The sequence below is a fragment of the Streptomyces sp. NPDC101225 genome (genome assembly GCF_044767585.1).
In the GTDB taxonomy this organism is placed as follows: domain Bacteria; phylum Actinomycetota; class Actinomycetes; order Streptomycetales; family Streptomycetaceae; genus Streptomyces.
The window spans coordinates 112,569-169,008 of record NZ_JBIWOE010000005.1 but is presented as its reverse complement, the minus strand read 5'-3'; the positions used below and the strand labels follow the sequence as shown (position 1 = coordinate 169,008).

At 72.7% G+C, this 56,440-nt stretch carries 49 protein-coding genes (2 of these 49 only partly in view); 21 read left to right on the top strand and 28 right to left on the bottom strand.

All coding sequences use genetic code 11. The features are described 5' to 3' along the window. Both ACIRPX_RS09510 and ACIRPX_RS09505 read right to left on the bottom strand, forming a co-directional pair. A protein-coding gene (locus ACIRPX_RS09510; RefSeq protein WP_404190657.1) for an extracellular solute-binding protein crosses the window boundary here: on the bottom strand, positions 1–988 show its 5' portion. Its footprint begins 266 nt before the window's first position; 988 of the gene's 1,254 nt are visible here — the first part of the coding sequence; the start codon lies at positions 986–988; the stop codon falls past the left edge of the window. 219 nt (positions 989–1,207) lie between these two features. Further along, positions 1,208–1,783 carry a TerD family protein gene (locus ACIRPX_RS09505; protein ID WP_404190655.1) on the bottom strand — a complete coding sequence of 192 codons (576 nt, stop codon included), beginning with the start codon at positions 1,781–1,783 and terminating at the stop codon, positions 1,208–1,210. Between the two features lie 94 nt (positions 1,784–1,877). On the opposite strand from ACIRPX_RS09505, the gene ACIRPX_RS09500 reads away from it, so the two are divergent. After that, a complete protein-coding gene (locus ACIRPX_RS09500) occupies positions 1,878–2,117 on the top strand; it encodes a hypothetical protein (RefSeq protein ID WP_404190653.1) in 240 nt (79 codons plus the stop codon). A gap of 33 nt (positions 2,118–2,150) precedes the next feature. Here the strand turns inward: ACIRPX_RS09500 and ACIRPX_RS09495 are convergent, their stop codons facing one another. After that, a complete protein-coding gene (locus ACIRPX_RS09495; protein WP_404190651.1) occupies positions 2,151–5,576 on the bottom strand; it encodes an indolepyruvate ferredoxin oxidoreductase family protein in 3,426 nt (1,141 codons plus the stop codon). Positions 5,577–5,744: 168 nt separating this feature from the next. On the opposite strand from ACIRPX_RS09495, the gene ACIRPX_RS09490 reads away from it, so the two are divergent. The 3 genes from ACIRPX_RS09490 (at position 5,745) to ACIRPX_RS09480 (ending at position 7,450) form a co-directional block, all read left to right on the top strand. Next, the gene (locus ACIRPX_RS09490; protein ID WP_404190648.1) at positions 5,745–6,191 is read left to right on the top strand and encodes an Lrp/AsnC family transcriptional regulator; all 447 of its coding nucleotides are present in this window, start codon (positions 5,745–5,747) and stop codon (positions 6,189–6,191) included. 130 nt (positions 6,192–6,321) lie between these two features. Then, positions 6,322–7,137 carry an SAM-dependent methyltransferase gene (locus tag ACIRPX_RS09485; RefSeq protein ID WP_404190647.1) on the top strand — a complete coding sequence of 272 codons (816 nt, stop codon included), beginning with the start codon at positions 6,322–6,324 and terminating at the stop codon, positions 7,135–7,137. A gap of 97 nt (positions 7,138–7,234) precedes the next feature. Beyond that, positions 7,235–7,450, top strand: coding sequence for a dodecin (locus ACIRPX_RS09480; protein ID WP_404190644.1), 216 nt, complete (start codon positions 7,235–7,237; stop codon positions 7,448–7,450). A 268-nt stretch (positions 7,451–7,718) separates the two neighbouring features. Here ACIRPX_RS09480 and ACIRPX_RS09475 read toward each other — a convergent pair whose 3' ends face one another. After that, entirely contained in the window at positions 7,719–8,210 is a 492-nt protein-coding gene (locus tag ACIRPX_RS09475; protein ID WP_404190642.1) for a hypothetical protein, read from the bottom strand. Between the two features lie 40 nt (positions 8,211–8,250). Then, a complete protein-coding gene (locus tag ACIRPX_RS09470; RefSeq protein ID WP_404190639.1) occupies positions 8,251–9,087 on the bottom strand; it encodes an alpha/beta fold hydrolase in 837 nt (278 codons plus the stop codon). A 137-nt stretch (positions 9,088–9,224) separates the two neighbouring features. Between ACIRPX_RS09470 and ACIRPX_RS09465 the strand changes: the two genes are divergently transcribed. After that, on the top strand, positions 9,225–10,217 hold the full coding sequence (locus tag ACIRPX_RS09465) for an LLM class flavin-dependent oxidoreductase (protein ID WP_404190636.1): 993 nt from the start codon (positions 9,225–9,227) through the stop codon (positions 10,215–10,217). Positions 10,218–10,355: 138 nt separating this feature from the next. Here the strand turns inward: ACIRPX_RS09465 and ACIRPX_RS09460 are convergent, their stop codons facing one another. After that, on the bottom strand, positions 10,356–10,928 hold the full coding sequence (locus ACIRPX_RS09460; protein WP_404190634.1) for a TetR/AcrR family transcriptional regulator: 573 nt from the start codon (positions 10,926–10,928) through the stop codon (positions 10,356–10,358). A 165-nt stretch (positions 10,929–11,093) separates the two neighbouring features. Between ACIRPX_RS09460 and ACIRPX_RS09455 the strand changes: the two genes are divergently transcribed. Both ACIRPX_RS09455 and ACIRPX_RS09450 read left to right on the top strand, forming a co-directional pair. Then, complete coding sequence (locus ACIRPX_RS09455) at positions 11,094–12,113, top strand: NAD-dependent epimerase/dehydratase family protein (protein WP_404190631.1); 1,020 nt, start codon at positions 11,094–11,096, stop codon at positions 12,111–12,113. Positions 12,114–12,265: 152 nt separating this feature from the next. After that, positions 12,266–12,913, top strand: coding sequence for a tetratricopeptide repeat protein (locus ACIRPX_RS09450; protein WP_404190628.1), 648 nt, complete (start codon positions 12,266–12,268; stop codon positions 12,911–12,913). A gap of 117 nt (positions 12,914–13,030) precedes the next feature. Here the strand turns inward: ACIRPX_RS09450 and ACIRPX_RS09445 are convergent, their stop codons facing one another. Next, positions 13,031–13,435, bottom strand: coding sequence for a nuclear transport factor 2 family protein (locus ACIRPX_RS09445; protein ID WP_404190625.1), 405 nt, complete (start codon positions 13,433–13,435; stop codon positions 13,031–13,033). An 11-nt stretch (positions 13,436–13,446) separates the two neighbouring features. Further along, positions 13,447–15,927, bottom strand: a complete 2,481-nt coding sequence (locus ACIRPX_RS09440; protein ID WP_404190622.1) for an ATP-dependent Clp protease ATP-binding subunit — start codon at positions 15,925–15,927, stop codon at positions 13,447–13,449. A gap of 160 nt (positions 15,928–16,087) precedes the next feature. On the opposite strand from ACIRPX_RS09440, the gene ACIRPX_RS09435 reads away from it, so the two are divergent. Next, the gene (locus tag ACIRPX_RS09435) at positions 16,088–18,457 is read left to right on the top strand and encodes an ATP-binding cassette domain-containing protein (RefSeq protein WP_404190619.1); all 2,370 of its coding nucleotides are present in this window, start codon (positions 16,088–16,090) and stop codon (positions 18,455–18,457) included. A 283-nt stretch (positions 18,458–18,740) separates the two neighbouring features. After that, positions 18,741–19,082 carry a VOC family protein gene (locus tag ACIRPX_RS09430; protein WP_384255790.1) on the top strand — a complete coding sequence of 114 codons (342 nt, stop codon included), beginning with the start codon at positions 18,741–18,743 and terminating at the stop codon, positions 19,080–19,082. 234 nt (positions 19,083–19,316) lie between these two features. On the opposite strand, the gene ACIRPX_RS09425 is transcribed toward ACIRPX_RS09430, so the two are convergent. Continuing rightward, on the bottom strand, positions 19,317–20,516 hold the full coding sequence (locus ACIRPX_RS09425) for an alanine--tRNA ligase-related protein (RefSeq protein ID WP_404190616.1): 1,200 nt from the start codon (positions 20,514–20,516) through the stop codon (positions 19,317–19,319). 275 nt (positions 20,517–20,791) lie between these two features. Between ACIRPX_RS09425 and ACIRPX_RS09420 the strand changes: the two genes are divergently transcribed. Next, on the top strand, positions 20,792–21,538 hold the full coding sequence (locus ACIRPX_RS09420; protein ID WP_404190613.1) for an MBL fold metallo-hydrolase: 747 nt from the start codon (positions 20,792–20,794) through the stop codon (positions 21,536–21,538). A 39-nt stretch (positions 21,539–21,577) separates the two neighbouring features. On the opposite strand, the gene ACIRPX_RS09415 is transcribed toward ACIRPX_RS09420, so the two are convergent. The 9 genes from ACIRPX_RS09415 to ACIRPX_RS09375 form a co-directional block, all read right to left on the bottom strand. Continuing rightward, positions 21,578–23,839, bottom strand: a complete 2,262-nt coding sequence (locus ACIRPX_RS09415; protein ID WP_404190611.1) for a DUF6114 domain-containing protein — start codon at positions 23,837–23,839, stop codon at positions 21,578–21,580. Positions 23,840–23,879: 40 nt separating this feature from the next. Next, positions 23,880–24,452 carry a DUF6230 family protein gene (locus ACIRPX_RS09410; protein ID WP_404191207.1) on the bottom strand — a complete coding sequence of 191 codons (573 nt, stop codon included), beginning with the start codon at positions 24,450–24,452 and terminating at the stop codon, positions 23,880–23,882. Between the two features lie 285 nt (positions 24,453–24,737). Further along, a complete protein-coding gene (locus ACIRPX_RS09405) occupies positions 24,738–25,367 on the bottom strand; it encodes a DUF6230 family protein (RefSeq protein ID WP_404190608.1) in 630 nt (209 codons plus the stop codon). A 575-nt stretch (positions 25,368–25,942) separates the two neighbouring features. Then, entirely contained in the window at positions 25,943–26,752 is an 810-nt protein-coding gene (locus ACIRPX_RS09400) for a lysophospholipid acyltransferase family protein (protein WP_404190605.1), read from the bottom strand. Further along, a complete protein-coding gene (locus ACIRPX_RS09395) occupies positions 26,752–27,522 on the bottom strand; it encodes a GNAT family N-acetyltransferase (protein WP_404190601.1) in 771 nt (256 codons plus the stop codon). Before ACIRPX_RS09395 ends, ACIRPX_RS09400 begins: the two co-directional genes overlap by 1 nt. A 156-nt stretch (positions 27,523–27,678) precedes the next feature. Continuing rightward, a complete protein-coding gene (locus ACIRPX_RS09390; RefSeq protein ID WP_404190599.1) occupies positions 27,679–28,701 on the bottom strand; it encodes a hypothetical protein in 1,023 nt (340 codons plus the stop codon). A gap of 105 nt (positions 28,702–28,806) precedes the next feature. Further along, entirely contained in the window at positions 28,807–29,556 is a 750-nt protein-coding gene (locus ACIRPX_RS09385; protein ID WP_404190596.1) for a succinate dehydrogenase/fumarate reductase iron-sulfur subunit, read from the bottom strand. Further along, positions 29,553–31,505, bottom strand: a complete 1,953-nt coding sequence (locus ACIRPX_RS09380; protein ID WP_404190593.1) for a fumarate reductase/succinate dehydrogenase flavoprotein subunit — start codon at positions 31,503–31,505, stop codon at positions 29,553–29,555. The genes ACIRPX_RS09385 and ACIRPX_RS09380 overlap by 4 nt, the downstream gene beginning before the upstream one ends. Before the next feature lie 2 nt (positions 31,506–31,507). Beyond that, entirely contained in the window at positions 31,508–32,179 is a 672-nt protein-coding gene (locus ACIRPX_RS09375; RefSeq protein ID WP_404191204.1) for a succinate dehydrogenase, read from the bottom strand. 120 nt (positions 32,180–32,299) lie between these two features. Between ACIRPX_RS09375 and ACIRPX_RS09370 the strand changes: the two genes are divergently transcribed. From ACIRPX_RS09370 to ACIRPX_RS09360, 3 genes are all read left to right on the top strand, one after another. After that, the gene (locus ACIRPX_RS09370) at positions 32,300–33,187 is read left to right on the top strand and encodes a LysR family transcriptional regulator (RefSeq protein ID WP_404190591.1); all 888 of its coding nucleotides are present in this window, start codon (positions 32,300–32,302) and stop codon (positions 33,185–33,187) included. Between the two features lie 70 nt (positions 33,188–33,257). Then, positions 33,258–33,707 (top strand): MarR family winged helix-turn-helix transcriptional regulator, encoded by a 450-nt coding sequence (locus ACIRPX_RS09365; protein WP_404190588.1) that lies wholly within the window; start codon positions 33,258–33,260, stop codon positions 33,705–33,707. A gap of 46 nt (positions 33,708–33,753) precedes the next feature. Further along, positions 33,754–35,475, top strand: coding sequence for an MFS transporter (locus tag ACIRPX_RS09360; RefSeq protein ID WP_404190585.1), 1,722 nt, complete (start codon positions 33,754–33,756; stop codon positions 35,473–35,475). A gap of 420 nt (positions 35,476–35,895) precedes the next feature. Here ACIRPX_RS09360 and ACIRPX_RS09355 read toward each other — a convergent pair whose 3' ends face one another. The 3 genes from ACIRPX_RS09355 to ACIRPX_RS09345 all read right to left on the bottom strand — a co-directional run bounded on the left by ACIRPX_RS09355 (position 35,896) and on the right by ACIRPX_RS09345 (position 40,060). After that, a complete protein-coding gene (locus ACIRPX_RS09355) occupies positions 35,896–38,031 on the bottom strand; it encodes a putative bifunctional diguanylate cyclase/phosphodiesterase (RefSeq protein ID WP_404190583.1) in 2,136 nt (711 codons plus the stop codon). Next, positions 38,028–38,840, bottom strand: coding sequence for an SAM-dependent methyltransferase (locus ACIRPX_RS09350; protein ID WP_404190581.1), 813 nt, complete (start codon positions 38,838–38,840; stop codon positions 38,028–38,030). The genes ACIRPX_RS09355 and ACIRPX_RS09350 overlap by 4 nt, the downstream gene beginning before the upstream one ends. Before the next feature lie 272 nt (positions 38,841–39,112). After that, on the bottom strand, positions 39,113–40,060 hold the full coding sequence (locus ACIRPX_RS09345; protein WP_404190578.1) for an SCO0930 family lipoprotein: 948 nt from the start codon (positions 40,058–40,060) through the stop codon (positions 39,113–39,115). Between the two features lie 709 nt (positions 40,061–40,769). On the opposite strand from ACIRPX_RS09345, the gene ACIRPX_RS09340 reads away from it, so the two are divergent. The 3 genes from ACIRPX_RS09340 (at position 40,770) to ACIRPX_RS09330 (ending at position 42,451) form a co-directional block, all read left to right on the top strand. Next, positions 40,770–40,922, top strand: a complete 153-nt coding sequence (locus ACIRPX_RS09340; RefSeq protein ID WP_404190575.1) for a hypothetical protein — start codon at positions 40,770–40,772, stop codon at positions 40,920–40,922. A gap of 16 nt (positions 40,923–40,938) precedes the next feature. Continuing rightward, positions 40,939–41,697, top strand: a complete 759-nt coding sequence (locus ACIRPX_RS09335) for a DUF4239 domain-containing protein (protein ID WP_404190573.1) — start codon at positions 40,939–40,941, stop codon at positions 41,695–41,697. A 202-nt stretch (positions 41,698–41,899) separates the two neighbouring features. Continuing rightward, positions 41,900–42,451: a hypothetical protein gene (locus ACIRPX_RS09330; RefSeq protein WP_404190570.1), complete on the top strand. Its 552-nt coding sequence runs from the start codon at positions 41,900–41,902 to the stop codon at positions 42,449–42,451. A 111-nt stretch (positions 42,452–42,562) separates the two neighbouring features. On the opposite strand, the gene ACIRPX_RS09325 is transcribed toward ACIRPX_RS09330, so the two are convergent. Next, a complete protein-coding gene (locus ACIRPX_RS09325) occupies positions 42,563–43,054 on the bottom strand; it encodes a hypothetical protein (RefSeq protein ID WP_404190567.1) in 492 nt (163 codons plus the stop codon). A 343-nt stretch (positions 43,055–43,397) separates the two neighbouring features. Between ACIRPX_RS09325 and ACIRPX_RS09320 the strand changes: the two genes are divergently transcribed. Continuing rightward, positions 43,398–44,066 (top strand): class F sortase, encoded by a 669-nt coding sequence (locus tag ACIRPX_RS09320; RefSeq protein WP_404190565.1) that lies wholly within the window; start codon positions 43,398–43,400, stop codon positions 44,064–44,066. Positions 44,067–44,123: 57 nt separating this feature from the next. On the opposite strand, the gene ACIRPX_RS09315 is transcribed toward ACIRPX_RS09320, so the two are convergent. Together ACIRPX_RS09315 and lysX are read right to left on the bottom strand one after the other, a co-directional pair. Next, positions 44,124–44,969: a polysaccharide deacetylase family protein gene (locus tag ACIRPX_RS09315; protein WP_404190562.1), complete on the bottom strand. Its 846-nt coding sequence runs from the start codon at positions 44,967–44,969 to the stop codon at positions 44,124–44,126. Between the two features lie 123 nt (positions 44,970–45,092). Further along, a complete protein-coding gene (lysX, locus tag ACIRPX_RS09310; RefSeq protein ID WP_404190559.1) occupies positions 45,093–48,371 on the bottom strand; it encodes a bifunctional lysylphosphatidylglycerol synthetase/lysine--tRNA ligase LysX in 3,279 nt (1,092 codons plus the stop codon). 86 nt (positions 48,372–48,457) lie between these two features. Here lysX and ACIRPX_RS09305 point away from each other — a divergent pair, with 86 nt between their 5' ends. Further along, positions 48,458–48,919, top strand: a complete 462-nt coding sequence (locus ACIRPX_RS09305) for a universal stress protein (protein ID WP_384255883.1) — start codon at positions 48,458–48,460, stop codon at positions 48,917–48,919. Positions 48,920–49,023: 104 nt separating this feature from the next. On the opposite strand, the gene ACIRPX_RS09300 is transcribed toward ACIRPX_RS09305, so the two are convergent. Next, positions 49,024–50,175 carry a CapA family protein gene (locus ACIRPX_RS09300; protein ID WP_404190557.1) on the bottom strand — a complete coding sequence of 384 codons (1,152 nt, stop codon included), beginning with the start codon at positions 50,173–50,175 and terminating at the stop codon, positions 49,024–49,026. 233 nt (positions 50,176–50,408) lie between these two features. Here ACIRPX_RS09300 and ACIRPX_RS09295 point away from each other — a divergent pair, with 233 nt between their 5' ends. The 3 genes from ACIRPX_RS09295 to ACIRPX_RS09285 all read left to right on the top strand — a co-directional run bounded on the left by ACIRPX_RS09295 (position 50,409) and on the right by ACIRPX_RS09285 (position 52,433). Beyond that, complete coding sequence (locus tag ACIRPX_RS09295; RefSeq protein ID WP_404190555.1) at positions 50,409–50,954, top strand: sigma-70 family RNA polymerase sigma factor; 546 nt, start codon at positions 50,409–50,411, stop codon at positions 50,952–50,954. Positions 50,955–51,109: 155 nt separating this feature from the next. After that, on the top strand, positions 51,110–51,622 hold the full coding sequence (locus tag ACIRPX_RS09290; protein WP_404190551.1) for a hypothetical protein: 513 nt from the start codon (positions 51,110–51,112) through the stop codon (positions 51,620–51,622). A gap of 151 nt (positions 51,623–51,773) precedes the next feature. After that, entirely contained in the window at positions 51,774–52,433 is a 660-nt protein-coding gene (locus ACIRPX_RS09285) for a zf-HC2 domain-containing protein (protein ID WP_404190548.1), read from the top strand. A 39-nt stretch (positions 52,434–52,472) separates the two neighbouring features. On the opposite strand, the gene ACIRPX_RS09280 is transcribed toward ACIRPX_RS09285, so the two are convergent. From ACIRPX_RS09280 to ACIRPX_RS09270, 3 genes are all read right to left on the bottom strand, one after another. Beyond that, positions 52,473–53,336 (bottom strand): Fpg/Nei family DNA glycosylase, encoded by an 864-nt coding sequence (locus ACIRPX_RS09280; protein WP_404190545.1) that lies wholly within the window; start codon positions 53,334–53,336, stop codon positions 52,473–52,475. A gap of 46 nt (positions 53,337–53,382) precedes the next feature. Further along, positions 53,383–55,458, bottom strand: a complete 2,076-nt coding sequence (locus ACIRPX_RS09275) for a SpoIIE family protein phosphatase (protein WP_404190542.1) — start codon at positions 55,456–55,458, stop codon at positions 53,383–53,385. 80 nt (positions 55,459–55,538) lie between these two features. Continuing rightward, positions 55,539–56,440, bottom strand: partial view of a DUF6777 domain-containing protein gene (locus ACIRPX_RS09270; protein WP_404190540.1) — the 3' portion only. It continues 277 nt past the right edge of the window; the window shows 902 of its 1,179 coding nt (coding positions 278–1,179); its start codon lies beyond the right edge, outside the window — the gene reads right to left on this strand; it ends in the stop codon at positions 55,539–55,541.

Sequence of the window (56,440 nt, the reverse complement as noted above, 5' to 3'; positions counted from 1 at the left end):
ACCTGGCGCCGGTGAGCGCGGCGACGACGGCGACGGCGCCGTCGTGCTCGCGGGTGTTGTTCGGTATGACGAGGTCGGAGCCGCCGGTGAAGACGGCGCCGGGGTGGGCGGCGGTCGGCCCGGGCACCGGGAAGAAGCCCAGCTTGCCCTTCAGGCCGGGGTTCTGCCGGACGACGGTGCGGGCGAGGCCCGGGACCGCAACCATCTGCGCCACCTTGCCCTTGGCGAACACGCCCGCCTGCGGCGGGTGTTCCTCGTCGGCGCCGGTCGGTCCGTCGCCGAGGGCCTGCAGGTGACGGTAGAAGTCCATGCCGCGCAGGGCGGCCGGGGTGTCCAGGGTGCCGCGCCAGCCCTCGCCGTCACCGTCGTCGGCCAGGTCCCCGCCCTCGTCCCAGATGAACCCGGCGAGCGTGTACCAGTCCTGCCCGGCGAGGTAGATGCCCTGATTGCCGCCGGAGTGGAGCTTCTCCGTGACGTCGAGCCACTGCTCCCGGGTGCGGGGTACGGCCTCGATGCCGGCCTGGGCGAACAGGTCCTTGCGGTAGACGACGACCCGGTTGGCCGCGTACCAGGGGATGCCGTACTGGTGGGAGAGGAACTGCCCGGGCTCGGCGAGGCCGGGCAGCCAGCTCTCGCTGCCCCAGCGCAGCGCCGACTCCAGGGTCAGGTCGAGCAGCCGGCCGCCCTCCACGTACTGCGGCACCTGGGTGTTGCCGACCTCGATGACGTCGGGTCCCTCCCCGGAGCCGGCGTCCAGGGCGGTCTGCACCTTGTGGCCGATGCCGGTCCACTGCTGGATGCGGATGTTCAGCCGGAGGTGCGGGTTGTCACGCTCGAACGCCGCGGTGAACCGTCGCAGAAAGCTCTGCGAGGCGCTGTCCTTCATCAGCCATGCCGTGACGGTACGTCTGCTCTGTGCGCCCGGTTCGAGGCCGCAGGCGCTGACGAGTCCGACGGAGGAGAGGGCGAGGAGGCGACGACGTCTCACGAGGGGTCCTGTTCTGTCTGACGGACAGGGGAAAGGGCCCGACGTGGGGGGACGAGCGCAGGGGCTCGCACGGGTAGTCCGGGATTTTGGTATGGACCAATGCGGGGCGTCAAGGGGGGCGAAAGCCGCGCCGGTGGAGGAAGACGACCGGGGCGGCCGGCGCACCAGGGTGCGCCGGCCGCCCTCATGCCCTGCCGGAGTGTGCGGTGCGTGCCGCGGTCAGACGTTGACCCCGAAGTCCGAGGCGATGCCGGCCAGGCCCGACGCATAGCCCTGGCCCACGGCGCGGAACTTCCACTCGCCGCTGTGCCGGTACAGTTCCCCGAACACCATGGCCGTCTCGGTCGAGGCGTCCTCCGAGAGGTCGTAGCGGGCGATCTCCTGGCTGTTCGCCTGGTTCACCACCCGGATGAAGGCGTTGCGGACCTGGCCGAAGCTCTGGCCCCGCGCGTCGGCCTCGTGGATGGAGACCGGGAAGACGATCCGGTCGATGTCGGCGGGCACGCCCGCGAGGTCGACCTTGATGCTCTCGTCGTCGCCCTCGCCCTCACCGGTGAGGTTGTCGCCGGTGTGCTCCACCGAACCGTCCGGGCTGCGGAGGTTGTTGTAGAAGACGAAGTGCTGGTCGGAAGCGACCCGGCCGGCGGCATTGAGCAACAGCGCGGACGCGTCCAGGTCGTAGTCCGCTCCGGTGGTGGTCCGCACGTCCCATCCCAGACCGATCAACACCGCGCTCAGCCCCGGCGCTTCCTTGCTCAGCGACACATTGCCGCCCTTGCCCAGGGAAACTCCCACGGTTCATTCCTTCCGGTCGCGGGTGACTGTACGGTCACCCGGTTTCAACGCCGGATCCCACCTTTGCGGTTCCCACGCTTGCGCAACAACTAAAATGACGCCCGTGGAGACGATCGACGTGACGGGTTGGGAGACCGCGGTGCTCTCCGGAGGACCTGCCGACGGAGTGCGGATGAAGGTCTCCGACCGCCCGCGGGTGATCCAGGTGACGTACCCCTGCCAGGTGGAGGCCGGACCGCAAGGCCTGCGCGTGGAAGGGGTGTTCGTCTACCGCCGCGACTACGGCGTCAGCAGCGAGCCCCTGCGCTACGGCTTCGACATCGCCAGCCCCTGAGCGGCGTGGCACCCGGCGGGCCCGGCGGTGTGCTCAACCGCTCAGCGCCCGCAGTGCCTCGCGGGCCTGCTCGCGGTACTCCGCCACCCGCGCCATCTTGATGTCCTCGTAGCCGCGGACGGACTGCGGGAGTTCGGCGATCCGCACGACCGTGTCGGCGTTGTCCGGGGTGAGCCGGTCCAGGGCCTCGCGCATCAGCTCCTGGTACTGCGTGACCAGGGCGCGTTCCGTGCGGCGCACGGCGGCGAGCGCGAAGGGGTCCAGCGGGGTGCCGCGCAGCCGGCGGGCGGCCCGCAGCGCACGGAAGGCGGGTCCGCCGAGGCGGCGCAGGCGGATCTTGCGGTTCATGCCCAGAGCCCGCAGGACGGGCGGGTGCAGCATCACCGAGACCTTGGCGTCCGCGCCGAACTCGGCGCGGATACGGGCCTGTTCGGCCGGGTCGAGGTGCAGGCGGGCCACCTCGTACTCGTCCTTGTACGCCATCAGCTGGTGCAGTGAGGTGGCGAAGGCGTGCGCGATCCGCCGGGCGTCCTGCTCCCCGGCACGCTCGGTGGAGAGGCGGGTGACGGCCTCGACCGCCTGCCGGTAGCGGTCCGCGTAGGCGCTGTTCTGGTAGTCGGTGAGGTCGTCGGCGCGGAGGGCGACCGCCTCCTCCAAGGTGCCGCTGCGCGGGACCCGCTCCTGCGGTGCGGAGGCCCGCGCCACGGCCTCGGGGTCGAGCACCGCGGTGCGTCCCCAGCGGAAGGCGGCCAGGTTCTTCGCCACGGAGGCGCCGTTGAGCTCGATGGCGCGTTCCACCGCCGCCGCGCCGACGGGCAGGCAGCCGTGCTGGTAGGCCGCGCCGAGCAGCAGCATGTTGGCCGGCATGTGGTCACCGAAGAGCCGCTCGGCCAGGCCCTGGGCGTCCAGCGGGAGCAGCGCCTCGGAGCGGGTCGCCGAGGCGATCCTGCCGAGTGCGTCCTGGGGGCCGCCGGGCACCGCGACCTGCCGGGTGATCATGGCGGCGGTGGGCACGACGGCCGTGTTCACGACGGCGACCGTCCGCTCGGGCGAGCAGGCGGCCAGGGTGGCGTCGGACGCGGCGCCGAGCAGGTCGTAGCCGATGAGGACGTCGACGCCGGTGCCGGAGGCGCGCACCGCGCCGTCCACGGGGTCCTTCCCGATGCGCACGTCGCTGACGACGGGGCCGCCCTTCTGGGCCAGGCCGGTCTGGTCCAGGCCCGCGGCGTGCAGTCCGTCCAGGTGGGCGGCCATCTGCAGGATCTGGGAGACGGTGACGACGCCGGTGCCGCCGATGCCGGGCATGCGCAGGACGACTTCGTGGCCGGTGACGCGGCGCTCCGGCTCGGCCAGGGAGGCGGGCGGCTCGGGCAGCCGGGCGGGTGCGGCGGCGGCCGAGGTGCCCGGCTCGACCAGCAGGAAGGAGGGGCAGTCGCCCTTGAGGCAGCTCAGGTCGGAGTTGCAGGACGGCTGGTGAATGCGGGTCTTGCTGCCGAACTCGGTCTCGACCGGCTGCACCGACAGGCAGGTGGACTGCTCGGCGCAGTCGCCGCAGCCTTCGCAGACCCGCTCGTTGACCACGACCTTCTCGGCGGGCGCCGGCAGCAGGCCGCGCTTGCGCATCCGGCGTTCCTCGGCGGCGCAGCGGTCGTCGTGGATCAGCACCGTGACGCCCTCGACGGCGGCCAGTTCGCGTTCGACGTCGGCGAGGTCGTCGCGATGGCGGACGGAGGCCCGCGCGTCGAGCCGGGTCCCGCGGTAGGAGCGCGGCTCGGGCGTGGTGATGACGATCCGGCGCACGCCCTCCAGGACCAGGAGCCGGGTGAGCGCGACGACGTCCAGGCGCCCTTCGACGCTCTGCCCGCCGGTCATGGCGACGGCCTCGTTGTAGAGGAGCTTGTAGGTCATGGTCACTCCGGCCGCGACGGCGGCGCGGACGGCGAGCGAGCCGGAGTGGTGGAAGGTGCCGTCGCCGAGGTTCTGCACGAAGTGGCGGTCCTCGGTGAAGGGGGCGAGGCCGAACCACTGCGCACCCTCACCACCCATCTGCGTCACGCCGATCTGGTTGCCGCGCATGCCGCTGTCGTCGAGGGCGACCATGGCATGGCAGCCGATCCCGACGCCGACCAGGGTGTCCTCGGTGGTGCGGGTGGAGAGGTTGTGCGGGCAGCCGGAACAGAAGAACGGGGTGCGGGCGGCGACCAGCGGCAGCATGCGCGGTCCCGAAGGGCGCGCCTGTCGCACGAGTGCCGCGGCCCGGCCCGGCAGGCGGTCGGCGCCGATGAGGCGGGCCAGCGCGCGGGCCACCTCGTCGGCCTTCAGGGTGCCGCGCACCGGCAGCAGCGTACGGCCGCTCGCGTCGCGGCGGCCGAGGACGGCCGGTGCGCCGGGCCGGCCGTAGAGGGCCTGCTTGAGGTGGCCTTCCAGGAAGTCGGTCTTGTCCTCCACGACCAGCAGGCGCTCCAGGCCCTCGGTCAGCTCCGCCAGGTGGTCGCCGTCCAGCGGATAGGGCATGCCCAGCGCGATGAGCCGGATGCCGAGCCGCTCCGTCTCGGCCTCGTCGACGCCGAGGTCGCTCAGGGCCCGGCGCACCACGGCGAAGGACGTGCCGGAGGCGACGATGCCCAGGGTGGCCTGCCGGGCGGAGGCGACGACGCGGTTGAGGCGGTGCTCGCGGGCGTAGGCACGGGCGATGGCCAGCCGGCGGGTCAGCAGGTCCTGCTCGGCGTCCAGTGCGGCGGGCCCGACCAGCACCGGCGGCCTGCCGGCCGGACGGCGTTCGGGCAGGGGAACGTCACGGCCGAGGCCGGTCAGGTCGACGGTCGCCGAGGAGTCCGCGACGTCGGAGACGATCTTCAGGGCGGTCCACAGCCCCGCGGCCCGCGACAGGGCGACCGCGTGCAGGCCGTAGTCGATGAGTTCGCGCACCGATCCGGGCGCGAGCAGCGGCAGGTACAGGCTCTGGCACATCGCCTCGCACGAGCTGGGCAGCGTGGAGGACTTGCAGTCCGGGTCGTCCCCGATCCAGGCGACCGCTCCGCCCAGCGGCGCCGTGCCGGCCATCGTCGCGTGCCGGATCGCGTCCGCGGCCCGGTCCAGGCCCGGATTCTTGCCGTACCAGAACCCGGTGACACCCTCGTGGCGGGCTCCCGGCAGCCGGCCGAGCAACTGGGTTCCGCCGACCGCGGTGGCGGCCAGCTCCTCGTTCAGGCCGGCCCGGAAGACCACTCCGGCCTCGTCGAGGAACCGGGCCGCCCGGCCCATCTCCAGGTCGACGCCGCCCAGCGGTGAGCCCTGGTAGCCGGAGACGAAGACGCGGGTGTCCAGGCCCCGCTCCCGGTCCAGGCGCCGCTGCTCCAGCGTGAGCCGCACCAGCGCCTGCACCCCCGACATCAGGGCACGCCCGTCCTCGGCCGTGTACTTGGCGTCGAGCGACGAGGAGACGACCGGGACGCTCACGAGTTCCTCCATTGGATCCGGGGAGCAGAAGTGGGGCACAGCACACAACCGCTCGCCGGACGACGCAAGACCTGCCAGGCGAAATACCCTCAAGACGCAAAGAAATCGTGGACATGGGCCCACTTGCTTGATTCCATTGCGTCACAGGAGGCCGACGAAGGGGTGGCGATGACGCCGTACGCACTGGACGAGACGGATCACCGGCTGCTGCGCCTGCTCCAGGCGGACGGACGGCGCACGTTCTCGGAGATGGCTCCCGAGGTCGGCCTGTCGGTGGCCGCGGTGAAGCGCAGGATCGACCGCATGCGCGACGCCGGGGTCATCACGGGGTTCACCGTCCAGGTCGACCACGCCAAACTCGGCTGGGGCATCGAGGCGTTCACCGAACTCCGCTACGCCGGCACCACCAGCATCAAGGACATCCTCGCCAGCACGACCCGCACACCCGAGGTGCAGGCGGTGTTCACCATCGCCGGTGACCTGGACGCCCTGGTCCACATGCGGGTGCGCGACATCAACCACCTGCAGGAGGTCATCGACCGGCTGCGCGGCTCGGGCAAGGTGATCGGCACCAGGACCCTGATGGTGCTCGGCTCGTGGACGCGGGAGGACTGAGCCGGATCGCCGCGCCGCCCGCCGGCGGATGCAATTGCAGGGCGAACTGGTCTATGGGAAGAGGGCGTTGGCCAATAGGTTATGCGTGGAAGCATTCAACGAAGCCTCGGCCGAAAGACGGACGCCACGCATGACGGACCCTGAGACGACGCACGGACCCGCGGGTCACGCGAAGATCGACACTTCGGTGCCGCACTCGGCCCGGATCTGGAACTACTGGCTGGGCGGCAAGGACAACTACCCGGTCGACGAGCAGGCGGGCGACGCGTACACCGCCGTGTTCCCCGGCATCGTCACCATCGCCCGCAGCAGCCGCGCCTTCCTGCGGCGCAACATCACGTACCTCATCACCGAGGCCGGAATCCGGCAGTTCCTGGACGTCGGAACGGGTCTGCCGACCGCCGACAACACGCACGAGGTGGCCCAGCGGCTGGCACCCGAGGCACGGATCGTCTACGTCGACAACGACCCGATGGTCCTCTCCCACGCCCGCGCGCTGCTCTACTCCTCGCGCGAGGGAGCGACCGCCTACGTCGACGCCGACGTCATGGACCCGGACCGCATCCTGGCGGCGGCCGCCCGGACGCTGGACTTCACGCGCCCCACGGCCCTGATCCTCAGCAACATCCTGGGCCACGTGGGCGACTACAAGGACGCCCGCTCCATCGTGACCCGGCTGATGGACGCGCTGCCCTCGGGCAGCTACCTGTCGATCAACGACGGCTCGCGGGGCATCGACCCGGTCTTCGAGCAGGCGCAGGACGCGTACAACGAGAGCGGGGCCGTCCCCTACAACCTGCGCACCGTCGACGAGATCACGGCGTACTTCGACGGTCTGGAACTCATCGAGCCCGGTGTCGTGTCGGTTCCGCTGTGGCGCCCGGAGGCCGGCACAGCGGCTCCGGACGTCATCGGCGAGCACGGCGGCCTGGCCCGAAAGCCCTGACGGTCGCCGCCCGGTCGGACATGTCGCGCTCCGCCGCGCCTTGGGGCACGGTGGAGTGACGTGTGACACAGGTGTCACGGCGGAGAGGAGCACCGGAATGTCGAACCACACCTACCGGGTCACGGAGATCGTCGGCACCTCGCCCGACGGCGTCGACCAGGCCATCCGCAACGGCCTCGCCCGTGCCTCGCAGACCCTGCGCAACCTGGACTGGTTCGAGGTGACCCAGGTCAGGGGCCAGATCGAGGAGGGGCAGGTCGCGCACTGGCAGGTCGGTCTGAAGGTGGGGTTCCGGCTGGACGAGGACGGCTGAGACACGGGCCGCCACGGCACGAACGGCTGAGACACGGACGGCCGGGTCACGGACGGCCGGGACCGGGGACGTCTCCGACCCGGGACCTCGGACCGGACGTCTCCGACCCGGGACCTCGGACCGGACGTCTCCGACCCGGGACCTCGGGCCGGGCCGAGCGGGCAGGTCGGCGGCGGGCAGCTCGGCAGCGGGCAGGTCGGGGACGGGCAGGTCGGCGGCCACCTGCTCGGCCGGCTGCTCGGCGGCCGGTCCCCGGCTCAGGTGCGTCTCAGGTGCGTCCCTCGCCCTCCTGCGCGGTCCTCAGCGCGGCCGACGGGGCCGTCCAGCGGGCCCGTACGACACGGAAACCGGCCCGCTCGGCGTCGTCGCACACCAAGTCGTCGTCGTCCACGACCACGCGAACGGCCCGGTCGCGGGCAAGGCGGCGCAGGGTCTCCAGCTTGGTGCGCCGGGCCGGCCTGCGGTCGTCGTCGCGCCGCATGTGCACCCGCCCCTCGGGCAACCCCTGCGCGGCGAGCCAGCTCAGCGTGTCGCGGCGGCAGCGCTCGGGCCGGCCGGTGAGATAGACGACCTCGCACTCCTTCGCGCTCTCCAGCGCGAACGCGATGCCCTCCGGGATCGGCGGGTCGGCCGGGGCGGCGGCGAAGAACGCGTCCCAGTCGCGTGGCCTGCGCTCCAGGAACCGCTGCCGGTGGGCCGTGTCGGCGAGCGTGTTGTCCAGGTCGAACACGGCGAGGGGGCGCCTGCTGCTGTCGGTCACACCGACACCCTAGTTTTCCGGTCGCGGCACCGGACAGCGGTCAACCGGCGTGCCGGTCGAGGAAGGCCAGGAGCGCGGCGGTGAGTTCGGCCGGGGCGTCCTCCTGGACGAGGTGGCCGGCGCCGGCGATCGGCTCCAGGCGCGCCCCCGGGATGCGGGCGACGAGTTCGTGCCCCTTCGCCGGCGGGATCCAGGTGTCCTCCTGCCCCCAGCAGACCAGCGTGGGGATGCCGATCTCGCCGTAGCGGTGCTGCACCTCGTTGGTGTGGCGCTGGTCCGCCTGCGCGATCTGCCGGTAGAAGGCCGCCTGGCCCGGGTCGCCGAGCCAGGGGGCGACGAGCCGGTCCAGTACGGCGGGGTGCAGGCCGCGGCTGCTCGCCGAGCCGACGTACTCGCGTACCAGAGCGCCGTGCAGGGCGGGGGGCAACTGCTCGAAGACGTCGGCGTGGGCGCCGACCAGCCGGAAGAACGGCGAGCCCCAGGGCGCCAGTGCGACCGGGTCGACGAGCGCGAGGGCCCGGTGGCGCGCCCCGTGCAGCAGGTGGGCCCGCAAGGCGACGGCGCCGCCGAAGTCGTGGGCCACCACGAACGGTTCGGCCAGCCGCCAGTGCGCGAGGAGTTCGGAGAAGACCCGGCCCTGGGCCGCCAGCGAGACGTCCTGCCCGGCGGTCATCTGCGAGGCGCCGTAGCCGGGCATGTCCCAGACGAACACCTGGTGGCGGCGGGCGAGCGAGCGGGCGACCGCCCGCCAGACGTACGAGGAGAAGGGCGTGCCGTGGCAGAGGACGACGGCGTCCCGGCCCGGCTCGCCGAGCGTGTCCCAGCGGACGTCCCCCGAGGCGCTGCGGAAGGTCTTGGTCAGCGGCCAGTCACTCACAGCGGTGCTCCCATGCGTCGTGGCGGCCGTGACGCGTACACGCTAGCAACCGCCCCCGCCGTCCGCCCGGACCCCCGCCGCGCCCGCGGCCCGCGCGCTCCGAGGAATCCTGCGGGCCGCCAGGTGTTGAACCATGTATGAGCTCCGTGATCGCCTCGACCCGCTTCTCCGTCCTCGACCGCTCCCGCACCCGCGAGGGCCGCACCGACGCGGAGGCGCTGCGGGACACCGTAGGGCTGGCTCAGGAGCTGGAGAGGCTGGGGTACCACCGCGTCTGGGTCTCGGAGCATCACGGCGTGCCGGGAGTCGCCGGGTCCGCGCCGACCGTGCTGGCCGCCGCCGTCGCCGGGGCCACGCGTTCGATCCGGGTCGGCACCGGCGGCGTGATGCTGCCCAATCATCAACCTCTGGTCGTGGCCGAGCAGTTCGGCGTGCTGGAGTCCCTCTTTCCCGGGCGGATCGACATGGGGCTCGGGCGTTCGGTCGGGTTCACCGGCGGAGTGCGCAGGGCGCTGGGGCGGGACAAGGGCGACGCCGACGCCTTCGAGGCGCAGCTGCACGAGCTGCTGGGCTGGTTCCGGGGAACCTCGCCGACGGGGGTGCACGCGCGCCCCGCCGAGGGCCTGACCGTGCCGCCGTTCGTCCTGGCCATGGGCGAGGGCGCCGCGATCGCCGCCCGCGCGGGCCTGCCGATGGTCATCGGCGACCTGCGCAACCGTGCGAAGATGCGGCGCGGCATCGACCACTACCGGGCCCACTTCCGGCCCTCCCCCTGGGCGAGCGAGCCGTACGTCGTCATCTCCGGCACCGTCGCCGTGGCCGCCACCCCCGAGGAGGCCCGGCGGCTGCTGGTCCCGGAGGCCTGGTCGATGGCCTACTCCCGTACCCACGGCACCTTTCCGCCCCTGCCGCCCGCCGAGCGCGTCGAGGGTCTGGCCATGACGGACAAGGAGCGCGGCTTCTACGAGTCCGGTCTCGCCGGTCACCTCGCGGGCACCGACGAACAGGTCGCGCACGAGCTGGAGACGGTGCTGAAGGAGACGGGGGCGCAGGAGGTGCTGGTGACGACGAGCACGTACGACCGTACGGCGCTGCTGGACTCCTACCGTCGCCTGGCCGACCTGCGGTGAGGCCGCCGCCTCCGGCCGCCGCCGCGACCACCCAGGCCGCGACGGGCGGGCGGGACCGTGAACGGCCCCCGCGGAAACGTCGTTCGGAGGGCTGCCGACCCGCGGTCGGCAGGGCGTCCGGGCGTCGTTGTGGTGGCTTCAGGTGTCCGACGGCGGTCTGAGTCCGTCGACGACGAGGGCGAGGATCCGCCGGGCCCGTTCCTCTCCCCCGCGGGCCGGATCGATCCGCCACAGCACGCTCAGCTGCAGCAGGACGTCCTCCGGGTCGAGGCCGGGCTTGAGGGAGCCGTCGGCGGCGCCGGCGTCGAGGAGGAGGGCGATGGCGCGGACGAAGGGGGCGTAGTTCTCGTCGTCACGGCCGTCGTTGGTGGCCGCGTGGACGACCTCGGCGACGCCGTACTTCAGCCGCCCGTAGTGGGCGACCTCGTCGAACCAGAGCCGTAGCGCCGCCAGCGGCGGATGCTCCCGCAGCAGTTCGGGCGCCCGGTCGATCAGGCGCTGGATGTCGTGGCGGTAGATCTCCATCACGAGGGCTTCGCGGGTGGGGAAGTGGCGGTACAGCGTCCCGATGCCGACGCCGGCCCGCTTGGCGATCGCGGTGAGGGAGGTGGAGCCGGAGGCGGCGAGGGCGTCCCGGGCGACGGTCAGGATCCGTTCCCGGTTGTCGAGCGCGTCCTTCCGGGTCGGCTTCGCGGAGGGTGGCGGGTTCACGGGGTCGGTCGTCCCATCGGTCGGGCCTGCCGAGCCGGTCGGCGGCGTGCGGCCGGCCGGCTTCGCTTGCTAAGCGGAGGGGCCTCCGGTACGTTGGGAGACGTGGCGGAGACCCCTCCGCTTACCGTCATTCTGGCACACCCACCCCCTCTGTGGAGGACACCCATGCCTGGACTCGTGCTGGTCACCGGAGGCAGCGGCTACATCGCGGGCTGGACGATCGCCGAGCTCCTGCGGCGCGGCCACCACGTCCGTACGACGGTCCGCTCGGCCGCCCGTGAGCGATCCGTCACCGCGGCCGTGTCGGGCGTCGTCGACCCCGCCGGCCGCCTGAGCTTCGCGGTCGCCGACCTCACCGCCGACGAGGGCTGGGAGGCCGCGCTCAAGGGCGTCGAGCACGTGCTGCACGTCGCCTCGCCGCTCGGCCTCTCCTCGGACGGCCCGGACGCACTGGTCGCCACCGCCCGCGACGGCACGCTGCGCGTCCTGCGCGCCGCCACCGCGGCCGGCGTGCGTCGCGTCGTGATGACCTCGGCGGCGAACGCCGCGAGCCCGTCCTCGTACGCCACCGAAGGCGTCACCGACGAGACGCTGTGGACCGACGCGAGCGATCCCACCCTGATCCCCTACCGCCGCTCCAAGACCCTCGCCGAGCGTGCCGCCTGGGACTTCATGGAGCGCCACGGCGGCGGGACCGAACTGACCACCGTGCTGCCGGGCGCCGTCTTCGGGCCCGTCCTGACGGCGGACACCTCCGGCTCCGTGGGCATCGTCGCCCGCATGATCACCGGCGAGATGGCCGGCATCCCGCGCATCGGCCTGGAGATCGTCGACGTGCGCGACCTCGTCGACGTGCACATCCGGGCGATGACGTCACCGGCGGCCGCGGGTCAACGCTTCCTCGCCACCGGGGAGTTCCAGTGGATGGCGGACATGGCCCGCACGCTCCGCGACGGTCTGGGCGAGCACGGCCGCAGGGTGCCCACCCGTGAGGTCCCGGACGTCGTCATCCGGCTGCTGGCCCGCTTCCGCGACCCGTCCCTGCGGGAGATCACGCCCGCGCTCGGCCGCCGCAGCCGGCACAGCACCGAGAAGGCGCGCACGCTGCTCGGCTGGCAGCCGCGGCCCGCCCGGCAGGCGGTGCTCGACTGCGCGGAGAGCCTGATCGCGCGGGGCGCCGTGTAGCCGCGTGGCCCCGCAGCCCGTGCGGCGGCCCAGGAGCGGCGACGGGCACCCGCCCCGGTCAGAGGACACGTCACGCCCGAAATACGTGCCGCCCGGCGCCGGTACGGCGTTAGCCTCGGCACTGCCATCGTCCGACGGGGAAAGGTGAGGGCATGCGGGAGCAGGACTGGGTGGAACGCGCGGGAGAGCTCTTCGAGGCGGCGATGTTCCGCGGGGACACGTCCGCGCTGAACCGGTCCGACGAGGAACTGGACGCGGTCGAGGCACCCTTGTCGATGGCACGCGGCAAGCTGCTGCACGTGCGCTTCCTCAACGACCGCGAGGAGAACGGCCGCGAACTGGAACTGTTCGAGCGCGCGGCCGAGTTGTACCGGCGGCTTGGGGACGGGGCGGGTGAGGCGGAGGCGCTGTTCTGGATCGGATGCTGGCACCAGGTGGTGCGCGGCGACGGCGACACGGGCCGGCCCTGCTTCGAGCGGTCGTACGCGCTGGCGCGGTCCGCCGGCGACCGGATGACGATGTCGTACGCGATCCGCCACCTCGGCTTCGCCGACAAGGACGCGGGTCGACTCGACCGGGCCCGCGAGCGGTTGACCGAATCGGTGACGCTGCGCCGCGCGATCGGCTTCCGGCCGGGTGAGGCGGCGGGCCTGGTGGCGCTGGCCTACCTCGCGGCCGAGACCGGCGACCGGGCGGCGGCGGTCCGCCACCTCGACGAGGCGGAGGCGGTCGCCGAGGAGTGCGGCGCCAAGGCCGTGTCGGGATGGGTGGAGCAGGCGCGCACCCTGATCCGCCCGTAGGCGGGGCCCGGGCGGGTACGTCACGTCCGATCGCCCCCGACCCCGTCGCCGGACCCTCCCCGGGCACCCGTGCCGCATGCTCGTCGAGCGACCGCGCCGCCGTCCGGTGCCGGGCGGTCAGTCGCCGAAGTAGGCCCTGGCGACGGCGTGGGTGTCCTCGTAGAGGTGGTAGCGGGTGATGCGCCCTTCCTGGACCGTGGTGTGCAGGGCGAACGCGGTGTCGATGTCGCGGCCCGTCCTCCTGACCTCGGAGACCATGCGGCCGAGGAGGACCACGTCGTCGCCGTCGGCGATGACCTGGTGGAGGTCCAACTCCTTGCCCTGCACGTGGGTCTGGAGCAGCTCGAAGAACGTCCGCATGCCCTCCGCCGAGTCGACCTCCGGGACCCACGGAATGCCGGGCGGGTGCGGGATCGAGAAGGACACCGAGTCGGCGAACAGCGCCGCCGCCTCCGCACTCTTCCCCTCGGCGAGCAGCGGGAACAAGCGTTGCACGGTCTGTGCCGGTGACTCTGCTGTCATGTGTGCCGACGTTACCCGGCCGACTCACCTCGTTCCGCCCGTACGGCGATCGCCCCGTCCTGCACGTCCACCACCGCGTGGTCCCCGGCCGTCAGCTCCCCCGACAGCAGCAGGTCCGCCAGCCGGTCGTCGACCTCGCGCTGGATGGTGCGGCGCAGGGGGCGCGCGCCGAAGTCGGGCTGGTGGCCGATGTCGGCCAGGACGTCGGCCGCCACGTCGGTGACGTCCAGGGTGACGTCCTGGGCGTGCAGCCGGCGCCGGGTGTGCTCCAGCAGGAGTCCGACGATCTGGCGCAGCTGGGTGCGGTCGAGGCCGCGGAAGACGATGATCTCGTCGATCCGGTTGAGGAACTCGGGACGGAAGTGCTGCCCCAGGATCGGCATCACGGTCGCGCGGACCTTGGCGTAGTCGTCCACGCCCGCGGCCAGGATGCGGTCGGCGCCGATGTTCGACGTCATGATGATCACGGTGTTCTTGAAGTCGACCGTACGGCCCTGGGAGTCGGTGAGCCGGCCGTCGTCCAGCAGCTGCAGCAGCGTGTTGAAGACGTCCGGGTGCGCCTTCTCGACCTCGTCCAGCAGCACCACGGCGTACGGCTGCCTGCGCACGGCCTCGGTGAGCTGACCGGCCTCCTCGTGGCCGACGTACCCGGGAGGCGCGCCGACCAGGCGGGAGACCGTGTGCCGCTCCTGGAACTCGCTCATGTCCAGGCGGATCATGCGGTGCTCGTCACCGAACAGCGCCGCGGCCAGGGCGCGGGCCAGCTCCGTCTTGCCGACGCCCGTCGGGCCGAGGAACAGGAAGCTGCCGACCGGCCGGTTCGGATCGCTCATACCGGCGCGGGCGCGGCGCACCGCCCGGGCGATCGCGGTGATCGCCTCGTCCTGGCCGACCACCCGCTGGTGCAGGTGCTCCTCCAGCTTCATCAGCCGGGCCCGCTCCTCCTCGGTGAGCTGGGCGACGGGGATGCCGGTGGTGCGGGAGACGACCTCGGCGATGTCCTCGGCGGTCACCTTGGGCACCTGCGCCTCGCCCGTGCCGGCCTCCGTGAGCTCCGCCTCGGTCTCCTTGACACGGTCGCGCAGTTCCTTGGCGCGCTCGTACTCCTCGTCGGCGACCGCCTGGTCCTTCTCCCGGTTCAGGGCGGCGATGCGGTCCTCGATCTCGCGGGTGTCGGCGAGCGGGGTCTTCGCCCGCAGCCGTACCCGCGCCGCCGCCTGGTCCATCAGGTCGATCGCCTTGTCCGGCAGGAAGCGCGAGGTGATGTACCGGTCGGAGAGCTCGGCCGCCGCGACCACCGCCTCGTCGGTGATACGGACCTGGTGGTGGGCCTCGTAGCGGTCGCGCAGGCCGCGCAGGATCTCCACCGTGTCGTCGACCGTCGGCTCGCCGACCAGGATCGGGGCGAAGCGGCGCTCCAGGGCGGCGTCCTTCTCGATGTGCCTGCGGTACTCGTCGACGGTGGTGGCGCCGATCAGATGCAGCTCGCCGCGGGCGAGGGCGGGCTTGAGCATGTTGCCCGCGTCCATGGCGCCCTCGCCGCCTCCGCCCGCGCCCACGACGGTGTGCAACTCGTCGAGGAACAGCACCAGTTCGTCGCCGTGTTCACCGACCTCGTCGAGGAGCTTCTTCAGCCGCTCCTCGAACTCGCCGCGGTACTTCGTGCCCGCGACCATGCCGGCCAGGTCGAGGGAGACCAGCCGCTTGCCCTCCAGCGTCCTCGGTACGTCGCCGGAGACGATGCGCTGGGCGATGCCCTCGGCGATCGCGGTCTTGCCGACGCCCGGGTCGCCGACCAGGACCGGATTGTTCTTGCTGCGGCGGGAGAGGACCTCGATGGTCTGCTCGACCTCCTCGTCCCGCCCGATCACCGGGTCGAGACGGCCGGCGCGGGCGTCCTCGGTGAGGTCGCGGCCGTACGCGTCGACGGTGGGCGTGCTGCTGGGGCGCTTGCGCTCGCCCGCTGCCTCGCCGCCGGCGGCGGGCAGCCGGGCGGGCTCCCAGCCGTTCTCGCCGAGCAGGTGGCCGGCCGCCGACTCGGGGTTGGCGGCCAGCGCCCGCAGCAGGTGCTCGGGGCCGATGTAGGAGGATCCCTCGGCGCGGGAGAGCTGGTAGGCGTCGAGCAGGGCGCGCTTGGCCGACGGGGTCAGCGTGGCGGGCTCGGTCTTCTCGCCGCCGTCCTCGGTGCTCTCCAGCCGCTCCCGGAGCCGGTCGGGGTCCACGCCCGCCTCGGTGAGCAGCCGGCGGGTGGAGTCGTGCCGGGTGGCGGCGGCCAGCAGATGCCGGGCGTCCAGTTCCTCGCTGCCTTCGACGGCGGCGACGTCCCGCGCGTCGGCCACCAGTTCCCGGGCCCGCTCCGAGAGCAGGCTGCCGATGTCGACCCGCTGCGCCCGGCTCGGCGAACCACCCCCGGTGCCCCCGAAGAACCGGGACATCAACTCGTCGAACTCCTCGAAGGGACTGCGTCCGAAACCGAAACCGGGAGTCGTCATGTCCACGGACCTTCCGCGCGAAGCCAGGCATACGCGTCCAAACTGGCACAGACCTGTCGGCCCCGCACCCGCGCCGGTCGCCGGGCGTGACGTACCAGGTCGGACTAGGATTGCGGGGTTTGTCCCGCCGCAGCCCCAGACCGTACGGAGTGCTGACCTCATGCACGGCCCCCGCGTCCCGCACGACGGCCACGACGGCCACGACCCCTACGTCCGTGTCCGCGGCGCCCGCGAGCACAATCTCAAGAGTGTGGACGTCGACATTCCGCGGGACGTGCTGGCCGTGTTCACGGGGGTGTCCGGGTCGGGGAAGTCCTCGCTCGCCTTCGGGACGATCTACGCCGAGGCGCAGCGGCGCTACTTCGAGTCGGTCGCGCCGTACGCGCGCCGGCTGATCCACCAGGTCGGTGCGCCGAAGGTCGGGGAGATCACCGGCCTGCCGCCCGCGGTCTCACTCCAGCAGCGCCGCTCGGCGCCGACCTCCCGCTCGTCCGTCGGCACGGTCACCCATCTGTCGAACTCGCTGCGGATGCTGTTCTCCCGGGCCGGAGACCACCCGCCGGGCGCCGAGCGCCTCGACTCCGACGCCTTCTCCCCCAACACGGCCGCCGGGGCCTGCCCGGAGTGCCACGGCCTCGGTCAAGTCCACCGTACGAAAGAGGAGTTGCTGGTCCCCGATCCTTCGCTGTCGATCCGGGACGGCGCGATCGCCGCGTGGCCCGGTGCCTGGCAGGGCAAGAACCTGCGCGACATCCTCGACGCGCTCGGGCACGACGTCGACCGCCCGTGGCGCGAACTGCCCGCCGACGCGCGGGAGTGGATCCTCTTCACCGACGAGCAGCCGGTCGTCACGGTGCACCCGGTGCGCGACGCGGACCGCATCCAACGGCCCTACCAGGGCACGTACATGAGCGCCCGCCGCTACGTCCTGAAGACCTTCTCCGACTCCAAGAGCCCCGCCCTGCGCGCCAAGGCGGAACGCTTCCTGACCAGCACGCCCTGCCCGGCGTGCGGCGGCAGCCGGCTGCGGCCCGAGGCGCTGGCGGTGACCTTCGCGGGCCGTACGATCGCCGAGTTCGCGGCGCTGCCGCTCACGGACCTCGCCTCCGCGCTGCACGCCACCTCGGAGACCGCCCGCGTTCTCACCGAGGACCTGCGGGCGCGTATCGCACCGATCCTCGAACTCGGCCTGGGCTACCTCAGCCTGGACCGCCCCACGCCCACCCTCTCGGCGGGCGAGCTGCAGCGGCTGCGCCTCGCGACGCAGCTGCGCTCCGGGCTGTTCGGAGTCGTCTACGTCCTCGACGAGCCGTCCGCGGGGCTGCACCCGGCGGACACCGAAGCCCTGCTGACCGTCCTGGAACGGATGAAGTCGGCGGGCAACTCGGTGTTCGTCGTCGAGCACCACCTCGACGTCATGCGGGGCGCCGACTGGCTGGTGGACGTGGGCCCGCACGCCGGCGAGCACGGCGGCGAGGTGCTGCACAGCGGTCCGGTGGCCGACCTGGCCTCGGTGGCCGCGTCCGCGACGGCCCGTTTCCTCTTCGACCGCTCCCCCGCCGTCGTACGCCAAGCGCGCACGCCACGCGGTGAGTTGAAGGTCGGTCCGGTGACCCGGCACAATCTGCGCGGCGTGACCGCTGAGTTCCCGCTCGGCGTCCTCACCGCGGTCACCGGCGTCTCCGGCTCCGGCAAGTCCACGCTGATCGGCGAGATCACCGAGGATCTGGCGGGCGTACGGCGGCTGGTCTCGGTCGACCAGAAGCCCATCGGCCGCACTCCGCGCTCCAACCTGGCGACGTACACGGGTCTGTTCGACGTCGTACGCAAGGAGTTCGCGGCCACCGACGAGGCGCGCGAGCGGGGGTACGGCGTCGGCCGCTTCTCCTTCAACGTCGCCGGGGGCCGCTGCGAGACCTGTCAGGGCGAGGGCTTCGTGAGCGTGGAGCTGCTGTTCCTGCCCGGCACCTACGCGCCGTGCCCGTCCTGCGGCGGGGCGCGCTACAACCCCGAGACGCTCCAAGTGACCTACCGGGGACGGAACATCGCGCAGGTGCTGGACCTGACGGTGGAGAGCGCGGCGGAGTTCTTCGCGGACACGCCGGCGGTGGCCCGCAGCCTCACCACACTCCTGGACGTGGGGCTCGGCTACCTCCGCCTGGGCCAGCCCGCCACCGAACTCTCCGGTGGCGAGGCCCAACGCATCAAGCTGGCCAGTGAGCTGCAGCGCGGCCGGCGCAGCCACACCCTCTATCTCCTTGACGAGCCCACCACCGGCCTCCATCCGGCCGACGTGGAGGTCCTGATGCGCCAGCTGCACGGCCTGGTGGACGCCGGGCACACCGTGGTCGTCGTCGAGCACGACATGTCGGTCGTGGCCGGCGCGGACTGGGTCGTCGACCTCGGCCCGGGCGGCGGCGACGCGGGCGGCCGCATTGTGGCGACGGGGACTCCGGCGCGGGTGGCGGAGACGGAAGGGAGCGCCACGGCGCCGTATCTGCGGCGGGTGCTGGCGGCGGGGACGGCGTGAGCGCGGTGCCAGGGCGGCGGGGACGGTGCGAGCGCGGTGCCAGCGCGGCGTGGGCGTGATCAGCGGCGTGAGCCTGCCGTAGTCCGGCCAGAGCACCGTGCCGGCCTGCTCCCACCGCAGGTCGCCGGCCTCCGGGTGGCCGATGCGGTCGATGATCCAGCGGGGCTCGGCGACGAGGCGCCGCACCTCCCGACCCCCACCACCAAGATCCGCTTCACCCCGGGCACCCCACAGCGGTGGTGAATGCGCACGTCCCGCCCTGCGGCCGACCTATCGTGACGCCATGACCCTCACGCTCTTCGCAGGCATCCCGGTCAACGACTACGCGACCGCGCTGGCCTGGTACGAACGGCTCCTCGGCTCCCAGCCGGCGTTCTTCCCGAACGACAAGGAAGCGGTGTGGGAGCTGGCCGAGCATCGCTACGTCTACATCGAGCACCGCCCCGGACACGGCGGCCACGCGCTGCACACCGTGTTCGTCGACGACCTCGACGCCCGCGTCACGGAGATCGCCGAACGGGGCCTGGAGCCGACGAGCAGGGAGACGTACGCCAACGGCGTACGCAAGGTCACCTACCACGACCCGGACGGCAACGAGTTCGGCTTCGGCGGCGCGTCGGCATGATCCGGCCGGCGGCGGCGCGCTGCCCTGCTTGCCGGGCGAGAGCTCGCACCGGATGCCGTCGAGTCCCATAGGAGGGTGAGCAGGTTGTGGGGGGGTGGGTCTGGTCCGCGGTGGTGGTCGCCCCGATCGACAGCCGGCCGACGCCGACGTCGGCCGTGCACGGTCCACCGGCCACCGGGCGGCCCTCGCAGCCGTCCGCGACAACGCCATGTCACCGTTTCCCGGTGACCCGCGTCAGCCGGCGTCCAAGGAGCCGGACAGCCGTGGTGTGCGCAGGCCGGTCACCAGGTCGCGGGGCAGGCCGTGGGTGTCGTGGAGGCAGCGGTAGTCCTCGTCGGTCAGCGGGCGGTCGAACTCCGTTCGGGAGAGCACCCGTTGGCCTCGTTCGAGGAGCCGGGTGAAGCGCTGTTCCTCGTGCAGGAGCACCTCCCGGACGGATTCGGGTCCGCAGAGCTGCTGGAAGTGGTCGAGGGTGTGTTCCACGAGGTCCACGGGCACGTCGGTCAACGTGCGGGACGGGTCGCCGCGTCGCAGCGTGGTGAGCAGGCGGCGGATCAGGCGGCGCAGTACGTGACCGCGGCCGGTGCTGGACGGGCGCACCCCGTCGCCGACGACGACGATGCCGGAGCGCAGGTGGTCGCAGACCAGACGCAGGGAGCGCTCGTCCAGGTCCCACAGCCGCGGCAGCAGTCGCATCCACGGTTCGAACAGGTCCGTCTCGTAGACCGAACCCCGTCCCTGGAGGACGGTCAGCAGGCGTTCCAGGCCCATGCCCGTGTCGATGCCGGGCTGCCGCAGGGGTTCGAGCGTTCCGTCCTCGTGCCGGTGGTGGCGCATGTGGACGTGGTTCCAGATCTCCACCCAGCGCGGGTCGGTGGTGGGGGTGCCCCGGGGCGGGACGTCTGAGCCGCCCGTCCAGACGAAGATCTCCGAGTCGGGGCCGCAGGGGCCGACCGGCCCGTTGGACCACCAGTTCTCGTCGCCGGTCCGCTCCACGGGCACCCCCAACTCCTGCCAGGTGCGCAGGGATTCGAGGTCGGGGCCGACCTGGTCGTCGCCGTCGAAGACCGTCACGTGCAGGAGCCCCTGCGGGATGCCGAAGCCGTCGCACAGCAGCTCGTGGCCCATGCGCAGGCTCTCGGGATGGCCGTAGTCGCCCAGGGACCACGAGCCCAGCATCTCGAAGACCGTCAGATGCGTGGGATCGCCGACCTCGTCCAGGTCGGTGGTGCGCAGACAGCGCTGGACGTTGACCAGACGCCGGCCCTGGGAGTGCGGGCGGCCCAGCAGGTACGGCGTCAGGGGATGCATGCCGGAGGTGGTGAACAGCACCGGGTCCGTGGGCGGCGGGAGCAGGGAGCTGCCGGTGACGAGCCGGTGCCCGCGCTCGCGGAAGAACTCGGTGAAGGTCTGCACGACCTGGTCGGTGTTCATGGCGGTGGTCCTTCGGGTCATGGGGACCGGAAGGGACCGCGGGAGCGGCGCCTACGAGCCTGCGGAGAAGGGCGAGAGGGGCGAGAGCGCGTCCCGGCGGTCCGTTTCCGGCCGCCGGGGAAAGGTGAGGAGGTCAGGCGTCGGCAGCCGGCGAGTTCGTCGCTCGCGCGGCCGCGCTGGGGCTGCAACAGGTCCTGACCTTCATGGACGCCACGCTAGCAAGCGATCCGAGAGTCCGTCGCCCGGTTTTCCGGCGAGCGTTAGGGTCTGCTGTCATGCGACTGACGGTTCTCGGCGGCTGCGGTGCCTGGCCCACGGCGGAGCAGCCGTGCAGCGGCTATCTCGTCGAGTACGACGGCTTCCGCCTGCTGCTCGATCCCGGCTACGCGAGCATGCCGCGTCTGCTGCACCACCTCACCGTCGACGCGGTCGACGCGGTGCTGGTCAGTCACGGGCACCCGGACCACTGCGCCGACCTCAACCCCCTGCTGCGCGCACGGGCGTTGAGCGACGACTCTCCGCCGGCCCTGCCGGTGCACGCCCCGCGCGGAGCGCTCGACGCGGTGCTCGCGCTGGACAGGCCGGGCATGCTGGCGGCGGCGTACCGTCTGCACGCGTTCGATCCCGGCGACCGGTTCGAGATCGGTCCGTTCACCGTCGGGACCCGGCTGCTGCCGCACTTCGTGCCCAACGCCGGCATCCGGCTCGCCACGCCCCGCGGGATCCTCGCCTACACCGGCGACACCGGCCCCAGCCCCGACATCCCGCGCCTGGCCGAAGGCGCCGACCTGTTCCTGTCGGAGGCCACGTACGTCCACCGCGTGCCGGACGGCGATGCGCCGTATCTGCTGACCGCGCGCCTGGCCGGCCGGTACGCCCACCAGGCGGGCGCGGCGCGGCTGATCCTCACCCACCTGTGGCCGGGCACGGATCGGGCGACCGCCCGGGAGACGGCCGCGGAACTCTTCGCGGGGCCGATCGACGTCGCCGTACCGGACCTCGCCGTGGAAGCGGCTTCCTGATCGGATCCCTGGTCGAAGGAGCAGGACGGTGCGGCCTCGTCAGCGGGACGCCGTCTGGTGCAGACCGGGGACGTCCAGATCGTCGGCGCTGAGGTACTGGTTGTACGCGGTGACGTCCGTGAAGAAGATCGGGATGGGCAGGGTCAGCCCCGGCGGCAGCGGCGGCGGCATGCTCGGGGTGAACGTGACGGGGAGCAGGCCGAGCAGTTTCCCGCTGAGGACCTTGGTCAGCAGGACCACGGGCTGACCGGTGGCGACCGTCGTGCTGGAGGGGGCGCCGTCCGTCTCCAGAGTGCCCTGGCAGGGATACCAGGGGCCGGGTGCGGTCGGGTCCACGCTGCCGATACCGGGAATGCCCATGTCCAGCAGGGGCAGCCGGAGGCCGGGCAGGCCGTGGAAGGGCGGAGCCGGCGGCGGAGGCTGGTTGCGACCGCATCGGGGGGCGAGGAGCGGCGCGGTCTCGCGCAAGCTCTCGATGTCGAGGCGGGTCACCGTGAAGACCAGGACCTCCTGAGGCCCGTACGCCGTCGGCACCTCGGTGATGCCGTGATAGGTCAGGCCGGTGAGCACCATCAGGGGGCTGCGGACCCGGAACGGCTGGGCCGCGGCGGGTACTTGGTACGCGGCCGCGTCGACCCCGAGCCTGAGGGAGATCAGGGGCTGCGGAAGGCACCAGGGCGAGCGCGCGCCCCCGCCGGAGCCGACGTCCAGCTTGATGTGCAGGGGCAGAAGCGACAGCGGGCCGTCCATCCGCCCGTCGCCGGGCAGGCGCGGGATGGGCAAGGGCAGGGCGGATGGCGGAACGGCCTCGCGGGCGGCGTCGCCGGACCGGGCCGGGTCCCCGTGCGAGGCTCCCGACCGGGCCGGGTCCCTGTGCGAGGCGCCCGACCGGGCGGCGTCCTCGTGCGAGGCGGCCGACCCTGACGAGTGGTCGGCGTTGCCGCGCCGCAGTGGGGCGGCGGTACCGCTCGGGCTCGGCGTCGCGCGGTCGTGCCGGGCGGCTGGGCTGTCGTCGTGCCGGCGAGGGGTGTCGTGTGCGCCGGGCGCACCGTCCAGGCCCAGCAGGCCGGCGACCGAACCGAGCAGGCCCGCTCCGGAGGAGGGTGTCGGTGCGGGCGCAGGCTTCACGGGGCCGGATCCCCGCCCGGACGTGTGTGTGCCGTGCGCTTCGGTACGCGGCTTCGGCACCCCGGGGGCGCGGGAGGTGTGCGACCCCTGCGGGCCGGACTCCGCGGTGGCCGGCCCCGTGGGGCGGTGAGCGTGCTCAGGCCCGGTGCGGGGTGCGTTCGGCCCGTCGTGCGGTGCGTCCGGCTCGGCGTCCGCCGGGCTGCGGTTTCCCGTGCCCGGCGCGGTGGGTGCCTTCCCGGCCAGCAGTCCACCGAGCAGGGAACAGACCGTCAGCCCCTGGGCGGTGTCGGTGTCCTCGCCGGCGGTCCCGCCGGGCATGCCGGGCACGCCGGGCACGCCGAGTGGTGCGTCGGCGATGTTCGACACCGTCCGGGCGTGGTGCGCAGGAGCCGCTTGCAGCCCGCCGGTCAGGAGAGCCCCGATCGGTAGCACACCGAGCGCCCGCAGCCGGGTCGTGCGCCACGTCAGAGGCTCCGTACGTGCGTTGCCACCGCCCTGTCCGCCGTCGGCCGTCTGGCCTCCGTCGCCACCTCCCCCGCTTCCCGGCGCACCGGAACCGCCGGAACCGCCGGAACCGCCGGAACCGCCGGGCCCACCGCCCCCACCAGGGCCGCCGGGGCCGCCACTCCCACCGGGGCCGCCCTGACCATCCGGCTCGTCAGGGTCGGTCGGGGCGGCCGGGTCGCCCGGATCGGCGGGTTCCCCGGGGCCGTCCGAGCCGTTCCCCCGACGCCAGTCCGGCCAGATCGGGGGCTGGGCCGGAGGGCGTGGGTACGGCACCCAGCTCACCGCCATCGCGCCGCCCGCGATGCCCAGCAGAAAGCCGATCAGGAAGCCGCCGAAATTGGAGAGCACGAGTGAGGCGACGGCGAACACCAGCGTCGCGATGCCCGCGAACACCCGGTGCCCGGGCGCCAGCCACAAGCTGAGCGCGAGGACCACCATGAAGATCCCCATGAGCGACCCCGCCACGCCGGCGATGCCCTCGTGCATCATGATCGGCAACGGCGCGAACGGGATGGACAGGATCTCGACCCCGGCCAGCAGCGTCCACACTCCCGCCCAGAACGGGCGGCTTCGCCGCCAGTCGGTGAAGGCGTTCCACCACCCGGACCGCCGCCCGTCGTCGGCTCCGCTCCCCTTGCCTCCCGCGCGCGGCAGCGCACTCCTCACGTCGCTCTCCCGGGGGTGTGGTCGTGTGCGTGACATGGCATCAGAAACACGAGTGGTCGCCGACCTTCACGCTCAGGTGGAGTCCCGGCAGCCGGAACGTCGCCGCACTCACCGAACGCGTCTGCTGCCGCAGATCGTCGATGCGTACGGTGTCGGCCTGCTCGCCGAAGCCACCGGGCTCGCCGTGCACACCGGGCACCCCCTGCACGGTCGCGGCGTCCTGGCCGATGTTGATGTCGTGGAAGAGCGCGTCACCCTGCAGGTCGTGGGTGTCCGCGACGAGCCGGTACGCGTGCGCGGGAGTCCCGCCGTCGCCCGAGGTCAGCCGCAGGGTGACGGGCCCGAAGAGAGGCACGTCCTGCACGACGGACTGGCAGAGGTCGTACAGCTTGGCGTGGCGGATCCCGGAGAGCGCCTCCGGGTACGAGGCATGAGCGCCTCGGTCCAGCACACCGAACTGGACGAACCCGCGCCCTTCGAGGGTGCTGGCCGCGATCTGGAAGCTCTGGCCGGACACCGTGAACGAGTTGGGCGACACCCCGAAGGACGCGGCCAGGGCACCACGTGCCATCGCCGTGCACAGCACGGCGGACGCCAGCAGGGTGGGCACCATGGCCACGGCCAGACGCCTCCATCGGGTGTGCCCGGCAGGACGTGAGCTCACGGCGTCCTGTGCGGCACTTTCGGCGATGCTTGTCATCCCTCTCCCCGTCAGACATGCGGGGCCGGCCCACCGGGCCGAGAGACCCCGACGCCCGAGTCTCGGGCGGTATACATCGCCAACTGCCGCGGGACCCGCCTGTGACACCGCGACCGGCCGAGGGACCCGAATGGGGGGACGTCTTCACCCGCTCGGCTCAACGGGAGCCGTAGCGGGTGAAAGGTGGGACGGGCCCGTTCAGTAGCAGGGCTTGGCTCCGGACTTCACACCCAGGTGCAGGCCGGTCAGCCGGAAGGTGGCCGCGGTCACCTCACGGGTCGACTGCCGCAGGTGATCGATGCGTACGGTGTCCGCCCGCTGGCCGAAGATTCCCGCCCCGTCGGGGCCGTTCTGGAAGGTCGAGGCGTCCTGTCCGATGGTGATGTTGCTGAACACCGCGTCGCCGCCGAGGTCGTCCGTGTGGACGACGAGATGGTCCGCGTGCGCGGGCCTGCCGCCCCCGCCGGCGCCGATCCGCAGCGTGGTCTCGCCGACGACGGGAAGGCGCACGACCATCGACTGGCACAGGTTGTACAGGTCGGCCGAATCGATGCCGGCGATGGCCTCCGGATATGCCTGGGACTTGGACTGGTCCATCCCGACGTACTGGGTGAACCCGGTGCCCTGCAGCCGGTCGGCGGAGATCTTGAGGTTCTGTCCGGAGATCACCATGGACTGTGCGGAGACCGCGAGGGAGACCGGGAGGGCGCCCGCGCTGACCGCCGCCAGGAGTGCCCCGGAGACCAGCAGCGTCGGCACCATCACCCAGCCGAGCCGCGACCACCGGGTGTGCCCCGCGGGGCGGGATCCGGGTTCAGGGACCGTCATCACTGCCTCCCCGCCTGGAGCGGTGCCGGGCGGGGACGGGACTGCACCCGCGCCGCCGGCAGCGGCCGTCGGGCCACAGGCTCATTGCACCCCGGGGCATGGGGGTCGGCAACCGGAACATCACGGGGCGCCACCACTGCGGCGCGCAGCCGGAGCGGGTCGCGGGACCGCCACGGGAGGGTGTACGCGGCACACGGACTGTCGGGCGTACGGCCCTCCCCGCCACCGGGCCGCCACGCCACCGGGCCCTCCCCGCCACCACACCACCGGGCCGCCAGGCCACCGCGTCGCCGCGCCACCGCAACACCAGGCCGCCGCATCACCAGGCCGCCGGCCCGCCGAGCCACCGGGCCGCCGCGCGACCGAGCCCTCCGCGCCACCAGGCCGCTGCGCCACCGCACAACCAGGCCGCCGGGCCACCGAGCCGCCGAGCCACCAGGCCCTCCGCACAACCAGGCCGCCGCGCCGCCGCGCCGCCGCGCGACCGAGCCCTCCGGACCTCCGGGCCTCCGGGCCCCGCGCCCCCGCGCCCCCGCGCCCCCGCGCCCCCAAACCCGCGCCCCTCCCGCGGCCGGCTAAGCCACCAACGCCGTGTGGATCCAGCCCAGTTGACCCGTCGTCGTCGGCTGGGCCGCTCGCGCCAGCGCCCGTCGGTCGCCGTGGACACCCGGCGCGATGGCCTCCCGCACCTCGACCTCGGCCACCAGTCCCCGTGCCGTCATCACCCGCCACACCGACGTCAGCAGCGAGTCGTCGCCGATGAACGCGGGCACGGTGCTGGGGGTGCCGCCCTCGATCCGGTAGCGCAGGCGGACCGGCTGGACGGGGACGCCCGCGTCGAGCGCGGCCTGGAAGGCGGCCCGCCGGAAGGTGCCCTGGGCGCGTCCGCACCAGGTGCTGCCCTCGGGGAAGACGCCGACGGCCTGTCCGTGGCGCAGCGCGTCCGCGATCCGGGCGACCGTCTGCGGCAGGGCGCGCAGCCGGTCGCGGTCGATGAACAGGGCACCGCTGCGGGCCGTCAGCCGGCCGGCCACGGGCCAGCCGCGGATCTCGGACTTGGCGAGCATGCGGGCGGGGCGGACGGCGGCGAGCAGCGGGATGTCCAGCCAGGAGATGTGGTTGGCGACCAGGAGCAGGCCGCCGGTGGGCGCGGCGGCGCCGGTGATGCGGACCTGGACCCCTGCGGCCCGCACGATCCACCGGCACCACCGCTTCACCACCTCGGCGGGGATCCGCCCGCCGAGCGGCGTCAGCAGGACCCCGGCGAGCACCAAGGTCACGACTGCCGCCATCCGCAGCACGGCACGCGGTACGGCCGTGGCGGACCCCGTCGCCTGTATGCACGCCCCCGGGGTGCAGGGCGCGCTGGGCTGCCAGGCGCTCATCAGGCCGGCACGAGCGAGAGGAAGTGCCGCAGATAGCGCGGGTTGACCCGGCGCATCGACAGCAGCACGTACAGGTCGGCGACCCCGAAGTCCGGGTCGTGTGCGGGTTCGGCGCACACCCAGGCGCCCAGGCGCAGATAGCCGCGCAGCAGGGCGGGGAGTTCGGTGTTCGCGGCCGGGGCGGCGGCGTCGGGCACCCAGGGCAGCAGCGGCCGTACCCGGTACTCCTCCGGGGCCAGGTGCTTGGCGCGCACCCGGTCCCAGGTCGCGGAGGCGAGCCTGCCGCCGTCGGCGAGCGGGATGGAGCAGCAGCCGGCCAGCCATTCGTGCCCGCGGTCCACCATGTAGCGGGCGATGCCGGCCCAGATGAGGCCGATGACGGTGCCGTCGCGGTGGTCGGGGTGGACGCAGGAGCGGCCGACCTCGACCAGGCCGGGCCGGATCGCGTCGAGGGAGGTGAGGTCGAACTCGCCCTCGGAGTAGAGCCGTCCGGCGACGGCCGCGCGCTCCGGCGGCAGCAGCCGGTAGGTGCCGACGACCTGTCCCGTCGCCTCCTCGCGCACCAGCAGGTGGTCGCAGTAGGCGTCGAAGGCGTCGACGTCGTGGCCGGGCTGTGCGCCGGCCAGCAGGGCGCCCATCTCCCCGGCGAAGACGTCGTGCCGCAGCCGCTGGGCGGCACGCACGCCGTCCTCGTCGCGGGCGAGCGAGACGCGGTAGCGGGTGGACGCCGTGGGCTGCGGGGGACGGTCGAGCGTGGATACGCCGGTCATGGCTCTCTCCTGGTCACGGGCCGGGGCGGCGGGACGGCGGCGGCCGAGCGGTGTCGTGCGGTCCGCCGCCCCTGTTCTTCCGATGCCGACTGACCTTCGAGTGACCGGCGCAGAGAGAGAGGGTGTGAGCTTGCTGAACGGCTATGGCCGTACCTGTCATTTCGCCGGCGCGCAGTGCTCCAGCCATCCGCGGGTCTCCGCCTCGTCGAGGACGCGCTCCAGGACGAGGTCTCCGGTCATCCGGGGGAAGAACCGGCCGGCGGGCCAGCCTCGCTGGTACGGCGGCGGGTCCAGGACGAGCAGGCGTACGCCGTCCACGACGGGGATGTCGGAGGGCGTGCCCTCGTTCCACACCCAGTCCCCGCCCGGCGTCACGAGGTTGAAGGACCCGGTCGTCGGCACCTGGCCCGGCGCGTCGCGGCACACGGCGACCTCCTGGGCGGAGGGCGCGTGGCCGGGGACGTGGCCGCCGCCGACCAGGGCGCCGGCCAGCAGGGTGTGCAGCTGGAAGTTGTCGCCGAGGCCGCTCATGCGCAGCGCGTAGCCGGTGCCGGTGGGGCGGTGCAGCACCACCAGCGGTTCGTCGTCGAGGACGAGCAGGGCGTAGTGGAGGCACTTGAAGTCGTGCTCGGACGCTTCCTGCACGGGGCGCAGCGCGGCCAGCAACTCGGCGCGCCGGTCGCCGAGTCGGACCCGTACGGCGCCGTGACTGAGCATCGCGACGGATGCCATCTCCCACTGCGGCAGCGTCGCCCAGCCCAGGGCCGCGGCGGAGCCGACGCGTTCGACCAGAGCGTCGTCCATGAAGTCACTGTCCGGATCGGGCAGGTCTCCCCCTCCGGTCGCCGCCCAGCGCTCGCAGAACTCCCCGGCAGCCGTGAGCGCTTCGGCGAGTCCGCCGACGATGTACGGGGCGCAGGCGGTGGCGTCGGCGCCCCGCTCCACGCACGCTCCGGTCAGTACGGCGACCAGCCCGCGCGGGCCTGGCGGCACGTCCGGCAGCAGGGCCGCCAGCCGTGGGCCCGCCTGCGCGAACTCCCGGTCCGTGGCGTCGCCGTAGCTCTGCTGCATCTCCTGCATCGCGTGCTGGGAACGCTGTCCGTCCCGCTCGCGTATCGCGGTCTCGAAGCCGGCGACGGCCTCGAGGAACCGCTCCCTCCCCTTGCGCCCGAAATTCATGCGGGAACCTTACAGACCCCGCACATACGGGGCGGGGCCGGGGAGCACCACTCCCGGCCCCGCCCGTCCGCCCCCTGTCGGCGGACGTCTCGGCAGGCGCCGCCGCTAGCGCTTGGCCACCTTGCGCGTGGCGCGCAGCCACTCCTTGTTCATGCTGGTGATGGACACCAGCGGGATGCCCTTGGGGCAGGCGGTGGCGCACTCTCCGGTCAGCGTGCAGCCGCCGAAGCCCTCTTCGTCCATCTGGGCCACCATGTCCAGCACGCGGGTCTCGCGCTCGGGCGCGCCCTGGGGCAGCGTGTTGAGGTGGTTGATCTTGGCGGAGGTGAAGAGCATCGCCGCGCCGTTCGGGCAGGCCGCCACGCACGCGCCGCAGCCGATGCACTCCGCGTGCTCGAAGGCGAAGTCGGCGTCCGGTTTGGGTACGGGGGTGGCGTGGGCCTCGGGTGCGGCGCCGGTGGGGGCGGTGATGTAGCCGCCGGACTGGATGATGCGGTCGAAGGCCGAGCGGTCGACGACGAGGTCCTTGATCACCGGGAACGCGGAGGCGCGCCAGGGCTCGATGTCGATGGTGTCGCCGTCCTGGAAGGACCGCATGTGCAGCTGGCAGGTGGTGGTGCGCTCCGGGCCGTGCGCGTCGCCGTTGATCACCAGCGAGCAGGCGCCGCAGATGCCCTCGCGGCAGTCGTGGTCGAAGGCGACCGGGTCCTCGCCCTTGAGGATGAGCTCCTCGTTGAGGGTGTCGAGCATCTCCAGGAACGACATGTCGGAGGAGATGCCGTCCACCTCGTACGTGGACATGGTGCCTTCGGCGTCGGCGTTCTTCTGCCGCCAGACGCGCAGGGTGAGCTTCATGCGTAGCTCCGCTGGGTGGGGTGGACGTACTCGAAGACCAGGTCTTCCTTGTGCAGGGTGGGAGCCTCGCCGGTGCCGGTGAACTCCCAGGCGGCCGCGTAGGCGAACTGCTCGTCGTCGCGGGCCGCTTCGCCGTCCGGGGTCTGCGACTCCTCGCGGAAGTGGCCGCCGCAGGACTCGGTGCGGTGCAGCGCGTCGAGGCACATCAGCTCGGCGAGTTCGAGGTAGTCGACGACGCGGTTGGCCTTCTCCAGCGACTGGTTGAACTCCTCCCCGGTGCCGGGCACCTTGATGCGCCGCCAGAACTCCTCGCGGATCTGCGGGATGCGCTCCAGCGCCTTGCGCAGCCCGGTGTCGGTGCGGGCCATGCCGCAGAACTCCCACATGAGTTCGCCGACTTCGCGGTGGAAGGAGTCGGGGGTGCGGTCGCCGTCCACCGCCAGCAGCCTGGCGAGGCGTTCCTCGGTCTCCCGGACGGTCTCGACGGCGGCCGGGTGCGTGGCGTCGACCTCGTTCTCGTGCGGATGGCGCGCCAGGTAGTCGTTGATCGTCGCCGGCAGCACGAAGTAGCCGTCGGCCAGGCCCTGCATCAGCGCGGACGCGCCGAGCCGGTTCGCTCCGTGGTCGGAGAAGTTGGCCTCGCCGATCGCGAACAGGCCGGGGATGGTGGTCTGCAGGTCGTAGTCGACCCACAGCCCGCCCATCGTGTAGTGCACGGCCGGGTAGATCCGCATCGGCACCTCGTACGGATCCTCGTCGGTGATCCGCTGGTACATGTCGAAGAGGTTGCCGTACCTGGCCTCGACGGCCCCCCGGCCCATGCGCTCGATGGCGTCGGCGAAGTCGAGGTACACGCCCTGGCCGCCGGGGCCCACGCCGCGGCCCTCGTCGCACACGTTCTTCGCGGCGCGGGAGGCGATGTCGCGTGGGACCAGGTTGCCGAAGGACGGGTAGATGCGCTCCAGGTAGTAGTCGCGCTCGTCCTCGGGGATCTTGTTCGGGGGACGGTCGTCGCCCTTGGCCCTGGGCACCCAGATGCGTCCGTCGTTGCGCAGCGACTCGCTCATCAGCGTCAGCTTGGACTGGTGGTCGCCGGTGCGCGGGATGCAGGTGGGGTGGATCTGGGTGAAGCAGGGGTTGGCGAAGTGGGCGCCGCGCCGGTGGGCCCGCCAGATCGCGGTGGCGTTGGAGTTCATGGCGTTCGTCGACAGGTAGAAGACGTTGCCGTAGCCGCCGGACGCGAGCACCACGGCGTCCGCGAAGTACGTCGAGATCTTGCCCGTGATCAGGTCGCGGGCGACGATCCCGCGCGCCTTGCCGTCCACGACGACCAGGTCGAGCATCTCGGTGCGCGGGTGCATCTCCACGTTCCCGGCGGCGATCTGCCGGCTCAGTGCCTGGTAGGCGCCGAGCAGCAGCTGCTGCCCCGTCTGGCCGCGGGCGTAGAAGGTGCGGGAGACCTGCACGCCGCCGAAGGAGCGGGTGTCGAGCAGGCCGCCGTACTCGCGGGCGAACGGCACGCCCTGCGCCACGCACTGGTCGATGATCTCCACCGAGATCTGGGCGAGCCGGTGCACGTTGGACTCACGCGCCCTGAAGTCGCCGCCCTTGACGGTGTCGTAGAACAGGCGGTGCACCGAGTCGCCGTCGTTGCGGTAGTTCTTCGCGGCGTTGATGCCGCCCTGCGCGGCGATGGAGTGGGCGCGGCGCGGGGAGTCCTGGTAGCAGAACTGGACGACGTGGTAGCCCTGTTCGGCGAGTGTGGCGCCGGCGGAGCCGCCGGCCAGACCGGTGCCGACCACGATGACGGTGTGCTTGCGCCGGTTGGCCGGGTTGACCAGCTTGGCCTCGAAACGGCGCGTGTCCCAGCGCTCGTTGACAGGGCCGGCGGGGGCCTTGGTGTCGGCGACGGGCTCGCCGGTCGCGTAATCCACGTACTCAGCAGGCATGTTCAGCTCACCACTCCGGTCATCACGCCCACGGGGACGGCGATGAAGCCGGCCGTGAGCAGCAGTGCGAGGACGTTGGCGCAGGTCTTCAGGGCGCGGTCGCGGGTGCGGCTGCCGACGCCGAGGGTCTGCGCGGCGCTCCAGAAGCCGTGCCGGACGTGCAGGCCGAGGGCGAGCATCGCGACGATGTAGATGACGTCGCCGTACCAGGTGGAGAAGGTGTCCACCACGTTCTGGTACGGGTGGCCCTCCTGGAATCCGCCGGGGTGCACGGTGCCGGTGGTCAGGTCGAGGATGTGCCAGACGATGAACAGGGCGAGGATGATGCCGCCCCAGCGCATGGTGCGCGTGGCGTAGCTCGCCCTGGGTCTCTTGTGCACGTACTTGCTGGGCCGCGCCTTGATGTCGCGGCGGCTGAGCTGGTAGGCGGAGACCGCGTGCGCGACGACCGCGGCGATCAGCACGACGCGGATCAGCCACAGCGTCCACTCGTAGTGCATGAAGGGCTCGCCGACGGTGCGCAGCCAGTGCGCGTAGTGGTTGAACTCCCCCGCTCCGAAGAAGATCTTCAGATTGCCGATCACGTGCGCGACCAGGTACAGGAGCATGATCACGCCGCTGACGGCCATCACCGTCTTCTTGCCGACGGAGCTGTCCCACACGGTGCGCGCCATGGACGGTCGTCGGTCCGTCCGCGTTGCCAGAGCCATGACTCAAGACGCTAGGACGCAACCATCCGATCGGTCCAAGACATGGTCCGGCTTGATTCCATAGCCGGAAGCTATCGTGACACCATGCAGTTCCAGCAGCTTCAGTACTTCGTCGCCGTCGCGGAGACCCGGCACTTCACCCGCGCCGCGGATCTCGTGCACGTCGCGCAGCCGTCCCTGTCCCAGCAGATCAAGGCGCTGGAGCGGGAGCTGGGGGCCGATCTGTTCCTGCGGGCGCGGGGCAACATCACGCTCACCGACGCGGGCGAGGCGCTGCTGCCGCTGGCCCGGCGCATCCTGGCCGACGCGGACACCGCCCGGCACGAGGTGCAGGAGCTGGTGCAGCTGCGCGGCGGCCGGGTCCGGCTGGGCGCGACGCCGAGCGTCTGCACGGGCCTGCTGCCGGACGTGCTGCGCGCCTTCCACGACCGCTATCCCGGCATCCGGCTGCTGATCGAGGAGGGCGGCTCCCACGATCTCGTACGGGAACTGGCGCGCGGCGCGCTCGACCTCGCCCTGGTCGTGCTGCCGCTGCCGACGCCGTCCCCGGCGCTGACCACGGTGGAGCTGCTGCGCGAGGATCTGGTCGTGGTGTCCTCGCCGGAGTCCCCCGCGCCGGGCGGCCCCGGCCGGCGCACCGTGCGCGTCGCCGATCTGGAGGGCGAGCGCCTGGTGATGTTCCGGCACGGCTACGACCTGCGGGAACTGACCGTGGCGGCCTGCCGCGCCGAGGGCTTCGAGCCGGACTTCGCGGTCGAGGGCGGGGAGATGGACGCGGTGCTGGGCTTCGTGCGGGCCGGGCTGGGCCTCGCCGTGGTGCCGCGCATGGTGGCCACCCGGTCGGGGCGCGGGCTGCGCGTGACGCCGCTGGCCAGGCCCGGACTGCACCGGACCATCGCCCTGGCCCACCGCAGCGACGTGGCACCGCCGCGCGCGGCACGGGAGCTGCAGCGGATGCTGCTGGAGCGCTAGTCACGCCCTCGGCCGAGGCAGTCGCCTGCGGCATCTTGTTTCACGGTACAGCTATCTGCATAATGCGGTTATGCATAAGCGGGTTATGGAATCGGCGGACGCCGAGGCGTCTCCTGAGGCGCTGATGATCGCCGTGGAGCGACTGGTGCTCCACGTACGCCGCAGGGCCACCGCCGGCGGCCTCAGCACCGCGGCCTCCTCCGTGCTCGGCGTCCTGGGCCGTGAGGGGGCGTACCGGCTGACCGATCTGGCCCGCACCCAGCGCGTCACCCAGCCCAACATGACCCAGCTGGTCAGCCGTCTGGAGCGGGCCGGGCTGGTCCGGCGCGTCGCCGACAGCCGGGACGGGCGGGGCGTGCTGGTCGAGGCCACCGCCGCGGGCATGGAGGTCTTCCGGCAGCGGCGCACCGAGCGCGCCCAGGCGCTGCGGGAGATCGTCGACCGGCTGACCGGGCCGGAGCAGGAGGCGGTGCGGACCGCTCTGCCCGCTCTCGCCCGCGCGATCCACGACCTCGACTGACGTGCGCCACCCCGTGTCCCCTCACCTCTCCGGAAGAGAACCGCACATGAGTGCTTCGCACGAGCGGGCCGCAAGCCCCTTCAAGCAGCCGAAGGCCGTCTGGGCCGTGGCGTTCGCCTGCGTGATCTCGTTCATGGGCATCGGTCTGGTCGATCCGATCCTGCCCGCCCTGGCCTCGAGCCTGCACGCGACGCCCAGCCAGGTCTCCCTGCTGTTCAGCAGCTATCTGATCGTCACCGCCGTGGCCATGCTGATCGTCGGCTGGGTCTCCAGCCGGCTCGGCGCCAAGCGCACCCTCGTCGTCGGCCTCGCCGTCATCGTCGTCTTCGCCGCCCTGGCCGGCACCTCCGGCTCCATCAACGGCATCGTCGGCTTCCGCGCGGGCTGGGGCCTGGGCAACGCCCTGTTCATCGCCACCTCGCTGGCCGTGATCGTCGCCTCGGCCAGCGGCGGCTTCGGCGGCGCGATCATCCTCTACGAGACCGCCCTCGGCCTGGGCATCGCCGTCGGGCCGCTGCTGGGCGGCGAGCTGGGCGCCATCAGCTGGCGCGGCCCCTTCTTCGGCGTGGCCGTACTGATGGCGACGGCGCTGGTCGCGACCCTGGCCTTCGTGCCGTCGCTGCCCAAGCCCGCCAAACCCACCTCTCCTCTCGCGCCGCTCAAGGCGCTGCGCCACCGCGGCCTGCTGACCATGGGCATCATGGCGCTGCTCTACAACTGGGGCTTCTTCACCATGCTCGGGTACGCGCCCTACCCGATGGAGCTCGGCGCCCACCAGCTCGGCCTCGTCTTCACCGGCTGGGGCCTGCTGGTCGCCGTGTTCAGCGTCTTCTTCGCCCCGCGCCTGCAGGGCCGTTTCGGCACCGCGCCCGTGCTCTACGCCAACCTGCTCGGCCTCGGCATCGTGATGGCCGTCATCGCCGCCGGCGTCGGCACGCCCGCGGTGGTCATCGTCGCCGTCATCGTCAGCGGCGCCTTCATCGGCATCAACAACACCCTGACCACCCAGGCCGTCATGCTCGTCTCGCCCGTCGAGCGTCCGGTCGCCTCCTCCGCGTACGGCTTCCTGCGGTTCATCGGCGGCGGACTCGCGCCCTACGTGGCCGGCAAGCTCGCCGACGCCACCGACCTGAGCGTGCCGTTCTACCTCGGTGCCGCCACCTTCGTCGTCGCCGTCCCGGTCCTGGCCAGCGGCCACAAGCTGCTGCGCAAGGCCGAGGAGCGCGCGGAGGAGGGCGAGCGGGTGGGCCCGGCCCTCACCCCGGTCACCGCCCCCGCCGCGCCGGGTACGGCGCCGGTCATCGTCGCCGTGGGCGCGCACGAGCGGGCCGCCGTCATCGTGGACGCGGCCGCCCGGCTGGCCGCCGAGAGCGGCAGTCCGCTGGAGGTCGTGCACGTCCAGCAGACCGCGGTCGTCGAGGACCAGGCGGCCGACAGCGAGCCCGCCGAGGCGGCGCGGAACGCGGTCACCCGTCACCTCGACCGGCTCGCCGGGCAGGGCGTCACCGCCACCGGACAGATCCTCGTCAGCGTCGGCGACCACGCGGCGGCCGGCCGGCTCCTGGCCCGGCACGCGGCACGGATCGGCGCACGGGCGGTCGCCGTCGGACGCTCGCCCCGAGGCGCGCTCGCCCAGTTCACCGACGGCAGCCTCACCATGGCCCTGGCGCACGGCGCCGAGTGCACCGTCGTCCTGGTGGACCCCGGGCACAGCCCCCGGACGCTGACCCGCGACGCGCTGAGCGAGCTGCGCGGCAGCGCCGCCTGAGGCACGGCACCGGCCCTGGACCGTCGGCGCCGCGCGCCCACCGGCCCGCACCCGGGTCCGCGTCCGCCGTGCGGCGCCGGGACCGGCGACGCCGAGGCCGCGGCCGAACCCCGGGGAACGCGCGCGGCGGACCCGTACCCGGGCCGATCTCCGGGGACGGGGGGCGGTGCCGTGGCCGGCGGCCGGTGCGTGACCTTCATCCCCGTCGAGGAGCCGCCACGCGAAACGGGTGATCACGATCGGGCCGCCCGCCGGCGAGCGGGACCGCCGCGCCGCGCGTGCCGGAGCCGTATCCGGACACGGGCAGGGGGCGAACACCCCCTGCCCGTGGTCCCGCGCGGCACGCCGCGCCACCTCGCCGTCAGGGCGTGGACGCAGGGCGCTCTGCGCTCACTTCCCCTGCCGTGAGGCCGGCGCGGCTCAGCCGGTCGCGTCCACCAGGGCCAGTTCGTGCAGCCGGTCCGGCGGGCCCGGCCGGGCGTAGTACCAGCCCTGGGCCGTGTCGCAGCCCAGTATCCGCAGCTGCTCGGCCTGGGCCCCGGTCTCCACGCCCTCGACGGTCACCGCCAGGTCGAGGGAGTGGGCCAGCGAGACGATCCCTTCGACGATCTTGAGGTCGACGGGGTCCGCCGGGAACTGCTGCATGCTCTGGGTGAAGGAGCGGTCCAGCTTGAGGATGCTCACCGGCAGCCGGCGCAGGTTCGCCAGGTTCGAGTACCCGGTGCCGAAGTCGTCCAGCGCGATGTCGACGCCCATCTCGGCCAGCCGGCGCAGCGGCTTGAGCAGGGCGTCGTCGGCGCCGATGAGGGCCGACTCGGTGACCTCCAGGCACAGCGCGTCCGGCGCGACGCCCGCCCGCTCCAGGATGTCGACGGTGTCCTGCACCAGGGCGGGATGCGTGAGCTGGCAGGGCGAGAGGTTGACGTTGATGCGCAAGGGCCCGGCGTCGACGTAGCGTTCGCGCCACTCGCGGGCCTGGCGCACCGACTGCTCCAGCACCCAGCGGCCCAACGGCACGATCAGGCCGGTGTGTTCGGCGAGCGGGATGAAGCGGTCCGGGCCGAGCACTCCGTGCTGCGGGTGCAGCCAGCGCACCAGGGCCTCGGCGCCGCGCACGCTGCCGTCGCCGAGGTGCACCAGCGGCTGGTACTCGATGAAGAACTCGCCCCGGTCCAGGGCCGTCGGCAGGGCTGTGGTCAGGCCGTGCCGGGTGATGGCACGGGCGTCGGCCTCCTCGTCGGCGAGCTCGAAGCGGTTGCCGCCCGCCGACTTGGCGCGGTACATGGTGATGTCGGCGCTGCGCAGCACCTCCGCCGGGCCGCGCTCGCCTGCCGGGCCCTCCACGATGCCGATGCTGCCGCGCACGGTGAGTTCCCGGCCGTCGATACGGATCGGGGCGAGCAGCGCGTTCATGATGCGGCCGGCCAGCTCGTCGACCTCGCGCTCGGTGTCGGGGCCGGTGGTGAGCGCCACGAACTCGTCACCGCCGAGCCGGGCGACCATCTCCCCCGGCGCGGTCGCGCACGCCTGCAGCCGGTCGGCGACCTCCACCAGCAGCCGGTCGCCGGCGGCGTGGCCGAGGCTGTCGTTGACGGTCTTGAAGCCGTCGAGGTCGAGGTAGCACAGGCCGAAGCGCTGGCCCGGCCCGGCGGCCAGCGCCTTCTCCAGACGCTCGAAGAAGAAGGTGCGGTTGGGCAGGCCGGTGAGCGCGTCGTGGGTGGCCTCGTAACGCAGCCGGAGGTTGAGCAGCCGGCGCTCGGTGGTGTCCTCCATGAGGGCGAGCTGGTACTGCGGGTCGCCGTCCGCGTCGCGCAGCAGCGAGACCGTGAGGTTGGTCCACAGGACCGTTCCGTCAGGCCGGTAGAACGCCTTCTCGAGGTGGTAGTGCTCGCGCTCGCCGCGGACGAGCTCGTCGTAGAGCGTCCAGGTCTGGGGCGCGTCCTCGGGATGGGTCCAGGCTTTGACGTTGCGCGCGGGGAAGTTGTGCTCGGACAGGCCGAACATCCGCAGCAGGGCGCCGTTGACCTGGAGGATGTTGCCCTCCAGGTCCGCGATGCCGATTCCTATGGCCGCGCCCTCGAAGACCGCGCGGAAGCGGGCCTCGGTGGCGTGCAGGGCCTGCGCCACCACGCCCTGCGCGTTCAGCGCGGCCGCGGAGATCGCCTCCTGCTCGGCGCGGGTGCGCTCACGCAGCGCCTGCGCGAACCCGGCGGCCATGGTGTGCTGCAACCGCGCGCAGCGCGCCCGCAGTTCCTCCGGATCGCCCTGCTCGCCGCAGTAGAGCACCAGGTAGGCGTCGACGCAGTCCAGCGTGCGGGTCAGCGCCTCGGGGTCGGTGCAGTGCGCGGTGACCAGGGCGGCACCGACGGCCCGGCCCGCCTCCGCGTCCGGTGCGCGGGTGTGCAGCGCTTCGTTCAGCCGGCGGGCCAGCGGCAGGAGTTGTTCCTCGAACTCCGGCCGGGTCAGCGACGTGGAGGTCACCGGGAAGACCGCCCGGCTCCAGATCGTCGCGAACCTGCGCAGTCTGTCCTCGGGCCCGTCCGGTTCCGCGCTCACGCCGTACGTCCCACGCCGGCGAACCCGGAGAAGGCAAAGGGATCCTCGTCCTCCGGCGCCGTCTGCGGCCGCCAGTGCGGCATCGACACCAGTCCCGGTTCCACCATGTCGTACCCCTCGAAGAACCGCGCGATCTCGTCGCGCGAACGCATGATCAGCGGGTTGCGAATGTCCTTGTACACGTCCACCGTGCCCGCGGCCCGTTCGGCCGGGAGCGGGATGCCCTCGTACGAGGCGTGGGTGAGGATCAGCAGGCTGCCGGGCGCGAGCGCGTCACGCAGCTCGGCCACCGCCCTGTACGGGTCGTCCTCGTCCTCCACGAAGTGAAGTATGGCAACGAGAAGCAGCGCGACTGGCCGATTCCGGTCGATCAGTCGCTCCACCTCGGGGCTCGCGAGGATCTCCCGGGGCTTGCGGAGGTCCGCGGCGGTGACGTCCGCGTTCGCGATGCCGTCGAGTACGGCCTGGCTGTGCGCGACGGCGACGGGGTCGTGGTCGACGTACACGACGCGGGCGTCCGGCCGGGCCGAATGGGCCACCTCGTGGACGTTTCCGAAGGTGGGGATGCCCGAACCGATGTCCAGGAACTGGTCGATGCCCTCGTCCAGGGCGAAGCGCACCGCGCGGCGCATGAACGCCCGGTTCGCCTGCATGATCTTGGGGAGTCCCGGCAGGAACTCCATCGCCTTGCGGGCCGCCTCCCGGTCGACCTCGAAATTGTGCGAACCGCCCAGGTAGTAGTCGTAGATCCGCGAGACACTCGGCACCGAGATGTCGACGCTCCGTGGGGCCCAGGCGGGACGCTCCATCTATCTCTCCAAGGCGTAGGCGATCCGGTGTTCGAGCTGAGGCTACTGATCGCCCGCCAACAGAGCGAGTGGAACCGGAAATTGACCGTCCGTTCCCGGTCACTGCCTGCGGCAATTGCCACATTCGCCCGGTGCTGCGACGTTCCGGGGGACAACCCCCGGCCCCCGGGCGGCAGCGCACGGAGCGGCCCGTCCCCTCCGTGCGGTGCGGAGGGGACGGGCCGCGGGGGCCGTACGCGCGTCCGGTGCGATCAACCCTGGGGAGGTGATGCCTACTTCTTCGGCGCGCCGACCGGCTTTCCGTCGGGCGACATGGCGTACCACGTGCCGCCCACGCCCTGACCGTTGACGTCCCCGGGCTCCTTGTCGCCCGAGAAGGTGTACGCCGGCCAGCAGTCGACGGTCATCTGCTTGACGCCGTCGGGGCGGGTGAAGCCCATCAGGCCCTTCTTCTCGATGCCCTTGGTGTCGCCGGCCGCCACCGGGGCGACCGCGGGCCACTTCGCCAGGCAGGGGCCCGTGCAGTGGGAGATCGGGTCGGGCCAGGCCACGTCCTTGATGAAGCGGTAGACCGTCATGCCGTTCTTGTCGACGACGATCTCGCCGAGCTTGGGATCGGTGCGCACGGACAGCCCGGGCAGGTTGGCCTGGGTGGCCTTCTTGCCGTCGGGGGCGAGCGCGTACCACTTGCCGCCCACGCCCTGGCCGGTGATGTCGCCGGCCTTGGCGTCCTTCGCGTAGCGGTACGCCGGCCAGCCGCCGATGGTCAGCTGCTGGGAGCCGTCGGCGCGGGTGACCTCGCCGAGCAGGGTCTTGTCGATGCCGGCGCCGGCCGTGGCGTCGTTCGCGGGAACGGGCGGCCAGGCCTTGGCGCAGTCGCCGTCACAACTCGACTTCGGCGGTTCGGCGGTGTCCTCGTCGAAGCGGTACAGCGTCTTGCCCGCCCCGTCGGTCAGCACCTTGCCGAACTTGGCGTTCTGGGTGACGGAGAGCTTGCCCGCGGACGCGGCCTGGGCCTGTCCGTCCGCGCCGTAGCCGTTGCTCGGGCTGGCACTGGCGGAACCGCCGGCGCCGACGCTGCCGTAGTCGCCCGCGGCGGCGGTGGCGCCCACGTTCTGGCTGCCCACCGACGGGCCGCTTTCCTGACCGCACGCCGTCGTCAGGGCCAGCACAGCCGCAGCGCTCGCCACGAGTGAGGCGCTCCGCCAGGAGGTCTTCATCGTCAACTCCCCATTGATACAAGGGTGTTGCAGCGCCCTGCTGCGCCGCCGCACGGCCATGGGTACGAATGGGACCACCGGTTGTGTTCAACCACCTCACAAATTTCTTTCCGGAACCTGTGGCACCGGGGCACCCTCTCGCACACGCGTGCGCATCCATGGACCCCCGAGGGCGACCCGGTCAAACGGCCGCGGCCGCCTGATCCTCCGTTCGTGCCAATCCCGGCCCGCTCCGGCGTGCCACGCCGCGGCAAGGCTCATGATCTTCGTCGTGCATGGACCCGAAACGACCCAAACCACCCTCGTCATAAGGGTATTGGCGCTGGCTCTGCTGACGTGGCTCCTGGTGGGCGGGCCGGCCGGCACGGCGAGGGCGGACGCGTGCGCGTACGCCTCGTCGGGGCCCGACGGCATCCAGTCGGTGGCGGTCACCGGCGACCTCCCCTGGCCGATGCCACCGATGTGCACCACGCCGCCGCCACCGCCGCCACCGCCGCCTCCAGAGCCGACGCCGACCCCGCCGCCGACCCCGACTCCCACGCCGACCCCGCCCAGGCCGAAGCCCGCCCCCAGGCCCACGCCGAGGCCCACGCCGCCCCCTCCCCCCGCGCCGGCCCCGCGGCCCGCCCCACCGCGCCCGAGCGCCCGCCCGGCTCCCCCGCCACCGCCTCCGGCCCCCTCACCGCCCCCCGCACCCACGGCCGAGCACGTGCACCGCGCGGCCGCGTCCCCCGTGGCCTACCCGCACTACCGGGCACCGGTGCGGGCCAGGCCGTCGCGCGGCAGCACCTCACCGATCGTCTTCGTCCTGCTCATCACGGCACCCGCCGTGATCGCCGTCGCCGCGCTGCGCGCGCGCTGACCCCTGGAGGAAACTCTTGCCGGAATGGCTTGTTCTCACCCTCGCGATGCTGGCCGCGTGCGCGGTGGTGGTCGTCGTCACCCTCGTCCGGCACCGGGCCGCGCCCGACGACGAGGACACCAGCGAGACCCCGGACGTCATCGAGTACATGACGATGTGGATCGGCGTGGTGTACGCCATCGTCCTGGGTCTGGCCATCGCCGGGGTGTGGGAGGGGCGCAGCGCCGCCGAGGACCACGTACAGGCGGAGGCCGTCGCGCTGCACGAGATCTCGGAGCGGGTGCGGGTGTATCCCGCGGACGTCCGCGACCAGATTCGGGAGGATGTCAACGCCTATGTCGGACAAGTCGTCCACACGGAGTGGCGGACGATGGCCGACGACGGACGGCTCACCCGGCGCGGTGACGAACTCATGGGCCGTATCCGCGCGGACGTCACCGACTACCAGCCCAAGACCGACTTCGAGGCCCAGGCCTATCAGCCGCTGCTGGACCAGGTCACCGCGGCGGACCAGGCGCGCAGTGCCCGGGCCGACTCCATGGGCGCGACCATGCCGGGCGTGGTGTGGTTCGGGCTGCTCGCCGGCGCCGTGATCACCATCGGCATGGTCTTCGCGCTGCAGATCCGGCGCACCCTGCGCGAACTGGTCCTCGCCGGGCTGTTCTCCGCCCTGATCGCGTTCCTGCTCTTCCTCATCTGGGACTTCGACGCGCCCTACACCCGGGGCATCACCGCCTCGGTCTCCCCGTATCTGAACCTCTTCCCGCACGTCTAGCGCCCGGGCGTCCCGCGCCCCGGAAACCACCGGGGGACGTGCGCCGCGCCGCCGCCGTCCCCTGGGTGGCCCACACGCGTGCCCCATTCGCACTACACCAATCGCGCACGCGCACGCCTGTTCCTAGCGTTTCGGTCATCGAGGTGCATTTCTCCCGAAGCGGAAAGAGTCCGCGGCTGCTCCTCGGGACCGGAGGAACACCATGCGCGCGATACGTGCCGCTTCGGCCGCGCTGCTGGGCGTCGGCGCCCTCGCCCTGTCCGCGCCGGCCGCCGTCGCGAAGGACGACGGCCGCACCATCACGCCGTTCGCCTTCAGTGTGCTGCCCTCGACCGTCGCGGCCGGTGGTCACGTCACCCTGCACGTGAACCGCGACGGCGACTGCAGGGGACCGGCCACGGTCCGCTCGGCGGTCTTCGACACGGTCGTCATCCCGCGCAGAGAGTCCTGGGGCAGTGCGACCGTCGACCGGGACGCCAAGCCCGGCGCGATGTACCGGGTGACGTTCACCTGCGACGGTGCGAGCGGGTCCACGGAGCTGACCATCGCCGGCGGCCATCCGCGCCACCCCACACCCGTGCCGGTCGACCCCACGCCGGTGCCGCTCAACCCGCACCGGGGCGTGCAGGCCGGTGAGGGCGGCAGCATCGCCGGGTTCGACCTCAAGGAGATCGGGATGGGCGCCGCGCTCATCGCCGGCTCGGTCGGGGCGGCGTACTACTTCTCGCGCCGCCGCGGCGAGGACGGCGCCTGACACGACGGCTTCGCCCCGGAACCGCTGTTGGGTTCCGGGGCGAAGCCGACGTGCGACGCGGTGTTCCAGGAGGGGAGGGCCCCGCAACGGGGACGTCCCGGCAGGCGGAGGTCAGATCCGCCGCTCGGACCTGCGCCGCAGCCAGAAGAAGCCGCCGCCCACGACCGCCGCCGCCACCAGCCCGCCGCCGATGGCCATGTCCGTGGGCGTCGCGCCGCTGGAGCTGCCGCCGCCGAGACCGCCCTGGACGCCGCCGATGACGGTGAAGGCGGCCGGGTTCGTCAGCGTCTTGCCGCCGCAGTTGACGCTGATGCTGTGCGAACCGTTGCGCGCGTCCCGGTTGACCGTCGCCGTTCCCCTGGACGTCTGCGTGTTCCTGACCGGGGTGAGCGGCGTACTCCGGAACGCCTCCGAGGTGGCCGTGCCGCCGGTCGGGCAGCCGTCGACGGTGATGGTCAGCTGGCCGCCCCGGGCGATGACGCTGGGCAGCGCGACGATGTTGCTCGGGTTGATGTTCATGCCGTCGGCCTGGGCCGCCGGTGCGGCCAGCCCGAAGGCGGCGACCGCGGCGGCTGAGACCGCCAGGGCACGATGAGTCGTCATGTGATCCTCCGCGAAAGGCGCCCCGGGGGCCGTCCCCGGTCTGTCGGCGAGAAAGCGCCTCCCAGAAAGACCCTCAGATGCCGTGGACGCGCCCGCATTTCGGCAACAGCGGGCAATGGTCCGTATCGGTGAGAGGACACGCCGGGCAATTCCCGCGCATTCCGATATCGCCGCAGGTCACGCGAGCATCGGAAATTTCCTGTCGGCGGCAACTCGGATGGCGCACCGAAGCCGCTCGAGCCACCCGTTCGCCGCTGTCCCCGTCGCCGGTTGCACGCGCGGCCTTTAGCGTTGCCGTATGCGCGAATGACCCGGCGACGGCCGCGTCGAGAGGGGTGCACGAATGGAAGCGTCGGAGCTGGCCGAAGCGGCGGCAGAGGAGGAGCGGCGCAGGAAGCGCGCTCCTTGGGGCGTCATAGCGCTGGTGCTGCTGACCGGCCTCGCCCTCATCCGCAACGGCTCGGGCGAGTTCGACGTCGGCCCGCCGCAGCCCGCGACCGCCGCCGCGGCGGACAGCCGCCTCCCCGGCGCCGCGGCGGACAAGGTCCAGCCGCTGCCCTACGCCCTGCCCGACCGGGTGCGCATCCCCACGATCCGGGTCGACGCCCCGGTGCTGCCGGTCGGACTCGACGCGGACGGCTGGGTCTCGGCGCCGCCGCCCGAGGACCCCAACCTGGCCGGCTGGTTCACCGGTGGGGTCACCCCGGGCGAGAAGGGCACCGCGGTGGTGGTCGGCCATGTCGACAACAAGCAGGGTCCCGCCGTGTTCTACAACCTCGGAGCCCTCAAGAAGGGAAATCGCGTCGAGGTCGCCCGTAAGGACGGAAAGACGGCCGTGTTCGAGATCTACGGCATCGAGGTCTTCGACAAGAAGAACTTCCCCGGCGACCGCGTCTACGGCTCCAAGGGCGAACCGGAATTGCGCGTCATCACCTGCGGCGGCGGCTTCTCCAAGAAGACCGGCTACGACGGGAATGTCGTCGTCTTCGCCCGCCTGGTCGAGGTGCGGTAGGAGTTTCCCCGGCCGGGCGGGCGGGACGCGACGGTGCTGCTCGCCGCCGCCGCGCGGTTATGCGGGGCGCCGCCTCGGCACGGTGATGTGGTAGCCGGAATCCAGCAGGTGCGGCAGCCACTTGTGCAGGGCGCGGACCGTCTGCGAGCGGTTGCCCCCGGCGTCGTGCGAGAGCACCACGACACCGGGAGCGGCGCCGTGCTCGACCCGGTGGACGATGGTGCGGGTGCCGGGCCTGGTCCAGTCGCGGGTGTCGACGGTCCAGGCGAGGGGCTCCATGCCCATCTCTGCGCCGAGTTGGAAGACGGCGCGGTTCCAGGCGCCGTAGGGCGCGCGGAACCACTGCGGCCGCTCCCCGTACGCCTTCTCGATGACGTCGCTGGTGCGCTCCATCTCGGAGCGGATCCGCGAGCGCTTCAGGCGGGTCAGCAGCGGGTGGGTCCAGGTGTGGTTGCCGACGAGGTGCCCGTCGTCGGCCATCCGGGCCAATAGGTCCTGGTTGTCGACGGCCATCTCCCCGCAGACGAAGAACATGGCGCGCACCTCGTACGTGGCGAGCGTGTCCAGGATGCGCGGGGTGTAGCGGGGGTCGGGCCCGTCGTCGAAGGTCAGCACCATGGTGCGGCCGTGTCCGGGCAGCCGCAGGAACGGTTCGTGGCGCACCGCGGTCGGGGCGGGCGCGGCGCGCGGCGGCCCGCCGTATCCGGTCAGCGGCCGCAGCCGGTACGTGGACGGATTGAGCGCGGCGCGCGCCTGGGGCCCGGCGGCCGGAGCGGGGGCGGGCGCGGCCGCCTCGTCCGCTCCCCCGTCCAGCGCCGGCGCGACGACGCCGCCCGCCACTCCGAGGGCGGCGGCGCCGGCGATCAACACCCGGCGCCGCGTGAGCAACTGATCCTTTTCCATGCCTCATCAGTCGCCCCGCCCGGGGCCCGGCGCCGACAGCAACACGGCGGCGGCACCGGGAAATCACCCGCCCGGCGCAGGCAACCGGCCCAATGACGGCGTGTCGGCGGCGGCCGGCGGGCGTCAGCGGCGCCGGACCAGCGGGAACGGCAGGGTCTCGCGGATCGTCAGGCCCGTGAGGAACATGACCAGGCGGTCCACGCCGATACCGAGGCCCCCGGTGGGAGGCATGGCGTACTCCAGGGCGTCGAGGAAGTCCTCGTCCAGCTCCATCGCCTCGGGGTCGCCGCCGGCGGCCAGCAGGGACTGGGCGGTCAGCCGCCGGCGCTGCTCGACCGGGTCGGTCAACTCCGAGTAGGCGGTGCCCAGTTCCGTGCCGAAGGCGACCAGGTCCCAGCGCTCGGCCAGGCGCGGGTCGGTGCGGTGCTGGCGGGTGAGCGGGGAGACGTCGGTGGGGAAGTCCTTGTAGAAGGTGGGCAGTTGCGTCCGCTCCTCGACCAGGCGCTCGTACATCTCCAGGACGATGTCGCCGCGTCCGTCGTCGGCGGTGTACGGCACACCCGCGCGGTCGCACAGCCGCTGCAGCCGCTGCAGGTCCGTACCGGCCGCGACCTCCTCCCCCAGGGCCTCGGAGATCGCGCCGTGGACCGTCTTGACCGGCCAGGCGCCCGAGATGTCGTACTCCTTGCCCTCCTTGCGGGCGACGGGCGAGCCGAAGGCGGCCGTGGCCGCGCCCTGGATCAGTTCGCGGGTGAGGTCGAGCATCACGTCGTAGTCGGCGAAGGCCTGGTAGGCCTCCAGCATGGTGAACTCGGGGTTGTGCTTGTAGGAGACGCCCTCGTTGCGGAAGGTGCGGCCGAGTTCGAAGACCTTCTCCAGGCCGCCCACGCACAGCCGCTTCAGATACAGCTCGGGCGCGATGCGCAGGTACAGGTCGAGGTCGTAGGCGTTGATGTGGGTGGTGAAGGGGCGGGCGTTGGCGCCGCCGTGGATCTGCTGGAGCATCGGCGTCTCCACCTCCAGATAGCCGCGCTCCAGCAGCCCCTGGCGCAGCGCCTGCACGGCGGTGGAGCGGGCGCGGATCACCGCGCGCGCGTCGGGGCTGGAGATCAGGTCGACGTAGCGCATACGGACCTTGGCCTCGGGGTCGGCGAGGCCGTGGCGTTTGTCGGGCAGCGGGCGCAGGCACTTCCCGATGAGCTGCCAGCCGGTGACGAAGATCGTCGGCTCGCCCTGGTCGCTCACGCCCACCGTGCCCGTGGCGGTGATCTGGTCGCCGATGTCGGTGTCGGCGGTGAAGCGGTCGAGGGCGGGGCCGCAGCGGTCACGGGTGAGGGCGAGTTGGCGGTCGCCCGACCAGTCGCGCAGCACGACGAAGACGATGCCTCCGAAGTCCCGTACGAGCATGACCCGGCCGGCGACGGCGACCTCGTCGCCCGCCCGGACGTCGGCGAGGGCGTGGGTGCGGCGGGGGATGCCGACCGGGTAGGGGTCGGTGCCGCCGGCGCGCAGCCGGTCCAGGGTGCGGTGCCGGACGCGGACCTGTTCGGGTAGGCCGGCGTAGGGATCGCCGGGCCCGGCCTCGTCCCCTCCGGCGAGGCCGAGCGCCGACAGCGACGGCAGGCCCTCGGTGGTCGCGGGCCTGGACGCGCCTCTCGGGTGCCCCTTTCCCCAGAGTTTGCGCAGCGACGGTACGGAGACGAAGCCCTCGGCGATGCCGGAGGCCAGGCCGATGCGGGCCAGGGAGCCGGTGTCGCCGTAGCAGATGAAACGCGGGTACCACTGCGGGTGGTACTTGGCGTTGGAGCGGTACAGGGCCTCCAGCTGCCACCACTTGGAGAAGAACAGCAGCAGGCGCCGCCACAGCCGCAGGACCGGTCCGGCGCCGATGCGGGCGCCCTCCTCGAAGGCCGAGCGGAAGACGGCGAAGTTCAGCGAGATGCGGCGCACGCCCAGTTTCGGGGCGGCGGCGCACAGCTCGGCGACCATGAACTCCATGACGCCGTTGGGCGCGGCGCGGTCACGCCGCATCAGGTCGAGGGAGACGCCGTCGCGGCCCCAGGGCACGAAGGACAGCAGCGCGAGCAGGCGGCCGTCCTCGCTCAGCGCCTCCACCAGGAGGCAGTCGCCGTCGTCCGGGTCGCCGAGGCGGTCCAGGGCCATCGAGAAGCCGCGTTCGGTCTCGGTGTCGCGCCAGGCGTCGGCCTTGTCGACGACCTCCTCCATCTCCGCGTCGGTGAGGGTGGCGTGCCGGCGGATGCGGCAGCGGGCACCGGTGCGGCGCACCCGGTGCACGGCCTGCCGGGTCACCCGCATGTCGCGGCCGTCGAGGTCGAAGCCGGCCACGTGCAGGATCGCCTCGTCGCCGAGTTGGAGCGCGCCGAGTCCGGAGCGCGCGAAGGATCGGGCGCCGTCCTCGGAGGCACCCATGGCGGCGGGCGCCCAGGCGTGCCGGCGGGCCACGTCCAGCCATGCGCCGATGGCGTGCGGCCAGGCCTCGCGGTCGCCGACGGGGTCCCCGCTGGCGAGGCAGACACCGGCCTCGACGCGGTAGGTGACCGCCGCCTTGCCGCTGGGCGAGAAGACGACGGCCTTGTCCCGGCGGGTGGCGAAGTAGCCGAGGGAGTCCTCCTCGCCGTAGGCCCTGAGCAGGGCGCGGATGCGCGCCTCCTCGTCGCCGTGCAGGGCGGACTCCATGCGCTGCGAACGGAACAGGGTGGCGGCGGCGTTGAGCAGGGCGAGGGCGCCGAACAGGCCGAGCAGGAAGTACAGGCCGCGCGGCGGGCTGCCGTCGAAGGAGCGGCTGGAGACCAGTCCGCCGCAGACGCGGTTGGCGGCCCACAGCAGGCGCCTGCCCTCCGGGAGCGTCCCGGGGAACAGGGCCACCAGACCCCAGCCGACGAGGATGCCGGCGAGCAGCCCGGCGAGCAGGACGAGCAGGGCCCGGCGGACGGCGGCGCGGCGGGTGGCGGCGTAGAACTCCCGGCGGGCGACGATGAGCAGGGCCAGCGCGAGGGAGCAGACCACGAGGGAGCCGACGGACTCCGCGTACAGGCCGAGCGCCACGCCGAGGATGTCGGTGAGGGCCAGCAGGCCCAGGTAGACGACCACCAGCCACCAGGCGATCTTCTTGCGGGCGGCGGTCGCGGCGGCGAGCAGGAAGAGGAAGACGGCGTAGGCGAGGTTCGCGCTGACGGGGACGATGACGACGTCGAGGAAGCGGACCACGGGCCGCAGCACGACGCGCAGCGGCCGGATGAGGGCCAGCAGGACGCACAGCAGCCCCACCGCGCCGAAGAAGGTCCCGAAGGCCTCCGGCACCTTGCTCATCGGCCCGTGTCCGGGCGGCCGTATCGGGCCCGTCGTCGCCCCGGGCGGGGAGGCCTCCGCGGTGGCACTCATGCTTTCGAGAGTAGGAAGTACGCGGCCGCCTCGCCCGTCGAGCCCGGACATCGGTGCGACCTGCGGCTTCCGATAGCCTCACAGCCGTGACGGAACACCACTCGCATCAGTTCGAGCGGGGCACGGACGGGCCCAAGGTCATCGTGGTCGGGGTGGACGGCTCGGACACCTCCATGCGCGCCGCGGCATATGCCGGTGGCCTGGCCCGGCGCCAGGGCGCGCTGCTCGCCGTCGTCTACGTGCAGCCGGTCATGGCCGCGGGCGCGGCCATGGGAGCGCCGGTCGCCGAGACGACGGACGAGATCGCGGAGGAGCTGATCGCCTACATCCGGGACGCCACCGAGCGTCTCAAGGGGATATTCGAGGTGCGCTGGGAGTTCCACACCTTCCGCGGCGACCCCTACGGGGGCCTGGTGAAGGCGGCGGACGAACTGAAGGCCGACGCGGTGGTGGTGGGCGCCTCCGAGCAGGCCGGACACCGGATCGTGGGTTCGGTGGCGGTCCGGCTGGTGAAGGCCGGGCGGTGGCCGGTGACGGTGGTGCCGTAGGACCCGCCCGTCACACACGGGTCCGCACACGGTGTCCTCCCTCCCGGAACACGCCCTGGGACCGCCCCGGGGCAGGGGGGTCGGCGGGGCGGGGCGGGCCGCGGCTACCCGCCCATCACCAGGCCGTCCTTCGCCGCGCCGCGGCTGAGCACCACGTCGCGGATCGCGTCACGCGCGGCCTTCACGTCGGCGCCCCGCCGGAGCGCCTGGCCGAGCTCGACGACCCGGCCCGCGTCGACGTCGAAGAGCAGCGGGATGAACTCCGCCTTGGCCACCTCCCAGCGTCCGCCCGGCTTCGCGGGCGGGGCGAAGGTGAAGCGGCCGAGGGTGGACTCGTTGCCGCGCGGGTCCTTGACGCCCTGGTCGTCGGTCATCTCGCCGGCGATCTCGTCGCCCAGGCCGTAGATCACCCAGGTCCCGTTGACCTTCTCGTACGCCTGCGGCACATGGGCACGGGTACCGAGGATCAGGTCGATGTCGGGGCGGCCGCCCGTGCGGGCGGCGGTGAGCTGCCGGGCCAGGGCGAGCTGCTGCCCGTCGGGGGCGTCCTGCCATTCGGTGCCCCATTGCAGGGAGACGACGACCACGTCGGCGCCCGCGCGCCGGGCGGTCCGGGCGTCCGCGACGATCGCGTTCTCGTTCATGAGGCTGACGGCCCAGGGCCGGCCGGCGGGCAGCGGCCTGCCGTTGGTGTCGAAGGTGTAGGCGAGGTGGGCGACCTTGGCGGGGCCCGCGCGCAGCATCGTGACGGTGTGCGCCTCGGTCTCGGTGCGTGCCGAGCCGGCGTGCCGTACGCCGGCCGCGTCGAGGGCGTCGAGGGTGCGGCTGATGCCCTGGGCGCCGTCGTCGAGGCTGTGGTCGGAGGCCGTGGAGCAGCCGTCGTAGCCGGTGGCGGCGAGCGCCTGGGCGATCTCCGGCGGTGACCTGAAGTCCGGGAAGCCGGTGTAGTCGCCGTTCGCGCCGTAGACCGTATCCAGGTGACACAGCGCCAGATCGGCGCGGGAGACGACGGGTTCGGCGCCGGCGAGCATGGGGCGGAAGTCGTAGGCGGTGCCGCCGCCGTCGAAGCGCGCCCGGTCGATGACGGGGCTGTGCGGCAGGATGTCGCCGGAGGCGACCAGCGTGAATCCGCGCGCCGCGGCCGGTGCCGGCCGGCCGGCCGCGGCGGTCGGATGACGGTGCTGGGCCTGACAAGCGGCGCCCGCGGCCAGAACGACCGTCAGGGCGAGGGCAACCTGTCGTCTGCGTGCAATCATCGGCTCACCCCACTGTGGTCCTATTTACGGACAAATAGGTACGAAGTTGGGAGCGCCCCCAAACAACCCCGCTACGCCGATTGGCCCGTCCGGCGTCCCCCGCCGGCGCGCGGCGGGCCCGCGCGCGCCGGCCGGAACCGTTCGTCGAACCGTTCGCCGACGCGATCGACCGTCCGCCGCAGACGCGGGCGCGCTCCCTGTCCCGGGACGGCCGCCTGCGATGCCATACGGCCATGACGGCCGGACCCATCCTCACGAACGCGACGACCGCCGAGCACGAACTCGCCGCGCTCCAGCGGGAGCACGGACGACCCCTCTTCGCCCTCCTGCTCAGGCTCTGCGACGGCGACCGGCAACGCGCCGAGGACCTCGTGCAGGAGACCCTCGTGCGCGCCTGGCAGCATCCCGAGGCGCTGCGCGCCGGCGACTTCGATTCCGTACGTCCGTGGCTGCTGACCGTGGGGCGGCGGCTGGCCATCGACGCGCGGCGCGCCCGGCAGGCCCGCCCGCCCGAGGTCGGGGACGCGATCCTGGAGACCACCCGGGTGATCGGCGACCACGCCGAACGGGCCGCCGCCGCCCTCGACGTACGCGAGGCTGTGAAGACACTCACTCCCGAGCACCGTGAAGTCCTGGTGCTCGTGTACTTCCACGGGGCGAGTGTTGCGGAAGCCGCCGAAACGCTGGGGATTCCGCCCGGTACGGTGAAGTCCCGCGCGTACTACGCGTTGCGCGCCCTGCGCCGGGTGCTTCCGGGTTATGCGGCCGACCTGCGGTGAAACGGACCGCCAAGTCAAACCTCGGTAAAGCGCCTTGCTGAAGACATGCGTTGAGCAATGGGCTGTCTTCATCCGTGTTCCGGACTGGGGGCCCGGGGTCCCGGAGGGGATCTCGGGCCGGGCGACGCGCACGCACCGGAGGAAGGCAGGACGGGATGCTGCACAGAGGTCACAAGAGCACGGACGGAGCCGGCGGCGATGAACTGGTCGTCCCCATGGCCTGGCTGTACGCCGAGTACATCGCCGACGAACTGCTGCGGACGGGCGACCTGATGCCACCGACGTCCTTCGAGTTCCGGGCCGGTCGCGACGCCCTGGCGCTGACCGTCTTCCTGTCGGACACGGACGGCGAGCTCCCGGGCATCCGGGTGGTCTCCCAGCTGGAGAACTGGCTGTCGCTGACCGCCTACGACCAGCCGTGGCAGGACTGGGTGCGCGAGCGGATGGCGCTGCTGGGCGCCGAGGCCGCCGACGCGGGCGGTCCCGCGCCCGACCTGGAACTGGCCCAGGCCGCCTGGCGCTGGCTGGAGGAGACCGAACTTCTGGCGCCCGATCTGAACGCGGTGCCCGGCGGCGCCGTGACCGGTGAGGAGGACGGACCGAAGGTGTGGACGAAGGCGTGGCAACTGGGGCTGCCGCTCGGGCACCTCGCCATCCACCTTTTTTAGACGCCTCCGGTCCCGGACCAATCCGCGTGCCCGACCGCTCCGAACCCCTTGGTTGCGATTCTGTGGATGCCTTGAGTGATTCGACTGTCTGGTGCGTACCGGTGGGAGCAAGGAGTAACACCCCCCGCACCCAACGGCACGAGGATTCGGCATGTGGTCGTCCCAGGAGAGGCATCGCGACGTCGCCGCGTACGCGCTCGGCGTGCTGGACGAGGCGGACGCCTTCCGCTTCGAGGACCACCTCATGGAGTGCGCGCGCTGCGCCGCCTCCGTGACCGAATACGGGCCCATCACCCGGCAGATGATGCTGTACCGCCGGGCGACGCCACGGTTCGTCAGCCCCATGACGAGGCCCGGCCCGCAGCTGCTGGACCGGCTGATGGCCGCCGTGGCGGCCCGGCACCGGGCCGGCCGGCGGCGCTTCGTCTTCGCGCTGGCGGCGTCCGCGGCGATCGCCGTGACCGGGCCCGGCATCGCGATGTCGGTGGGCCACGGCGGCGGTGACAGCACCATGCGCCTCGCGGCGACCGACGCCCACACGGGGGTGTGGGCGCAGGTCACGTCCCAGAACGCGGAGACGGGCAGCCAGGTCGTGCTGGAGATCAAGGACGGCGCGGGCCCCCACTCGTGCCGGCTGATCGCCGTCGGCCACGACAACTCCGAAGAGACCGTGACCAGCTGGACCGTTCCCGGCCACCACGCCGGCCCGATCACCATGCGCGGCAGCTCGGCCATGCACACCGGCGACATCGCCCGCTACGACGTGCGGACGGCCGGCGGGGAGCATCTGGTGACCCTTCAGGCCCGCTGACCCCGGGCGCCGGACGGGCCTTCGCCGTCCATGCCGCCGTCACTTCAGCAGCCGTGACATCCTGCGGTCCGCCAGGGGCTTGCCGCCCGTCTGGCACGTCGGGCAGTACTGCAGCGAGGAGTCGCTGAAGGAGACCTCGCGGATGGTGTCGCCGCAGACCGGGCAGGGCTCGCCGGTGCGGCCGTGCACCCGCAGGCCGCTCTTCTTCTCCGCCTTCAGCCGGCCCGCCGCCACGCCCCGGGAGCGCTCGACGGCCTCGGTGAGCGTGTCCCTGAGCGCCGCGTGCAGACGGGCGGTCTCCTCGGGGGTGAGGGACGCCGCCAGCTTGTAGGGGGACATCTTCGCGGCGTGCAGGATCTCGTCGCTGTACGCGTTGCCCACGCCGGCGATCAGGCTCTGGTCGCGCAGGGCGCCCTTGAGCCGGCGGCGTTCCGGCTTGAGCAGGTCCGCGAAGCGGGCGAGGTCGAAGTCGTCGCCGAGCGGGTCGGGGCCGAGGCGGGCCACACCCGCGATCTCCCGGGGGTCCTGGACGACGTGGACGGCGAGGCGCTTCTGGGTGCCCGCCTCGGTGAGGTCGAAGCCCTCCCCCGTCTCCAGGGCCACGCGCAGGGCGAGCGGGCCCTTGCCCGGGCGGGGCGGGCCGTCGGGGAGTCTGTCCCTCCACTGCAGCCAGCCGGCGCGGGCCAGATGGGTGACGAGATGCGGGCCGCCGTCCGTCACGAGGTCGAGGAACTTGCCGTGCCGGTGCACCGCGACGACCTCATGGCCCTCCACGGCCGAGAGCGGCGGGTCGTAGGTCTTCAGGACGCTGATCGCGACGGGCAGCACCCGCACGATCTCGTGACCGACCAGGTGCTCCGTGAGGAAGTCCTTGAGCGCTTCGACCTCGGGCAGTTCCGGCATACGTCCAGAGTGCCACCCGGCACCGACAGTGCCGGGCGGGACCGGCTCAGTCCCCGCGCGGGACCAGGAACTCGCACCAGACGCACTTGCCGCCGCCCCGCGCCTCCACGCCCCACGCGTCCGTGAGCAGGTCGACCAGGAGCAGGCCCCGCCCGGAGACGCCCGACTCCCCCGCCTCGCGGCGGCGTGGCAGGGCGCTGGAGGAGTCCTCCACCTCCACGCGCAGCCGGCGGTCGCTGCCGGTGAGGACCCTGAGCGTGACGATCGCGGCGCCCTCGGTGTGCATCAGCGCGTTGGTGATCACCTCGTCGGCGACCAGCTCGATCTCGTCGGCGCGCTCCGCCGCGCCCCAGGCGCGGACCGCGGCGCGGATCATGTGCCGGGCCTGGGTGAGGGCCTCGGGGTCGCCGGGTGCCACGTGCTGCTGGAGCCGGCCGCCGGCCTGGGTGGTGTCCAGGCCGCGGCGGCGCAGCAGGAGCAGGGCCACGTCGTCGTCGCCGCCGCGTTCCTCGGCCACGTCGATCAGGCAGTCCGCGAGGTCCCGTACGTCCTCCGGTCCCGAGGCGATGAGGGCGGTGAGCACTTGCACGCCGTCGTCCAGGTCCGCGCCGGGCTGTTCGACCAGGCCGTCGGTGCACAGCAGCAGGGTGTTGCCGGGGTCGAGCTCCAGGGTGCCGACCGGGTACTCCAGGCGCCCGAACTCCGCCGACAGGCCGAGCGGCAGCCCGCCCGGGACGGGCACCCGGCGGCAGCTGCCGTCGGTGTGCCGGATCAGCGGGTCGATGTGGCCGGCCCGCACCACCTGCACCACGCCGGTGGACAGGTCCGCCTCCGCGTACAGGCAGGTCGCGAAGCGGTCGGTGTCGAGTTCGTGCAGGAAGACGGAGGCACGGGCCATCACGGTGGCGGGGGTGTGGCCCTCGGCGGCGTAGGCGCGCAGCACGATGCGCAGCTGGCCCATGACGGCGGCCGCGTGCGTGTCGTGTCCCTGGACGTCGCCGATGACGGCGCCGACCCGCCCGCCGGGCAGCGGGATGAGGTCGTACCAGTCGCCGCCGATGTCGCGGCCGAGGGAGGCGGAGCGGTAGCGCACGGCGACGTCCGCGCCGCGGACGCTGGGGATGGTGCGCGGCAGCATGGCCTGCTGGAGGCCGGAGGCGAGGTCCTTCTCCTGCTCGTAGAACATGGCCCGCTGCATGCTCTGGGCGATGCTGCTGCCGAGGGCGAGCAGGACGTTGCGGTCCTCGGCGGAGAAGCCGCGCCGGTCGCTGTAGAGCAGGCCCATGGCGCCGATCGGCCGGGCCTGGACGATCAGCGGCAGATACGCGGCGGACGTGATGTGCAGGTCGGTGATGTGCGGCCACAGCAGCGGATAGCCCTCGGCGAACTCCTCGGGCGACTCGATGAAGCGCGGCGTCAGGGTCCGTACGACGTCGCTCATCGGGTAGGGCTCGTCGATCCGGGTGACCAGGGTGCCGGGGACGAAGCTGCCCGCCGGGCCCTCCGCGATCAGCCGGATACGGCCCGCCTCGACCAGGCCCATGACCAGGCTGGTGGCGCCCAGGTGGGTGAGGCCGTGGGTGTCCTTGACGACGTCGATGACGTCCTGGACGGTGCGGGCGTGGGCGAGGGCGGCCGTGGTGAGCTGGACGACGTTGGTCTGGTGGCGCCGGGCCGCGTCCTGGGCGTCCCGCTCGTCGCGGGCCTCGCTCTGGCTCAGCTCCTCGGTGGCGTCCCGGACGATGCCGATGATCCGGCGCGGGCGGCCCGTCTCGTCGCGCCGGATGTAGCCCTGGGTGTGGGTCCAGCGCAGGGTGCCGTCGCGGCGGCGGATGCGGAAGTAGGCGCCGTAGTTCTCGCTGCCGTCCTTCATGGCCTGGGCGACGAGGCTGTCGAGGCGGTAGCCCTCGGCCGTGGGGACCCGGACCGCGAGGCTGCCGGGGCGGTCGTCGTACTCGTCGGGGCGCAGGTCGAAGACCTCGTGGGCCTGGGCGTCCATGTGGAACAGACCGGTGTCCAGGTCCCAGTCGAAACTGCCCATGAGGTTGAGCGCCAGGATCGGGTCCGGGTGGGCGGGCCAGTCGTCCGGGAGAGACAGGGCGCTCGCTCCCCGATCAACCATGGAGCCACCTTGCCAGGATTCGCCCGATTCTTCGACCGGGAGCACACGGGATTTTTCCTGCTCCCCGGCCGTCGCGGTGATCAGCCGCGGCGGATGCCCGCGGGGTCGTGGAAGGCGACGCTGGTCGCGGTGGCGTCGGGGATCAGGCCGTCGCCGTCGGGCTGGTCGGGGGTCTCCGGCACCGTGTCCGGGCCGGTCCGGTCCGGGTCGTCCGGGGAGGACGGCGCGGCGGGGGAACGGTCCGGGTCCCCGGGCACGGGAGCCGTCGGTGGTGCGACCGTGGCGGTCGCCGTGGGGCAGCCGGCCGCCCCGGACGGCGGCGCCGCCGGGGGTACGGCGTCGGTGGCGTCCGGTGGGACGGTCACCGTCGGCGGCGGGCTCGGGCAGTCGCCGGACGGGGCCGGCGGGGACGGGCTCGTGCTGCCGGGGCTCTCGCCCGGAGCGGTGCCAAGGGCACTGCCGTCCGGGTCGGGCGTCGGTGTCGGCCGTGGGGTGAGGAGCGCGGGCGGGGGGACGACGTGGTCGTGCTGGACGTCGTGCCCGACGTGCCGCTCGATCCAGGCCCGGTGCGCGACGTCGATGATCGTGAGGTCGGTGACGGACTGCGGTGCCGGTGTCACCACGATCACGCGGGCGGACCGGTAGCCGGGCCAGGCGGAGCCGTGCGTCCGGCCGCCCTGCGTCGCGCCGGCCGCCTGGAGCGGATTGCCGCAGGCGCAGCGGACGCGGGGCATGCCCCGGTCGTCGACGAGGACGGCGGTGCCGGCCTGGAGGACGGCCGGGAAGCCGGTGGTCCGGCCGGCGCGGTAGCCGTGGTCGGCGACCAGGGTGTCGGCGCGCAGCACCACCGGGGCCAGGCCGCGCAGATAGTCCGGCAGGGAGGCCGGGGAGACGCCGGCGGCCAGGGCGAAGGCGCGGGCCTTGGCCCGGTCCGCGGCCAGCCGGCCGATCTGGCCGTCCACGTCGCAGCTGCCCACGTGCG

Bases quoted from the DNA above. Each gene is read 5' to 3' on its own strand.
- ACIRPX_RS09500 (WP_404190653.1), top strand. From the start codon at position 1,878: ATGACGCCCGTGGAGACGATCGACGTGACGGGTTGGGAGACCGCGGTG.
- ACIRPX_RS09490 (WP_404190648.1), top strand. From the start codon at position 5,745: ATGACGCCGTACGCACTGGACGAGACGGATCACCGGCTGCTGCGCCTG.
- ACIRPX_RS09485 (WP_404190647.1), top strand. From the start codon at position 6,322: ATGACGGACCCTGAGACGACGCACGGACCCGCGGGTCACGCGAAGATC.
- ACIRPX_RS09480 (WP_404190644.1), top strand. From the start codon at position 7,235: ATGTCGAACCACACCTACCGGGTCACGGAGATCGTCGGCACCTCGCCC.
- ACIRPX_RS09465 (WP_404190636.1), top strand. From the start codon at position 9,225: ATGAGCTCCGTGATCGCCTCGACCCGCTTCTCCGTCCTCGACCGCTCC.
- ACIRPX_RS09455 (WP_404190631.1), top strand. From the start codon at position 11,094: ATGCCTGGACTCGTGCTGGTCACCGGAGGCAGCGGCTACATCGCGGGC.
- ACIRPX_RS09450 (WP_404190628.1), top strand. From the start codon at position 12,266: ATGCGGGAGCAGGACTGGGTGGAACGCGCGGGAGAGCTCTTCGAGGCG.
- ACIRPX_RS09445 (WP_404190625.1), bottom strand. From the start codon at position 13,435: ATGACAGCAGAGTCACCGGCACAGACCGTGCAACGCTTGTTCCCGCTG.
- ACIRPX_RS09440 (WP_404190622.1), bottom strand. From the start codon at position 15,927: ATGACGACTCCCGGTTTCGGTTTCGGACGCAGTCCCTTCGAGGAGTTC.
- ACIRPX_RS09435 (WP_404190619.1), top strand. From the start codon at position 16,088: ATGCACGGCCCCCGCGTCCCGCACGACGGCCACGACGGCCACGACCCC.
- ACIRPX_RS09430 (WP_384255790.1), top strand. From the start codon at position 18,741: ATGACCCTCACGCTCTTCGCAGGCATCCCGGTCAACGACTACGCGACC.
- ACIRPX_RS09425 (WP_404190616.1), bottom strand. From the start codon at position 20,516: ATGAACACCGACCAGGTCGTGCAGACCTTCACCGAGTTCTTCCGCGAG.
- ACIRPX_RS09420 (WP_404190613.1), top strand. From the start codon at position 20,792: ATGCGACTGACGGTTCTCGGCGGCTGCGGTGCCTGGCCCACGGCGGAG.
- ACIRPX_RS09410 (WP_404191207.1), bottom strand. From the start codon at position 24,452: ATGGTGCCCACCCTGCTGGCGTCCGCCGTGCTGTGCACGGCGATGGCA.
- ACIRPX_RS09405 (WP_404190608.1), bottom strand. From the start codon at position 25,367: ATGACGGTCCCTGAACCCGGATCCCGCCCCGCGGGGCACACCCGGTGG.
- ACIRPX_RS09400 (WP_404190605.1), bottom strand. From the start codon at position 26,752: ATGAGCGCCTGGCAGCCCAGCGCGCCCTGCACCCCGGGGGCGTGCATA.
- ACIRPX_RS09395 (WP_404190601.1), bottom strand. From the start codon at position 27,522: ATGACCGGCGTATCCACGCTCGACCGTCCCCCGCAGCCCACGGCGTCC.
- ACIRPX_RS09390 (WP_404190599.1), bottom strand. From the start codon at position 28,701: ATGAATTTCGGGCGCAAGGGGAGGGAGCGGTTCCTCGAGGCCGTCGCC.
- ACIRPX_RS09385 (WP_404190596.1), bottom strand. From the start codon at position 29,556: ATGAAGCTCACCCTGCGCGTCTGGCGGCAGAAGAACGCCGACGCCGAA.
- ACIRPX_RS09380 (WP_404190593.1), bottom strand. From the start codon at position 31,505: ATGCCTGCTGAGTACGTGGATTACGCGACCGGCGAGCCCGTCGCCGAC.
- ACIRPX_RS09375 (WP_404191204.1), bottom strand. From the start codon at position 32,179: ATGGCGCGCACCGTGTGGGACAGCTCCGTCGGCAAGAAGACGGTGATG.
- ACIRPX_RS09370 (WP_404190591.1), top strand. From the start codon at position 32,300: ATGCAGTTCCAGCAGCTTCAGTACTTCGTCGCCGTCGCGGAGACCCGG.
- ACIRPX_RS09365 (WP_404190588.1), top strand. From the start codon at position 33,258: ATGCATAAGCGGGTTATGGAATCGGCGGACGCCGAGGCGTCTCCTGAG.
- ACIRPX_RS09360 (WP_404190585.1), top strand. From the start codon at position 33,754: ATGAGTGCTTCGCACGAGCGGGCCGCAAGCCCCTTCAAGCAGCCGAAG.
- ACIRPX_RS09350 (WP_404190581.1), bottom strand. From the start codon at position 38,840: ATGGAGCGTCCCGCCTGGGCCCCACGGAGCGTCGACATCTCGGTGCCG.
- ACIRPX_RS09345 (WP_404190578.1), bottom strand. From the start codon at position 40,060: ATGAAGACCTCCTGGCGGAGCGCCTCACTCGTGGCGAGCGCTGCGGCT.
- ACIRPX_RS09330 (WP_404190570.1), top strand. From the start codon at position 41,900: ATGCGCGCGATACGTGCCGCTTCGGCCGCGCTGCTGGGCGTCGGCGCC.
- ACIRPX_RS09325 (WP_404190567.1), bottom strand. From the start codon at position 43,054: ATGACGACTCATCGTGCCCTGGCGGTCTCAGCCGCCGCGGTCGCCGCC.
- ACIRPX_RS09320 (WP_404190565.1), top strand. From the start codon at position 43,398: ATGGAAGCGTCGGAGCTGGCCGAAGCGGCGGCAGAGGAGGAGCGGCGC.
- ACIRPX_RS09315 (WP_404190562.1), bottom strand. From the start codon at position 44,969: ATGGAAAAGGATCAGTTGCTCACGCGGCGCCGGGTGTTGATCGCCGGC.
- lysX (WP_404190559.1), bottom strand. From the start codon at position 48,371: ATGAGTGCCACCGCGGAGGCCTCCCCGCCCGGGGCGACGACGGGCCCG.
- ACIRPX_RS09300 (WP_404190557.1), bottom strand. From the start codon at position 50,175: ATGATTGCACGCAGACGACAGGTTGCCCTCGCCCTGACGGTCGTTCTG.
- ACIRPX_RS09295 (WP_404190555.1), top strand. From the start codon at position 50,409: ATGACGGCCGGACCCATCCTCACGAACGCGACGACCGCCGAGCACGAA.
- ACIRPX_RS09290 (WP_404190551.1), top strand. From the start codon at position 51,110: ATGCTGCACAGAGGTCACAAGAGCACGGACGGAGCCGGCGGCGATGAA.
- ACIRPX_RS09285 (WP_404190548.1), top strand. From the start codon at position 51,774: ATGTGGTCGTCCCAGGAGAGGCATCGCGACGTCGCCGCGTACGCGCTC.
- ACIRPX_RS09280 (WP_404190545.1), bottom strand. From the start codon at position 53,336: ATGCCGGAACTGCCCGAGGTCGAAGCGCTCAAGGACTTCCTCACGGAG.
- ACIRPX_RS09275 (WP_404190542.1), bottom strand. From the start codon at position 55,458: ATGGTTGATCGGGGAGCGAGCGCCCTGTCTCTCCCGGACGACTGGCCC.